Raw genomic sequence first — 57,671 nt, 5'->3', positions numbered from 1 at the left:
TCCAGATGATTTCACGCGGGTCGGCATTGACCAGCGCCGCGACGTGGCCGCGCGCCTCCTCCACCGCTTTCTCCGCGGTCCAGCCGTACATGTGGCTGCGCGAGGCGGGATTGCCGAACTGCTCGCGCAGGTAGGGAATCATCATGTCGGCGACGCGTGGATCGATCGGCGTGGTGGCCGAGTAGTCCATGTAGATCGGGAAATGCGGGGCGGTCTGGAACTTCACTGGCGCGATGTTTTTTTCAGGGGCGTTCATCTAGGTTACTCCGTTAACTAGTTCTCTTAACCAAGCGCGGCGTGGTTACGGTGCATCACGACCACGTTTTGTTCAGCATTCTTTTGCTTCTGTTGATCGACCAGATCCTGCAGCGACACGGAATCCAGGTAATCGACCATTTTTTCGTTCAGCGTGGCCCACAGTTCGTGGGTCATGCAGCGTGCGCCGCTGGCGGCGTCCGCGCCGTGGCAATTTTCCTTGCCGCCGCATTGGGTCGCATCGAGCGGCTCATCGACGGCGATGATGATGTCGGCCACGGTGACCTTGTCGGCGCGGCGCGCCAGACTGTAGCCCCCGCCCGGGCCACGGATCGATTCGACGATCTCGTGGCGGCGCAGCTTGCCGAACAACTGCTCCAGGTAGGACAGCGAGATGGCCTGGCGCTGGCTGATGCCCGAGAGCGTGACCGGGCCTTTGCCTTGGCGCAAAGCCAGATCGATCATCGCAGTCACAGCAAAACGGCCTTTGGTGGTCAGACGCATCACTACCTCGGTTCAACTAGGTTAAAATATCGACCTCATCACTCATCACGGTGTTGCAAAAGAGCTGATTAGTTGATCGATTTAGTCAAGTATACCAAACTTTAACAAAGTTTGCCGACAGCGCTGAATTGCCAGCGAACGCCAAACGCCGGTGCCCAAATGACAAACGCCCCGGTAACCATACCGGGGCGTTCAGAGTTGATGCCTGCGCGGCAGGCGATTGTCAGGCGATGCGGCGGCGACGCGCGATTCCTCCCACGAACGCCAAGCCGGCCAGCAGCATGGCGTAAGCTTCCGGCTCGGGCACAGCGCTCACGGTCAACAGGTAGGACATGTTCTCCAAGTTCCGGTTCTTGACGTTGGCGAGTTCCGCGACAATATCACCGCGATCATTAATGCCATTCGCCAAAGTGATGCGCCAGCCACTGTCATAGAGGCCGCGGTCAAGATACTGGTTGAGATTGATGCCGGTCGTCCCCATCCACAGCACGCCATATGTGTCGAGGCCCGTGCTCGCGCTACCGACAATCCAGCCAGAATTATTGATGCCGAAGGCGGAGCTATGGATGGTGCCGTCTTCGGGGCCCGTCAACACAGTTACCTTGCCGTCCGCAGACCACAGTTCAGCATGCCTCACTTCATCGAAGTCAAATCCGTACCCTACTACTTGTCCCGCGTTGTTAATGGACTGGGCATAGGTGGCAACGTCGTTTCTGGCGAAATCCAGCGTGGATATTTTGTCGCCATTCCACTTGGTGGCGCGGGCCTGGAAATAAGCGCCAGAGGAAATGAAGCCTACAATCGCACCATGGTCATTGACGGCCGTCGCGCTCGAATACTCAGAGTCTGATGTGACAGCCAACGCCGTTCCCACGCCGTTTTCCCATTTATGTGCCTGGTTACCGGCGTATCCGACAATGACGTCGTGATTATTAATTGCATTGGCGCCAGCTGAATTACCCTGCAGCACCGTCATGTCATTGCCATTCCAGACTACCGCCGTTTGGGTTTCCGGGTGAAGATCCGAACCGATGGTCCCGACGACATTGCCCGCGTTGTTAACCCCGTTGGCGCGGGCGAAGCCGTTCAGTTGCGGCGTCAGATCGGTGAACTTGGCGGTGCCGCCATCCCACATGCCGGCATGCCGGACAGGCGCGCCACCAGTCTGATACGGTGCCTGCGCAAACCCGGCGATCTGCAGATTGTCATTGATGCTGACCGCAGAGTTCCGGCCAGACAAGCTGCCTATTTCGAGCAACTTTCCCGTGTAGTTGACCGCATAACTGGCCTGCGCCGCCGCGAACAGCGTCAACGTCACGGCCAAACGAAGTGAAGTTTTTTTCATCAATGCTCCTCGAAGTGGTAAAACAGCAATAATTATGTTAATTGCAATTAATGGTACCACAGAATCATTGTCACATTTAGTTTATTTTTAGGCATCAAAACTTGCGTGATGACAGCCAGCTAAATAGCTATCGGCAATTTATTGAGTTGATAGGCAATCGGCCCTGCACGACTAACTTGCGACGCAGCAAGCGGCATGGCGGCAAACGAATTGGTTTGGTTCATCCGTGCTCCGCCGCAGAGTGGCAAAAAGAACAATCACCATCTTGATTGCTATTCCACTTTAGGGCGTTTCCATATTGAAATCATCTTACAGCTCAGAACGAAGCAGTTGCATCGGACCGAATAAGGCGTGCATGTCCTTATTGGCGATGAAGCTCAGGTTATAAGGATGCTCGGCAGCAATTTTCGGGAACTGTTTTATTATCGGTAATTTATTGAGTTGCTCGGCAATTTTCCCCCACAGCACCAGGGTCGGTGGAGGGTCGGGCTCCGCTCCCAAGCCCGCCATGACGGTCTCGAAAAACGGTTGCCAAGCCTTGGCGTCCTTTGCCGGGGCCACATGACCGCGAAAAACAAGCGAGGCATTCAGCAGCAGGAACCCATGAGCGGTCAGCTTGTCCTGCAGGACGGCCAGCGTTTGTATCATCGCGCCGTCGCCGCTGCGCGCACGGGTGGCAACGGCGGCCATCGCTTCGCCAGCAGTATTCGACAGCGACAGTTGACCATCGGCCACCAACAGCATCTTCATAAAGTTGCGCAGCGAAGTGGCCTTGTTCACCTGCTTCGACAAGCCACCGCCGACTTCTTCCGACCAAAGACTGCCAACAGCCCCATCCATGAAGCAGACGCCGGTGGCGCTCTCGGCGCGCGGATACGGGCCTTCGCCGACCAGCACGTAGCGCACCTGCGGCAGCGGCAGCGCGAAGGCGGCGAATAGACGTTGTTCGGTGGGCAGGTACTGGTCCTGCGCCAGTTGCGGCAGGTAATCGGGCGTGGCCGCCATCATGGCTTCCAGGCCTTCGATCAGCAATGGCCGCCAGGAAGCATCCGCACGCGCGAGCGCATCAAGGATCAGGGTGGGGATCGTCATGGGAGAAAAACGTTTGGGGAAAGGCGTGATTGTATCGCTGATGCACATCGCCTGAATCAGTTCGACTGCAACGTTTGGAGAGTTTTCCCTGCGGCAATGGATGATAGTATTCAACATTTAGAAAACTACAATCTTTTACCAACCGAAATGCATCTGACCGCTTACTTCAAACCGCGTTATCTCGCCGTCGCCATCGGCAGCCTTTTCCTCGTTGCCTGCGGTGGGGGCGGAGGATCCAGCACTCCGGCAAACACCGCTCCGGTGACACCGAGCACGCCCGAAGTACCGTCGACTCCCGCCGCACCGCCGCCATACACGATAACTCCGGGCAAGCTCACCGCTAAATTTGTTGCGGGCTACCCGATCACAATCACGGCCAAGGCAAGCCAGACCACGACCTTCGTGGGCATCGCCTACATCAAGATGAACGCCGACAGCAACGTGATCGAGTCGGTTCAGACCAAAATAGATACGGACGGCAGCGTCGCCGTCACTGTCGCGACTTCGGCATCGGCAACTGCTGGCCACTATGCGGGCAATATCACCGTTGACGTCTGCAAGGACACGAACTGCACGGCGCAACTCGAGGGGGCGCCATTTAAGGTCCCGTATGTGATCGATGTGATTTCGCCGGCTGGCGGCGCCACGACATCAAATCTCACCACCCTTGTTCCGCTGTCGGGGGCTGGCGACTGGAGCGGCTACCAGGCCAACCCTGCACACACGGGCCTGGTTCCGGTGACGCTCAGCGCTTCGGCATTCAACGTGCGCTGGAAATACGAGACCCCCGCCGTGAATGGCAGGCAGATGTCAATTTCGGACGTCGTCACCGGCAATGGACAGTTGTATTTTTCGACCGGCCCCTATTACGACAGCAACGCACATGGGCACCTGTTGTTCGCACTGAAAGAACAGGACGCCACGCAAGCATGGGTACATGACTTCGCAGATCTGAGCTATGCGACCACCAATCCTCCTGGTTACGCCAACGGCAAAGTGTACCTGTCCGCCGGCTCGCAGCAATCCACGGCGATGTTTGGCTTCGACGCCATGAGCGGCACCCAACTGTTCAAAACGCCAACGTCGTCGCAGTGGGAGCACTATCTGGCGCCGGTCGTGCTCGGCGGCAGCGTGTATTCCGAGGGCGGCACTTACGGCGGCATGTTTGCGTTCGACGCCAACGCAGGCAGCCAGCAATGGTTCGCCCGGCTTGCGCAGATCGATGGTTGGACGCCCGCGGTCGATGCCAACAACACCTACGTCTATCTGAGAACTCAGCTGTACGTGCATAACCGCCTGACCGGCGCCGCGGTCGGCCAGACCACGGACACCGGCACCGACTGGTCAGATTATGGTGCGACGCCGATGCTCGGCGCTGCAAACCATGTGATTGTCGCCAGCACCAGCGCGTTGACTGATTTCGATGCCTCGGCACTCGTCGCGCGGTGGAAAGTCGACGGTAAATATCTGCGCGGTTCCGCCTACGATAACAAGGTCGTCTTTGCGTTACGGGACAAGTCGCTGGCGCTCGAGGCACGCAATGAGGCCGACGGCAGCCTGGCGTGGAGCTGGACACCTCCGGCCACGGTGAAGCAATGGCTCGGTAATATTGTGTTGACGAATAATCTGGTGTTTGTCAGTACCGACACCGCGACCTACGCAATCGACCGCAACACCCATATGTCAGTGTGGACTTATCCGGCAGGCGGCAAGCTGTTGTTGTCCTCGAACGGTGTTTTGTACATCAACAGCCCGACCAGCATCTTGGCAATCAACGTGAGATAAGCGGCGGCGCCTGCCGCTCGATAGAACTTGCGGCAAACGGGTTTTTCCAGCACTATTTGCTGACTTAATTGTCAACATTCATGCAGCGTGAACTTGTGAGGAACTTGTGGCGACTCCCGACATCTCCCGTTTGAAAATAGAGCGCGGTGCTCCCGCGCAGGTTCAAGGGCAACGGTCCAAGCGCCGCCGCTGGATCAAGATCGCGCTGGTGGTGATCGTGGCCGGCATTGGCGGCAAGGTCGCCATGGGCCAGTTCAGCGGCAAAAGCAGCGTGGAAACCGTCACCGTGGCGCAGACCTGGCCTTCGCAGAGCTACACCCTGCTCAACGCCACCGGCTACGTGGTGGCGCAGCGCAAGGCGGCGCTGTCGTCCAAGGCCACCGGCCGGCTGGAGTGGCTGGGCGTGCTCGAAGGCAGCAAGGTCAAGAAGGACGAGATCATCGCGCGGCTGGAGAACCGCGACGTCAGCGCCACGCTGGGCCAGGCGCAGGCCAACGTCAAGGTGGCGCAGGCCAACCTGGAGCAGGGCCAGGCCGAGCTGCTCGACGCGCAGGCCAACTTCAAGCGCACCGCCGAGCTGCTGAACCAGAAATTCATCACCGCCTCCGCCTACGACACCGCGCAGGCGCGGCTGACCAAGGCCAAGGCCAACATCGCCGGCTTCAACGCCGCCATCGCCGCCGCCAGGGCCAACGCGCAGGTGGCGCAGGTGGCGCTGGACCAGACGGTGATACGCGCGCCGTTCGACGGCGTGATCCTGACCAAGAGCGCCAACGTCGGCGACAACATCACGCCCTTCTCCTCCGCCGCCGACAGCAAGGGCGCGGTGGTCACCATCGCCGACATGGACACGCTGGAGGTGGAGGCCGACGTCTCCGAATCGAACCTCAGCAAGATCCGCGTCGACCAGCCGACCGAGATCCTGCTCGACGCCTTCCCCGAGCTGCACCTGGCCGGCAACGTCTCGCGCATGGTGCCGACCATGGACCGCAGCAAGGCCACCTTGCTGGTCAAGGTGCGCTTCCTCGACCACGATCCGCGCGTGCTGCCGGACATGAGCGCCAAGGTGGCCTTCCTGTCGAAACCCGTGCCGCCGGAGGACAGGCAGGCCGTGACCGCCGTGCAGCCGGCCGCCATCGCCACGCGCGACGGCAAGCCGGTGGTGTTCGTGCTCGATGGCGAGAAGGTGAGGCAGGTGCCGGTGACGCAGGGCCGCAAGATCGGCGACCTGACCGAGGTCAAAGGCGTCAAGCCCGGCGACAAGGTGGTGCTGGCGCCGGACGCCAAGCTGCACGACGGCGCCTCCGTCAGCCTGGCGAAAAAATAAGATGAGCGAACCACTGGTACTGATCGAACACCTGGTCAAGTCCTACCGCCGCGGCGACCAGGTGGTGGAGGTGCTGCGCGATATCAGCCTGGCGATACCGGCCGGCGATTTCACGGCGCTGATGGGCCCTTCCGGCTCCGGCAAGAGCACCCTGCTCAACCTCATCGCCGGCATCGACAAGCCCGATAGCGGCGTGCTGCGCATCGCGGGCCTGGACATCGCCGGCATGAGCGAGAGCGACCTGGCGCACTGGCGCTCGACCAACGTCGGCTTCATCTTCCAGTTCTACAACCTGATGCCGGTGCTGTCGGCGTTCGAGAACGTGGAACTGCCGCTGCTGCTCACGCCCCTGTCGCGGCGCGAACGGCGCGAGCGCGTGGAGCTGACGCTGGAGATGGTCAACCTGGCCGACCGCATGGACCACACGCCGAACGAGCTGTCCGGAGGCCAGCAGCAGCGCGTGGCCATCGCCCGCGCCATCGTCACCGACCCGACGCTGATCGTGGCCGACGAGCCGACCGGCGACTTGGACCGCAACTCGGCGGCCGAGATCCTGGCGCTGCTCCAGCAGCTCAACCAGCAGCTGGGCAAGACCATCATCATGGTGACGCACGACGCCAACGCGGCCGCGCAGGCGCGCAACATGGTCCATCTCGACAAGGGCGAACTGCTCGCCGGCGAACCGGCCTTACCAACCGTATAGGCCTGGCACCATGTACACGCTGCGGCTGATCTTCAAGAACGCCATGCGCCACAAGCTGCGCACCTCGCTGACCATCCTCGGCCTGGTGGTGGCGATCTTTTCCTTCGGCCTGCTACAGACGGTGGTCGACGCGTGGTACGCCGGCGCCGAGGGCGCGTCCAACACCACGCTGGTCACGCGCAACAAGACCTCGCTGGTGTTCCCGCTGCCGCTGTCCTACCAGGCGCGCATCCGCGCGGTGCCGGGCGTGTCCGGGGTCGGCTTCGCCAACTGGTTCCAGGGCACGTACAAGGATCCCAAGAACTTCTTCGCGCAGTTCGCCATCTCCGGCGAGAGCTACCTGGACATCTATCCCGACTACCTGCTGCCGCCCGAGCAGCGCGCCGACTTCCTCAAGGACCGCAAGGGCTGCATCGTCGGCCGCAAGCTGGCCGACCAATACGGCTTCAAGGTCGGCGACATCATTCCGCTCAAGGGCACCATCTATCCCGGCAACTGGGAGCTGGTGGTGCGCGGCATCTACGACGGCCGGCAAAGCACCACCAACACCGCCACCCTGTTCTTCCACTGGGACTACGTCAACGAGACGATGAAGAAGGTGGCGCCGCGCCGCGCCAACCAGATCGGCGTGTTCGTGGTGCAGATCGACCAGCCGGAGAACGCCGCCGGCATCTCCGCCGCCGTCGACAAGGAGTTCGCCAACTCGCTGGCCGAGACGCTGACCGAGACCGAGAAGGCGTTCCAACTGGGCTTCGTGTCGATGTCGGAGGCGATCGTGGTGGCGATCCGCGTGGTGTCCTTCGTGGTGATCGTCATCATCGGCGCGGTGATGGCCAACACCATGGCCATGAGCGCGCGCGAGCGCCTGGGCGAGTACGCGACGCTGAAGGCGCTCGGCTTCGGCCCCGGCTTCCTGGCGCTGATGATCTTCGGCGAATCGCTGCTGCTGGCGGCGTTCGGCGCGGCCATCGGCATCGTCATCCTGTTCCCGTTCGCCACTGTCCTCGGCAAGGTGATGGGCACCATGTTCCCGGTGTTCGAGGTGTCGCGGCTGACGGTGCTGCAGCAGGTGCTGGCGGCGCTGGTCATCGGCACGGTGGCCGCCATCGCGCCGACCATCCGCGCGGTGCGCATCAACATCGTCGACGGCTTGAGGAGCATCGGTTGAAGATCCCCCTCTCCTACGTGGCCCGCAACCTGTGGGCGCGCCGCCTGACCACCACGCTGACCGGCGCCGGCCTGGCGCTGGTGGTGTTTGTGTTCGCCACGGTGCTGATGCTCGACGAGGGCCTGCGCAACACCATGGTCACCACCGGCGAATACGACAACGTGATCCTGATCCGCCGCTCGGCCGACACCGAGGTGCAGAGCGGCGTGGACCGCACCCAGGCCAGCATCGCCTCCAGCCACCCTTCCATCGCGCGCGGCGCCGACGGCCAGCCCTTGCTGTCGAAGGAAACGGTGGTGCTCATCTCGCTCAACAAGCGCGGCTCGGCCAAGCCGTCCAACGTGATCATCCGCGGCATCTCGCCGCGCGGCCTGATGCTGCGGCCGCAGGTGAAGCTGACGGCGGGCCGCATGTTCCGTCCCGGCGCTTCCGAGATCATCGCCGGCGCCAGCATCGCGCGCCGCTTCGAGGGCGCCGGCATCGGCGAGACGCTGCGCTTCGGCCAGCGCGAGTGGACCGTGGTCGGCCTGTTCGACGCCGGCAACAGCGGCTTCGATTCCGAGATCTGGGGCGACGCCGACCAGCTGATGCCGGCCTTCCGCCGCAACGCCTATTCGGCCATGGTGCTGCGGCTGGCCGACACCTCGCTGTTCGACGGCTTCAAGAAGGACATCGAATCCGACCAGCGCCTGACGCTGGACGCCAAGCGCGAACAGACCTTCTACTCCGACCAGTCGAAGGCGCTGTCGACCTTCATCAGCGTGCTGGGGCTGATCCTGTCGATCATCTTCTCGATCGGCGCGATGATAGGCGCGACCATCACCATGTACGCCTCGGTCGCCAACCGCGTCGGCGAGATCGGCACCTTGCGCGCGCTGGGCTTCCAGCGCCGCAGCATCCTGGCCGCCTTCCTGGCCGAGTCGATGCTGCTGGCGGTGCTGGGCGGCGCGCTGGGCCTGACCTGCGCCTCGCTGATGCAGTTCCTGTCCTTCTCGACCACCAATTTCCAATCCTTCTCCGAGCTGGCCTTCGGCTTCCGCCTGACGCCCGCCATCGTGGTCAAAACGCTCATGTTTTCGCTGGCGATGGGCATGGTCGGCGGCTTCCTGCCGGCGCTGCGCGCGGCCCGCATGAAAATCGTCGACGCCTTGCGCGCCGCGTGACCGCATGACCCGCACAATCGTGCGGGAAAGCGTGCTAGACTTTCCTTAATGCAAACCTCGCCGTACGCGCCAGTTTTGCACCAGGACTCAACGCCGACCATGCCGCACAGGGATCATCCATTTGCCGCGCAGGGAATCGGGTCGCGCCAACTCTGGCGCCGGCTGCTGCTGGGCTGCGCGCTGCTGGCGTGGGCGCTGGCGGCGATGGCGGCGCCGACGTGGGCCGCCGGCGAGCGCAAGGTGCTGGTGCTGTATTCGCTGGGTTCCGATTCCGCGTCGGCCTGGCAGTCGCTGATCCACAAGGGCCTGTCGGCCGAACTGGCCGACAACCGCCAGACCTCCGCGCTGGGCATCTTCGAAGAACGCTTCGACGCCGTGCGCGTCGGCGACGAGCAGGCGCAGGCCGGCATGGAGCAGTACCTGCGCACCAAGTACGCGCACATCCAGTTCGACGCCATCATCACCGAGAACTATGTGGCGGCGCGCTTCCTCAGCGACCGCCCCGACCTGTTCCGCGGCGTGCCGCGCCACTACATGAACCACGGACGCCTGAACTGGTCGCCGCACGACGGCATCGCCTACCAGGTGCAGGCCAGCTTCGAGCGCGCCATCGGCGTGATCCCGCAGGTGGCGCCGGAGGTGCGGCATGTGGTGGTGATCGGCGACAGCACCGACCGCATGCAGGAATCGGTGAACGGCGTGCGCGATGCGGCCGGCATCTATGCGCGGCAATTGCGCTTCGAATACTGGGACCATCTCACCTATGCGGAGATCTTCCGCCGCGCCGCGCTGCTGCGGCCCGGTAGCGCCATCTTCCTGCTGCCCAGCTATCACGACAGCGCCGGCGAGCGCCGCCGGCCGGTGGACATCGCGCGCCGGTTGGCGGCCACCACGCAGGTGCCGATCTTCACCAACTGGGAGGCCATCGTGGTGCCCGGCGTGGTGGGCGGCTACGTGGTCAGCGCCGAACGCATAGGCCGCGCCATCGGCGCCATCCTGTTGCAGCGTAAGCCCGATATCGCCGGCATTCCCGGCTATCTGTTCGACCATGGCGCGACGCAGCGCTTCCACTTGCAGAATATTCCGCCGACGGCGCAATGGGTCAACCGCCCGCGCAGCGTGTTCGAGGAATACCTTTGGCAGATACTGGCCGGCCTCACGCTGATCGTGCTGGAGGGCGTATTGATCTCGGCGCTGGTCTTCGCGCTGCGCGGCCGGCGCCAGACGCTGCTCGCGCTGCACAATGAGCGCAACCAGCTGGAGGCGCGGGTGACGCGGCGCACGCTGGAGCTGATGGCGGCCAACACCAAGCTCGAACAACTGGCCACCACCGATCCGCTGACCGGCATCGGCAACCGCCGCCGCATGACGGAGCAGATCAACAAGGAGCTGGAACGCAGCCGGCGCTTCAAGCATTCGCTGTCGCTGCTGATGGTCGACATCGACCACTTCAAGGACGTCAACGATGTCTACGGCCACGAGGCGGGCGACCGCGCCATCGTGGCGGTGGCGCGGGCGCTGGAGGGGGGCATGCGCAATATCGACATGGCGTCGCGCTTCGGCGGCGAGGAGTTCGTGCTGCTGATGCCGGAAACCGGGATCGATGTCGCCAGCGGCGCCGCCGAACGGCTGCGGGCCGATGTCGCCATGCTGCGCATCGAGGGCGACAACGGCGAACGGATCGCGCTCACCGTCAGCATCGGCGTGGCCTCGTCGACGCCGGAGGGGCCGCCGGACAGCGCCTCGTCGCTGATCTCGCGGGCCGACAAGGCGCTCTACCAGGCCAAGCACGAAGGGCGCGACCGCGTGGTCAGCGCCTGATACGGCGGCTTTCCCTATGCTCAAACACGAATCATTATCATTTGCATTGACATTTACCTTTACACAAGATAATGTTTCGCGTTCCTTCCCGGCTACCGCAATCAAACAATGAAAACAGTTTTGAAACCACTTCCCCTGCTGCTGGCAGGCTTCGTTTTTTCCGCGCAGGCGGACGACATCCAGACCATGCAGCAGGTGACCGTGACCGGCACCAGCGACGGCCTGGCCGCCGGCGCCAGCGGCACCAAGGCCCAGGGCAGCCTGCTCGACGCGCCGCAATCGGTCAGCGTCGTCACCCAGGAAAACCTGCGCAACCGCGCCGCGTTGACCAGCAAGGATGCGCTGGACTACGTCAGCAGCGTGGTGGCCGGCCAGGGCGAAGGTCGCCGCGACGAGTTCTATATCCGTGGCTTCTACTCGCTGCGCGACACCAGCCTCGATGGCGTGCGCGATGACACGCTGTATTCGCGCGACCTGGCGACGGTCGAGAAGATCGAAGTGATCAAGGGCGCGGCGGCGGCGCTGTATGGACGCGGCTCGGCCGGTGGCCTGATCAACCGGGTCAGCAAACAGCCGCGCGCCAAGCAGGAGACCGAAGTCTCCGCCACGCTGGGATCGGACAACGAACGGCGCATGAGCATCGACGCCGGCGGTGCGCTGAGCGGCACCGTCAACGGCCGCCTGATCGCCGTGTACGACACCGGCGACAGCTATCGCGACGTGGTCGAACACACGCGCAAGCTGCTGGCGCCCTCGGTGAAGTTTGCGCTGTCGCCTGCCACCTCGCTGCTGCTGCAGGCCGAGGTGCAGCGCGAGGACCGCACGCCGGATCGCGGCGTGCCGTCGCTTGCTGGCCGGCCGGTGGCGGTGTCGCCGTCGACCTTCTACGGCGAGAGCTACGACTACACCAGCACCGACAGCGACATGGCGAAGGTCAAACTGGAGCACCGCTTCAACGACCGCCTGAAACTGGAGAACACCTTCCAGTACAGCCGCACCGAACTCGAAGGCGTGAACACCCGCAACCGCCGCGTCAACGCGGACAACACCGTGTCGCGCCAGATCACCTACTTCCCGCAGACGCAGCGCAACCTGATCAACCAGACCGAGTTGGCGTACACGCTGGACCGGCACGCGCTGCTGGCTGGTGTGGAGCTGTCGGACCAGAAGCGCGACGTGGTCACCGCGCAAACCGGCATCGGCTTGCCGGTGAACCTGTACGCGCCGCAGCATGTGCTGCCGGCGCCCAACCTTGGCGCCCTGCCGGTGGCGCTGAACAACGGCTTCACGGCCAAGACGCAGGCGCTGTACCTGCAGGACCAGATCACCATCGCGCCGCAGTGGAAGGCGCTGGCGGGCGTGCGCTTCGACCGCTTCCAGCAGGAGCAGACCAACCGCCTGACCAAGGTGTTCAGCGAACGAACCGACAACGTGGTCTCGCCGCGCGCGGGCGTGGTGTACCAGCCGCTCGATGGACAATCGTGGTATCTGAACCTGAGCCGCTCGTCGCAGCCCGGCGGCGGCGACCTGCTTTACAGCGGCAGCACGCCGCTGTCGCAGGTCAAGCCGCTGCAGACCGATTTGCAGGAAGTGGGCTACAAGCAGGAGTGGCTGGGTGGACGCATCTCCACCACCGCAGCGCTGTTCCGCATCGAACAACGCAACCAGTTGACGCTGGACCCGACCGATCCGGCCGGCCTGCGCCAACTGCAGGTCGGCAAGCAGCGCAACCAGGGCGTGGAGCTGGAGCTGCAAGGCGCGCTGTGGCAAGGCGGCCGCCTGAACGCGTCCTACACCTACAACAACGCGCGCATCGTGGCGTCCAACGATATCCCGAGCGGCAACCGGGCGGAGATGACGCCGCGCCAGCGCGCATCGCTGTGGGTGGACCAGGAACTGGGCGGTGCGTGGAGCGCGGGCCTGGGCGCGATTCTCAGCGGCGACCAGTTTGCGCTGTCCGACAATACGGTGCGCCTGCCCGGCTACGTCCGCGTGGATGCGGCGCTCAGCTATCGCGCCAGGCAGTATGAGGTGCGGTTCAAGTTGAACAACGTCGGCAATGCGCGCTTCTATGAGTCGGCCATCAACAACGTGCAGATCCAGCCGGGCGCGCCGCGCAACGCGAGCGTGACGCTGACCACCCGCTTCTGATCCTTCCGTGATCCCGCCGGCGCCTATTCGGCGTCCGGCTGCTGCGACGGGTGCGCCTGCTGGAAGGCGGGCAGCTCGCCGCAGGCGGCGTGGATACGCATGACGGTCGGATAGGGCGTCATGTCCACGCCGAAGCGCTGGGCGCTGAACACCTGCGGCACCAGGCAGCAATCGGCCAGCGTCGGCGTGTCGCCGTGGCAGTAGCGGCCGGTGCGCGGGTCGTCGGCCAGCATGCGCTCCAACGTCGCCAGGCCTAGCTGCAGCCAGTGCTGCTGCCATTCGAGCTTGACCTCTTCGCTCACCTTCAACTGCCCCTTCAGGTACTTCAGCACACGCAGGTTGCCCAGCGGGTGCGTGTCGGCGGCCACCGTCAGCGCCAGCGCGCGCACGCGGGCACGGTCCGCCGCGCCGGTAGGCAGCAGCGGCGCTTGCGGGCGCGTCTCCTCCAGATACTCGATGATGGCCAGCGACTGGCCGATCACGCTGCCGTCGTCGTCCAGCGTCGGCAGCAGCGCCGATGGATTGAGCGCGCGGTAGCTGTCGGTGAGCTGTTCGCCGCCGTCGCGCAGCAGGTGCACCGGCACGGCATCGTAGGCCAGTCCTTTGAGGTTCAGCGCAATCCGTACGCGGTAGGCGGCGGAACTGCGGAAGTAGGTGTAAAGCTTCATGCGAAATCTCGTTCTAAAATTGCGGCCGGCTGCGGTGGCGCCATCAACCACAACATGACGGCCGACAGCAGCGCCGGCACGGCGGCGATCACGAAGATCGTGCTGTTCGGCCAATTCATGCGTATCAGCTCACCGCCCAGCACCGGCCCGATGATGGAGCCGACCCGGCCCACGCCGAGGCTCCAGCCGATGCCGGTGGACCGCAGCGTGGTGGGATAGTAGTTGGCCGCCAGCGCGTTGACGGCGGGCTGGCCGCCAACGATGCAGAAGCCCGCCACCAGGATCGCCAGGCACAGGAAGGCCAGCGACGCTTCCGGACGGCCGATCAGCACAATCGCCACGCCAGCCACCAGGAAGCCCGGTATCAGCACGCTGCGGAAACTAGAGCGGTCGATCATCCGGCCCATCATCAGCGTGCCGATGGTGCCGCCGACGGGCAGGATGGTGCCGGCCAATACCGCCATGCTGGTCGACAGGCCGGCGCCCTTGAGGATGGTCGGCAGCCAGTTCGATAAAAAGTACAGGTTGAGCAGGTTGAGGAAATTGACCAGCCAAAGCAGCACGGTGGTGCGCGCGCGGCCTTCGCGGAACAGCTCCGCCACCGAGCCGCGCTTGCCGGACTTCTCGTGCACCAGGTAGCGGCTGTCCGCATGCACGGGGGCCGACGGATCGATGCGGCGCAGCCATTGCGCCACGCGCTCGACGCGCTTGCCGCTCAGGACCACATACTGCATCGATTCCGGCAGCAGGAAGATCATCAGCAGTCCGATCGCCAGCGGCATGGCGCCGCCGACGTAGAACACCGACTGCCAGCCGTACGACGGAATCAGCGCGGCGGAAGCCAGGCCGCCGACCACGGCGCCCACGGTGAAGCCGCAGGAGACCAGCATCATCAAGGTGACGCGGCTGCGCACCGGGCTGTATTCGCCGGCCAGCGCCATCACGTTGGGCATGATGGCGCCCAGGCCGATGCCGGTGATAAAGCGCAGCCATTGCAGCTGTTCGAGCGTGGTGCACGATGGCGTGAGCAGCATGCAGACCGAGAAGAACATGGTGGCGCCGATCAGCACCGGACGGCGGCCGATTTTGTCGGCCATCACGCTGAACACCAGCGAGCCGGCCAACATGCCAAACAGGCCGGCGCCGAACACCGGCCCGAGACTGGCTTTGCTGACATGCCATTCCTGGATGATGGCCGGCGCCACATAGCCCATCGCCTGCACGTCGAAGCCGTCCATCAGGATGCACAGGCCGCACAGCACATAAACGCCGATCTGGAAGGCGCCGATCCTGCTCTTGTCGATGAGCGCGGGGATGTCCACTAGTTGTTCCATCTTTGTCTCCTCTGCCTCACCGGCGCTTTAGCTGCGCTCTTTGTAGTGCGTGACGGTTTGCTCGATGGCGCCGAAGATGCTGGCGCCCTGCTCGTCCTTCATCTCGATCCGCACGCTGTCGCCGAACTTGAGGAAGCCGGTCTGCGGCTTGCCGCTTTCGATGGTCTCGTACATACGCACCTCGGCCAGGCAGCAGTAGCCCACGCCGCCGTTGGCGATGCTCGATCCATGCAGGCTACCCTGCTTGTTCGACACGGTGCCGGAGCCGATGATGGTGCCGGCCGCCAGTTCACGCGTGGCGGCGGCGTGCGCCACCAGTTGCGCGAAGTTGAAGGTCATGTCCTCGCCGGCGTTCGGCTTGCCGAAGGGTTGCTTGTTCAGATCCACCAGCAGCGGCAGGTGCAGCTTGGTGTCGGCCCAGTGCGCGCCCAGTTCGTCCGGCGTGACGGCCACCGGCGAGAAGGCGCTGGCGGCTTTCGACTGGAAGAAGCCGAAGCCCTTGGCCAGCTCGTTCGGGATCAGGTTGCGCAGCGAGACGTCGTTGACCAGCATGACCAGGCGGATCGCCTTGGCGCAGTCGGCGGCGCTGGCACCCATGCGCACGTCGCCGGTGATGACGGCCACTTCGGCCTCCAGATCGATGCCCCACTCTTCGGACAGCGCGAAGATCGGATCGCGCGGGCCGATGAAGCTGTCGGAGCCGCCCTGGTACATCAGCGGATCGGTGTAGAAGGAGGCCGGCACTTCGGCGTTGCGCGCCTTGCGCACCAGCTCAACGTGGTTGATGTAGGCCGAGCCGTCCGCCCATTGGTAGGCGCGCGGCAGCGGCGAGTGGCAGTACTGCTGGTCGAACGGGTGGGTGTCGACCGCGTCGCCGGTGTTGAGCGATGCGTAGACCTGCTCCAGCGCCGGCGAGACCAGCTCCCAGTTGTCCAGCGCGTGCTGCAGCGTGGCGGAGATTTTCGGTACGTGCTGGTAGCGCGACAGGTCGCGGCTGACCACCACCAGGCGGCCATCGCGGCTGCCGTCTTTCAGTGTCGCGAGCTTCATGCCTTCACCTCCGGCGCGTGCATCCAGGCGGCGTGCTTGGGCGCCTTGCGGGTCTGCGACCACTCTTCCAGCATCTCCCATTTGACGGCGTCGAGGCGCTGGTACATCTCCGGCGTGCCGGTATTGACGGCCAGTTCGAGGCGGTGCCCGTTCGGGTCGAAAAAGTAGATCGACTTGAAGATGGTGTGGTTGATCGGGCCGATCACGCTGATGCCGGCGGCCTCCAGGCGCTCTTTCGCGGCCAGCAGTTCCTCCATGCTCTCGACTTCCATCGCCAGGTGCTGCACCCAGGCCGGGGTGTTGTGGTCGCGGTCCATCGGGGCCTGGGTCGGCAGCTCGAAGAAGGCCAGCACGTTGCCATGGCCGGCGTCCAGGAACACGTGCATGTACGGGTCCGGCGCTTTGGTGGACGGCACTTCGTCTTCGGCGATGGCCAGCACGAAGTCCATGTTCAGGTGTTTGACGTACCACTCGACGGTCTGCTTGGCGTCGATGCAGCGGTAGGCCACGTGGTGTATTTGCTTGATTTTCATGTTTGTCTCCAACAAGGGCATGGCACATTAGATGCGAATTTCAGATATCATACAAATTGTATTTTTCAGCTCACTTATCAGGTTTTCCGATGAATCCTAGCTTGCGCCAGATGCGCGCCCTGGTGGCGCTCGCCAAGACCGGCAGCTTTACGCTGGCCGCCGAACACCTCAATGTGACGCAATCCGCGCTCAGCGGGCAGATCAAGGAACTGGAGCAGATGCTGGGCGTGCGCGTGGTCGAGCGTACCACCCGGAAGGCGCAGCTGTCGGAGATCGGCCGCGAGCTCACGCCGCTGTTCGAGAAGATGCTGCAGGACCTGGACCGGGCCATGGCCGACATCGCCAACCGCAAGGCGCTCAAGCAGGGATCGGTGCGGGTGGCGGCGCCGCAGATGCTGTCCTGCACGCTCATCCCGGAGGTGATCGCCGCCTACAAGGAGCGCTATCCGGACGTGCAGGTGTGGCTGGCCGACAGTCCGGTGGAGATGGTGTCGGCGCGCGTGTTCAGCGGCGAGGCCGACTTCGGCATCGGCCCGGACCGCGACACCACGGCAGAGATCGAGGCGCAGCCGCTGTTCGAAATGCCGTTCGTGGTGGTGTATCCCCCCGGCCATCCGCTGGAGCGGCGCACGCGCATCACCTGGGCCGACGTCAACGAGTTCCCGGTGATATCGCTGCAGGGCCAGTTCACCGAGCGGCTGTTGCGCGACATGCACGCGTCGTTCCGCGAGCAGTCGCTGAATCCGTACAACGAGGTGACCTTCATGACCACGGCGCTGGCCATGGTGCACGCGCGGTTGGGCATCACGGTCTGCCTGCCCTACGCGGAAAAGATGGTGCAGCTCTATGGCCTGCAGATGCGGACGCTGGAATCGCCGGCGCTGACGCGGCGCTTCTTCGTGTACACGCGCAGCGCGCGGGCGCTGTCCCCCGCCGCCGAGAGCTTCGTCGCCTTCCTGCAGGAGTTTGCCGCCTCGCATCACTGGAATGTGCCGCAGTTATAATTGATCTATGACAGCAGATACCATCGCCATCAATCGACAGATGGACCAATTCGACGGCCACCACAGCGTCTGGCTGTTCGGCTACGGCTCGCTGATTTACAAGGCCGACTTTCCTTATCTTGAGCGTCGCCCCGCCAGCATCGCCAACTGGACGCGGCGCTTCTGGCAGGGCTCGCACGACCATCGCGGCACGCCGGAGGCGCCGGGGCGCGTGGTGACCATCATCGAAGAGCGCGGCGCGGTGTGCCACGGCATGGCCTACCTGGTCACGCCGGAAGTGTTCACGCACCTGGACCATCGCGAGAAGAACGGCTATCTGCGGTTGGCGATATCGATCACGTTCGAGGACGGCGGCAGCGTCGAGGGCCTGGTCTATATCGCCACGCCGGACAATACGGCCTTCCTTGGCGAAGCTTCAGAGCAGGAGATCGCGCGCCACATCGCCCGCTCCGCCGGGCCCAGCGGGCCGAACAGCGACTATCTCAACCATCTGGCCAACGCGCTGCGCGAGCTGGGCCGGCATGACCAGCACGTGTTCGAAATCGAGCGGCATCTGGCCGCGCTGAAAAAACATCAACCGTAACAATAACGATAGCGAGGCAACACCATATGACCCATGTCGACCAGCGCCGCCGCACCCTCTGCATGCAACTACTCGGCGGCCTCGCCGGCATCGTCATCGACGGTTCCGTCATGGCCCGGCCTTCCGTGGACGAGGCCACCAAGGTCTTCCGGCTCGACGGCGAGGGTGTTACCTACGCGTTCGGCGTCAACAGCGACGGGCAGTTGCAGTCGATGTATTGGGGCAGCGCCTTGTCCAGCGCGGACAGGCTGCCGGCGCCGGTGCCGGTGCCCGAAAACTCCTCCAATGAAATGCCGGTCACGATCACGCCGTTTGAATTCCCCGGCTTTGGCGGTGGCCTGACCGTGGAACCGGCCCTGAAGGTGACGTTCCCGGACGGCGTGCGCGACCTCGTCTTGCGCTACGTGAGCCACCAACTCGACAAGGACCGGATCGTGGTGCGGCTGAAGGACGCCAGCCGCGCCGTACACGTGACTCTCACGTACGCAATGGATGCATCCACAGGCATCCTGGCTCGCTCGGCGGTGGTGGAAAACCGCACGACCGGCTGGATCCAGCTCGACCAGTTGGCGGCTGCGAGCATCAACCTGCCGTTCAGGGACGACTACCGCCTCTCCTATCTCACCGGACGCTGGGGCGGCGAGTTCGCGTTGCAGACGCGACCGATCGAGCCGGGCTCCACCGTGATCGAAAGCCGCAAGGGCGTCACCTCCCACCAGGCCAATCCGTGGATCGCGATCAGCCACGCCGGCACGGAAGAAGAATCCGGCCCTGTGTGGTTCGGTGCGCTGGGATGGAGCGGTGCCTGGCGCATCCACGTCGATATGGATGCGCTGGGCGGCGTGCGCGCGACCGCCGGCTACAACCCTTTCGACTTCGCCTATCGCCTGAAGCCGGGGGAGAGCCTGGCGTCGCCCGTTTTCCACGCAGGGTATTCCGAGGGCGGCTTTGGCGGCGCGTCCCGCATGTTCCACCGCTACCAGCGTGAGCGCATCCTGCCTGGCGCGCCGCAGCCGCGCTTGCGCCCCATTCTCTACAATTCGTGGGAGGCGACCACGTTCGCCGTCGACGAAGCGGGCCAGGTGGCGCTTGCGGAAAAGGCCGCTAGCATCGGCGTCGAACGTTTCGTGGTCGACGATGGCTGGTTCGGCGCGCGCAACAGCGACAAGGCCGGCCTGGGCGACTGGGTCGTCAACCGGCAAAAATTCCCGAACGGACTGGCCCCGCTGATCAAGCGGGTCAATGCGCTCGGCATGGAGTTTGGTTTGTGGGTGGAGCCGGAAATGGTCAACCCGGACAGCGACTTGTATCGTGCCCACCCGGACTGGGTCATCAACTTCAAAGGCCGGCCGCGCAGCGAGGCCCGCAACCAGCTGGTGCTGAACCTGGCGCGCAAGGATGTCTACGAGCACCTGCTGGCGGTGCTCGACAAGCTCCTCGCGGAGCATGACATCGCCTTCCTCAAGTGGGACCACAACCGCGCGTGGTCGGAGCCGGGCTGGCCGGAGGCTGCGCCCGGCGAGCAGCAGAAGCTGTATGTCGCCTACGTGGAGAACCTGTACAAGCTGCTGGCCGAACTGCGCCGGCGCCACCCGAAGCTGGAGATCGAATCGTGCGCCAGCGGCGGCGGCCGCGTGGACCTCGGCATCATGGCGCTGACCGACCAGGTCTGGACATCCGACAATACCGATCCGTTCGACCGGCTGCTGATCCAGGACGGCTTCAGCCACGCCTATGCGCCGGGGATCATGATGGCCTGGGTGACCGACGCGCCGAACTACCTCAACAAGCGCGTCACGTCGCTGGAATACCGTTTCCTGTCGTCGATGCAGGGTGCGCTGGGTATCGGCGCCAACCTGCATCACTGGCGGGAAGAGGATTTCGCGCAAGCGAAGCGCCTGGTCGCGGAATACAAGGCTATCCGGCCGACGGTGCAGCGGGGGAACCTCTACCGTCTGGTGTCGCCGCAGCGCGGAGCGGCGCGCTCGGCCACGCTGTCCGTGGCGCAGGATGGCAAGCAGGCCGTGCTGTTCGCGTTCCTGCACTCCGGCGGCAGGCGCGATCCGCAGCCGCGCATCCAGCTGCGCGGGCTCGATCCGCAGCGGAACTATTCGCTCCGTGCGATTTCCGGCAGCGCGACAGGACAGACTCCGCAAGTTGCCAGCGGCGCTTACTGGATGGGGCGTGGCATCGATGTCCTGCTGGAGGGGGATTTCCAGGCTGCCGGCTTTGTGCTGGACGGCGCTTGAATTAGTTCAGGCTGGCGAGGTAGGCGCACAGCATATCGGCCAGCGCTTCCGAGTAGGCGTGGATCTCTTCATCCGTGCGCGGGGTTTCCGAGAACTGTTTGCCGACTGAACTGAAGGTCGTCATCACGAGGTCGCCGGCCAGTGCGCGCACGCTGTCCGGCGACTTGGGCAGGGCTTCGCGCATGAATTGCTCGATGATGCGGTCGGCCGCCGCGCGCGTCTCATGCGCTTCGGGCGTGTCGCGGTAGAACGGGGCGGCGTCGTTGAGCGCGGTGCGGATCTCGGCCTCCTCGCACTCCGAGCGCAGGAAGGCGTGGACCAGCAGGCGCAGCCGTTCCAGCGGCGGCTTGCGCAGGTCCTGCAGGATGTTGATCAGCATCTCGGTCGTCTGCCGCCACTCGTCCGCCTGCAGCCTGAACAGGATGGACGCCTTGTTCGGAAAGTACTGGTACACCGATCCCACGCTCACGCCGGCACGCTCGGCCACCCGCGTGGTGGTGAAACGGCGCACGCCCTCCTTCGCCAAAACCTGAATAGCCGCTTCGAGGATGGCTGAAACCAGGTCGGCCGAGCGCGCCTGTTTGGGCTTGCGGCGCGAGGAGATAGCGGCTTTTGCCGGGTCTGCCATGGGAAGTCTCGGAACGCGAATATGAAATGTGAAGGATTCTTCATATTATATCCGTACTTCTTTTGAAAGGAATCGCCATGACAACCCTGACCACCAATCCCGTCGCGCCGCTGCTCGACCGCCTGTTTGACGAAGCCTCCAAGGTGCAGATCTCCGCCATCCCGGCTGTCGCTGAATTGTCGAAGGACGAGCGTGATCGCCTGATGCACAGCAAGACGGAATACATCAACCTCTACCATCGGCTGAAGGACGTGCCGCTGCCGGTGTCGCGCCAGACCGGCGAACTGCTGTACATGCTGGCGCGCAGCTGCAATGCCCGCAACGTGGTCGAGTTCGGCACGTCGTTCGGCATCTCGACCTTGTACCTGGCCGCCGCGCTGCGCGACAACGGCGGCGGCCATCTGATCACCAGCGAGTTCGAGCCATCCAAGGTGGAGCGGGCACGCGGCCATCTGGAGGAAGGCGGCCTGCTCGACCTGGTGGATATCCGCGCCGGCGATGCGCTGGAGACGCTGGCCACCAATCTGCCGGACCAGATCGACCTGCTGCTGCTCGATGGCGCCAAGGCGCTCTACCCCGAGATCCTTGGTCTGGTGCGGAGCCGCATGCGGCCGGGCGCGCTCATCATCGCGGACAACGCCGACATGAACCCGGACTATGTGGCCATGGTGCGCTCACCGGCATCCGGCTATATGTCGCTGCCGTTCGGGGAGGATGTCGAGCTCTCCGTCAAACTGAACTGAGGTCAGAACAAATCCATCTGCCCCGCATCGGCGGCCGCCTTGGCGCGCGCGCCCAGCGGCGGCACCACCAGTGGACGCGAGAACTGTGACGCGTCCATGTTGTGGAAGCGGCTGCCGCGCCCGGTCAGGCCGAGGCGCTCGGTGGCGATCTTGAAGCGCTGCCGTATCAGCTCGGCCCACACGCCCTCGCCTTTCATGCGGGCGCCGAAGGTGCTGTCGTAGTCTTTGCCGCCGCGCATTTCACGCACGCGGTTCATCACGCGCTGCGCCCGCTCGGGAAAGTGCGCCTGCAACCACTGGTGGAACAGCGGCGCGACTTCCCATGGCAGGCGCAGCACCGTGTAGTGCGCGCTGACGGCACCGGCCTCCTTGACCGCCTCCAGGATGCGCTCCAGGTCGGGCTCGGTGACGAAGGGGATGATGGGCGCGACGCTGACCGCGACCGGAATGCCGGCGTCGGTCAGCGTGCGTATCGTGCGCAGGCGGCGCGCCGGTGCGGCCGCGCGCGGCTCCAGCGTGCGCGCGATGGCCGAGTCCAGCGTGGTCAGCGTGATGGCGACGCCGGCCTGCTCCTTGGCCGCCATCGCCGACAGGATGTCGATGTCGCGCTCAATCAGCGAGGACTTGGTGATCAAGCCGACCGGGTGCTGGCATTCCTGCAGCACTTCCAGCACGCGGCGGGTGAGCTTGCGCTCGCGCTCGCAGGGCTGGTAGGCGTCCGTGTTGACGCCAAGCGCTATCGAGGACGGCTCGTAGCTCGGCTTGGCCAGTTCGCGCCGCAGCACTTCCGGCGCGTTGACCTTGGCGAAGATCTTGCTCTCGAAATCCATGCCCGGCGACAGGCCGAGATAACTGTGTGTGGGCCGCGCGAAGCAGTAAATGCAGCCGTGCTCGCAACCCCGATAAGGATTGAGCGAGACGCTGAACGGCAAATCCGGCGAGGCGTTGCGGCTGAGGATGGACTTGCAGAGCTCGTCCGTGACCACCGTCTTCCACGGCGCGGCCTCCTCCTCCTCCCGCTCCCAGCCGTCGTCGTAGGCCTCGCGGACGTTGACCTCGAAGCGACCCTGCAGGTTCGACACCGCGCCACGGCCCTTCTGCGCCTTCAGCGAGGGCGGCGGCAGCATCACATGCTCTTGATTGTTTTCATCGTGGGACATCGCGGCACCAAACTACTGTATATATAGACAGTATTCTATGCGCTTGAAATCGCGATATCAAGCGAAATATCAATCGCGCGGGGCTGCTGCCTTGGGGGCAACGTGGTCAAGCTGGTATCATTCAGGACTTCCGGGGGATGGAATTCCCCGCGCCTTGAGCGCCCCCCACCCACACCTCGCCAGGATGCCGCCGATGCGGCGCCCCGGCTCACCCGATACGAGCACACAAACATGAACAATTCGAGTCAACCATTGCCGTCTTTTTTTAGCCGGATATCGATCGCGATCGGCGCCTTCTTCCGCGCCCTGTCCGACGCCGACTACGCAGCGCGCCTGACGCGCATCGACGAGGCGCCGCAGCCGGCCGCCGCGCCGGTGGCCACGCCCGCACCGAAGCCAGCGCCGGCCCCCGCGCCGCTGCGCGTGGCCACGCCGGATGCGGCCTTGCAGCTTCTGAGCCTGTTCCAGCGCGAGGCCCGCCTGATCGACTTCACCCAAGAGAATCTGAGCGCCTATTCCGACGCCGACATCGGCGCCGCCGCGCGCGTGGTGCATGAAGGCTGCAGCAAGGTGCTGCGCGAGCACTTCACCATCGAGGCGGTGCGCAGCGAGGCCGAAGGCAGCCGCATCGTGCTGGAAGAAGGCTTCGACGCCAGCGCCGTGCGCCTGACCGGCAACGTGGTCGGCAGCGCGCCGTTCCGCGGCGCCTTGAGTCATCGCGGCTGGCGCGCTTCCAACGTGCGTCTGCCGAAACTGGCGGAAGCGCACGACGCGTCCATCCTGGCGCCGGCGGAGGTGGAATTATGAGCGATCCACGCTACGCCATCGGCATCGACCTTGGCACCACGCACAGCGCGCTGTCCTATGTGGACCTGGGCGCCAGCGACGGCGAGAAAACCCAGCATGGTGTGCTGGCCATTCCGCAGCTAACCGCGCCGGGCACGGTGGAAGAGCTGCCGCTGCTGCCGTCCTTCCTCTACCTGCCGCACGCGGACGAACTGGCGCCGGGCGAATTGAGCCTGCCATGGCCGCAGTCGCCGGAAGAACAAACCAGCGTGGCCGGCGAGATGGCGCGCAGCCGTGGCGCCACCACGCCTATCCGCCTGGTCTCCAGCGCCAAGAGCTGGTTGAGCCATCCTGGCGTCGACCGCCGCTCCGCGCTGCTGCCGAACGACGCGCCGGAAGAAGTGTCGCGCGTCTCGCCGCTGGAGGCGTCCACGCGCTACCTGACGCACCTGCGCAAGGCATGGGAGCAGGCCTACCCTGACGCGCCGTTCGGCGAGCAGGCGGTGACGGTGACGATTCCCGCGTCGTTCGATCCCGGCGCGCGCGAGCTGACGGCCGATGCGGCGCGCGCCGCCGGCTACACCAATCTGACCTTGCTGGAAGAGCCGCAGGCGGCCCTGTACAGCTGGATCCAGGGCAGCGAAGGCCGCTGGCGCAAGGAAGTCAAGCCGGGCGACATCATCCTGGTGGTGGACGTGGGCGGCGGCACCAGCGACTTTTCGCTGATCGCCGTGCTGGAACGCGACGGCGTGCTGGAACCGCACCGCATCGCGGTGGGCGACCATATCCTGCTAGGCGGCGACAATATGGACCTGGCGCTGGCGCACCTGGTGGCGCGCAAGCTGGCCGCCAACGGCACGCAGCTCGACGCGTGGCAGATGCGCGCGCTGACCTATGGCTGCCGCAGCGCCAAGGAAAAACTGCTGGCCGACGCCAGCGTGGACACCTGGCCTATCGTGGTGCCGAGCCGTGGCTCGAAACTGATCGGCGGTTCGATCCGCACCGAACTGACGCGCGACGAAGTGACCACCTTCATCCTCGACGGCTTCTTCCCGCAGGTGGATGCATCGGCGCGTCCTGCATCGCGCACGCGCGCAGGCCTGACGCAGCTTGGCTTGCCGTATGCGCAGGACGCTGGCATCACGCGCCACCTGGCGGCGTTCCTGGCGCGCCAGCTCGGCGCGACCAGCGAACTGGAAGGCTACGCCGGCAAGCAGAACGCCGACGCGACCTTCCTGCATCCGACGGCGGTGCTGTTCAACGGCGGCGTGTTCAAGTCGGAGCTGCTGGCGCAGCGCATCATGGGCACAATCAACGACTGGCTGTACATGGAAGGCTCCGAGCCTGCGCGCATGCTGGGCGGCGCGGACCTGGACCTGGCGGTGGCGCGTGGTGCGGCCTACTACAGCTACGTGCGGCGCGGCAGCGGCGTGCGTATTCGCGGCGGAACGGCGCGTGCCTACTACGTGGCGATCGAATCGTCGATGCCGGCCATCCCCGGCATGGAGCCGCCTATCCAGGCGCTGTGCGTGGCGCCGTTCGGCATGGAGGAAGGCAGCGAGATCGAGCTGCCGAACCAGGAGTTCGGCCTGGTGGTCGGCGAGCCGGTGCAGTTCCGCTTCTTCGGTTCGTCGGTGCGCCGGCAGGACCAGATCGGCGATCTGCTGGACTTCTGGAGCGCCGATGAACTGATCGAGTTGAACGAGATCCAGGCGACGCTGTCGACCGAAGGCCGCACGGTCAGCGATGTGGTGCAGGTGCGCCTGCATGCGATGGCGACCGAGTCGGGCACGCTGGAACTGCAGGCGGTGGCCAACGACGGCCAGCGCTGGAAGGTGGAGTTCGACGTGCGCGCGGGTGCCCAAGCCTGAGCATGAGTCAATACGTCGTCAGCATCGATCTCGGCACCACCAACACGGTGCTGGCTTATTCGGAACCGGACAGCGCGCAAATTCGCCTGTTCGAGATCGAGCAGTTGGTGGCGCCGGGCGAGGTCGGCGCCGGCGCGCTGCTGCCGTCGATGCGCTATCACCCGGCGCAGGGTGAGCTGGCGGACGGCGATCTGCAGCTGCCCTGGCCTTCGGCCGATGTCGCAGGTCTGCCGCAGGTGGTGGTCGGCCGGCTGGCGCGCACCCTGGGCGCGCAGGTGCCGGGGCGGCTGGTCTCCAGCGCCAAGAGCTGGCTGTCGCATCCCCAGGTGGACCGCATGGCGCCGATACTGCCGTGGGGCGCGGAGCCCGATGTGGCCAAGGTGTCGCCGGTGGCGGCCAGCGCTTCATATCTGGCGCATGTGCGGGCGGCGTGGAATGCTCGCTTCCCTGCGCATCCACTGGAACATCAACAGCTGGTGCTGACGATCCCCGCATCGTTCGACGAAGGTGCGCGGGCGTTGACGCTGGAGGCGGCGCGCAGCGCCGGCCTGCCGGACCTGCGCTTGCTGGAGGAACCGCAGGCCGCCTTCTACGACTGGCTGTTCCGCCAGCGCGCCACGCTGGCGGCGGACCTGGCGGACACGCGCCTGGTGCTGGTCTGCGACGTCGGCGGCGGCACGACCGACTTCAGTCTGATCAAGGTCGAAATGATCGACGGCGAGCCGACGATCAGCCGCATCGGCGTGGGCAACCACCTGATACTCGGTGGCGACAATATGGACCTGGCGCTGGCGCATCTGGTGGAAGCGCGTATGGCTGGCGGCGACGCCGCGCAGACGCGCCTGTCGGCCAGCCGCCTGTCGCAACTGGCGGAACGCTGCCGGGCAGCGAAGGAGCTGCTGCTGGCCGTCGACGCGCCGGAGCGCACCACCGTCACCTTGCTCGGTTCCGGCTCGCGCCTGATCGGCAGTTCGCGCTCCGCCGAGCTGACGCGCGATGAAGTCGCGGCGCTGGTGGTGGACGGCTTCTTCCCGCTCAACGCGGCGCAGGAACCGGCGCAGCGCGGCCGAGGCGCCATCGTCGAATTCGGCCTGCCCTATGCCAGCGATGCGGCCATCACGCGCCACCTGGCCAGCTTCCTGCACCAGCATGCGGCGGCCGCGCGCGAGGCGCTGGGCATCGCGGCGGACGACCGCGCCATCCCCATTCCCGACACGTTGCTGCTCAACGGCGGCGTGTTCCGCGCGCACGCGCTGGCCGCGCGGCTTGAGGTCACGCTGGCCAATTGGCGCGGGCAGCCGTTGACCGTTCTGCACAACGACAATCCCGACGTGGCGGTGGCACGCGGCGGCGTGGCCTACGCGTTGGGCCAGGCAGGGCAAGCGCCGGTGATCGGCGGCGGCTCGCCGCGCAGCTACTTCCTGCTGCTGGACGACGAAGCGCGCCAGGACAAGCCGCGCCGCGCCATCTGCATCCTGCCGCGCGGCAGCGTGGAGAGCCGCGAGATCCTGCTGGCCGACCGCACCTTCGCGCTGCGTCTGGGGCGGCCGGTGCGCTTCCATCTGGCCTCCTCGATTTCCGAAGCCGCGCCGCCGCAAGCGGGTGAGCTGGTCGAGCTGCAAGCCGACGAATACATCCAGCTGCCGCCTATCGCCACTGTCCTGCGCGACAGCAGCGCCGCCGACGCTCGCAAGGAGATCCCGGTGCAACTGGCCGCCACGCTGAGCGAGGTGGGCACGCTGGACGTGCATTGCGTCGCCATCGAAGGCGGCCAGCGCTGGCTGCTGGAGTTCCAGCTGCGCGGTGTGGCCGTCGAAGAAGACAGCGATACCGCAGCGCCGAAAGAAGCGCCTATGCCGGCCGGCTTCGATGCCACCATCGACAAGATCGACCGCATCTTCGGCAGCCGCGCGCAGCAAGTGGACATCAAGGAAGTCAAACAACTGCGCACGCAGCTCGAACACCTGCTGGGCAGCCGCGAAAGCTGGGCCACGCCGCTGCTGCGTCGCCTGTTCGACGCGCTGATGCAGCGCGCCAAAGGCCGCCGCCGCTCGTCCGAGCACGAACGCGCGTGGCTGAACCTGAGCGGCTACTGCCTGCGCCCCGGCTTCGGCTACACGCTGGACGAGTGGCGCATCGAGCAGCTGTGGGCCATGTTCGACACCGGCGTCCAGCATCACAAGGACAGCCAGGTCTGCGCCGAATGGTGGACGCTGTGGCGCCGCGTGGCCGGCGGCCTGAGTGTGGAAGCGCAGCTGCGCGTGCTGGACGATTTCGCCTTCAACGTGCAGGCCGACGAACAGGAACGCGGACGCCGCCCGCAAACGCTGGTCAACGGCACCGAGGAAGACATGCTGCGCCTGGGCGCGTCGCTGGAGCGCATCCCCGGCGGCTACAAGGCCGAAATCGGCGCGTGGATGCTGGGCCGGCTGGAAGCGGCAACCAAGGCCGCGAGCAAGGCCGCCGCCAACAAGACCCGCAACGGCGCCGCCGATGCCGGCAAGGCCGAAGCGGCGCAGGCGCGCTTCCTGTGGGGCCTGAGCCGCGTCGGCGCGCGCCAGCCTTTCCACGGCAGCGCGCATGATGTGGTGGAGTCGACGATTGTCGAGCAATGGCTGGCCGTGATCCTCTCGCTGGATTGGAAGAAGGTGGAGCCGGCCGGCTACGCCGCCACCCATCTGGCGCGCATGACGGGCGACCGCTCGCGCGATATCGGCGAAGCGCTGCGGGCGGAAATCCTGCGGCGCCTTGCCGCCGTTGGCGCGCCTGCCAGCTGGAGCGCGATGGTGCGCGAGGTGGTGCAGCTCGACCAGGCGGACGAAAAACGCATGCTGGGCGAGGCCCTGCCGCCGGGTCTAAAGCTGATCGCCTGACGGCGGCCGCGCCACGTAGCTTGCCTGCTGAGCGACGAAACCGTCGAAGGCGTCGATCAGCGGATTGAATTTGTTTATATCGTTTTCCAGCTGGGCCAGCGCATAGACCGTGGCCTCCAGCGTGGAGAGCTGGTCCGGCAGGTGCGCCTTGCGGATCAGGTAGTGCGACGGCGGCGTGTCGCGCAGCGGCAGGCGCGGCAAGCCTTGCAGCGCCGGATTCAGATACAGCATCTTGCGGCTCTTGCGCCAGGTCCCGTCCAGCACCACCAGGCGCAGGAGCTGTGACTCGTCCAGCCAGGCCGCGTCGAACGGCTGCGCGGGCGTCAGGCCCAATGACTTGTCCTCGGCGGTGTCGGGGTACAGCAACACGCTGCGGCGTTCTGGCGACAACAGCGCCTGCAGGTGCTCCGGCGCGAAGGTCTCCCCCACTTCCAGACGGCTATTGGCAAGGCTCAGATGCAGCAGCCGCGCGCTGCCCTTGGCGTTGTTCACTTCCATCGGGTGTTGAAGGATGAGCACCTCCACCGTGTTCGGCAAGCGCGCTACCCAGCGGCAGATGCAGGTCTGCTGCGGGCGCAGGCACGTGGCGCATTGCGCGCGCGCGGGTCGTGGAGTGGCTGGAGCAGCGGCGCCGCCGGTACTGGTCGTCATAGGCCGCCATTGTACCGAAGGCGCGCGCCGCGCTGCTTAGAACTCTTCCCAGTCGGATTCGCTGGACGCCACAGCCTTGGGCTTCGGCGCCGCTGCCAGCGCCTTCCTGGGCTGGGCTGCCACCGCCGGCGCAGGACGCCGTGGAGGCGGCGCAACGCGCGGCCGCACAGGCGGCAAGGCGCGCGACTGCATCGCCATCTGCGAGGCATCGAGCTTGAACACGCCGACCACCTCGGCCAGCTTGGCCGATTGCTCCTGCATCGATTCCGCCGCCGCTGCGGCCTCCTCCACCAGCGCCGCGTTCTGCTGCGTCACCTGGTCCATCTGCGTGATCGCGTCGTTCACCTGTGCGATGCCGAGGCTCTGCTCCTCACTCGCATGGCTGATCTGGGACATGATCTGCGTGACGCGGCTGATGCTGGTGACGATTTCGCTCATGGTCTGGCCGGCCTTGTCGACCAGGTCCGAACCCAGCGCCACCTTCTGCACCGAATCGTCGATCAGACCCTTGATGTCCTTGGCGGCGGCGGCCGAGCGCTGCGCGAGGTTGCGCACTTCGGATGCCACGACGGCGAAGCCGCGACCCTGCTCGCCGGCGCGCGCGGCTTCCACCGCCGCGTTCAGGGCCAGGATATTGGTCTGGAAGGCGATGCTGTCGATGACCGAAATGATGTCGACGATCTTGCGCGACGAGTCGTTGATCGAGCCCATGGTGCTGACCACCTCCCCCACCACGGCGCCGCCCCGGCTGGCGATCTCGGATGCGGTGGCTGCCAGCTTGTTGGCCTCGCGGGCGTTTTCGGCGTTGAAGCGCACGGTCGATGTCAGCTCCTCCATCGAGGAGGCGGTTTCCTGCAGGGAGCTGGCCTGCTGCTCCGTGCGCGAGGACAGGTCCTGGTTGCCGGCGGCGATCTCGGTGGAGGCGGTGGCCATCAAATCGGTGCCGTTACGCACCTGGCCGACGATGTTGACCAGGTTCGCGTTCATGGTCTTGAGGGCGTTCATCAGCTGGCCGGTTTCGTCGGCGCTGTTGACCTGGATGTCGCTGGTCAGGTCGCCCGACGACACCGTCTCCGCCACCTTCACCGCCTCGTTGATCGGCGTCGTGATGGTGCGGGTGATCCACCATGCGGCGATTACGCCCATCGCAATCGCGGCCAGTCCCAGTATCGTCAACAGCGTGCGGCCGCTGGCGTACTGCTGCTGGATTTCGAGCGCCGCCTTATCCAGCAAGGCGGCCTGCTTGTCGGAGAATTTTTTCAACGCGTCCAGGTAGAGGATGCGGCTTTGCGTCATGTCGCCTTCGTAGAGGCTCTTGGCCTTTTCAAGGTCGCCCGCGTTCTTGGCGGCGAAGACGGCCTTGCGGAAGTCGGTATAGGCCTTGCGCGTCTCCAGCACTTTTTTGAACAGGGGCTTGAGCTCCTCGTCGTCGATGGCGGCGCCGATCTGGTCCTGGATCTGGGTCGCGCGGCCGGAGGATTCGGCCATCATGCCTTCAAGTTTTTTCTGGTCGGCCGGATCGGCCACCATCCACGCGCCGGTGGTGCGGGCCGCGTTCACTTCGATGATCTTGCCCCATTCCGCGATCAGCCGCTCGTCGCGGATCTTCACGTTGATCATCTCATCGGTCATCGAGCTGGCACTGCTCAGGCGAAGGATGCCGATGATGGTCATCGCCGTCAGCATCAACAGGATGAGAGAAAAACCGAAACCCAGGCGTGTGCCGATCTTCAGATTGTTCATAGCTGTCCTCAAAGCGGGATGGGGGCCTTCAGCCCATGCTAGCACTATTTGAGGTCAAACTATAGTCCGAAAGGAAATATTTCACAACAGAAATATTTACTCTCCTGCGGGTCTGGCGTCCAGCAGTTCTTCGACGCTGGCAATGGCGGCGGGATCCTTGATGACGGCGCGCAGCCAGACGTGCAGCGGCATGTCGCCCCAGCTGGCGGCTTTGTCGGCCAAGTACAAATCGGTCAGGCCCTTCTGGATTTGTTCGGGGCTGCCCTCCAGCGTCAGGTCGTCGCGCGCGGCGGTCTTCAGGACCCAGTCCGCGCTTTGCAGTTCGTGCGTGGCGGCTTCGCGGAAGGCGTCCTGCACGAACTTCTCCCATGCCTCGCGGGTGTAGGCGCCGGCGATGGCGTAGCTGCCGGTGACCAGCGCCTGATCCTGTTCGCCCACCATGCGCGCCACCGTCATCGCCGGGAAGCGCGTGTTGGCGCGGGCGCGGATGTCGGCGTAGACGCGCTCCCTGGCCGGCATGCCGCGCACCACGCGGCGCAGGTTCTCGCGTGCCTGGTCGACCAGCGCCAGCTTCTGCTCGATGCGCGGCCAGGATGGATCGGCGATCTGCGCTAGATAGAAGGTCATCAGCCGTTCGGCGCTGTGTATCATCTGCTCGCGCGGCATGGCGCCGCGATTGTTCTCCAGCCATCCGCGCCAGTAACGGGTCAGCTGGTCGTTCAGGTGACTGGCTTCGGCGTGCGAGACATCGGCCAGCATCAGGTAGCTCTTCAAGGCGTTGTAGGCGTCTTCGACGTTGACGGCGGAGGCTTCCTGGAACTGGCGTCCCGGCGCGGTGGCCGGCGCCTGGGACGTGGCGGCAGCCGCGCCGGGCGCCTGCAGTTGGTCGGCATGGGCGTTCATCTCCGACAGCAGCGTCTCCAGATTGGCGACCACCGGCTTGAGCATCACCTCACGCACGCCGGCGAAGTATTCCTCCCGCAGCTTGCGCTCCAACAGATCGCCCTGATACAAACCCATACGCAGCGACCAAGGCCGGTCGACGCGATATTTATCCAGCTGCTCGATGCGGTCCTGCAGTATCTCCAGGGCTTCCAGCCGCGATTGCAGGTCCAGGCGCTTGGCTTGAAGCTTGATCACCTTGTCCAGGTCCGCCTGCACATTGCTGACCAACTGGCGGTTGCCCAGGTACGACCAACTCCAGCCACCCAGCGACACGCCCAGCAAAACCGCCGCCGCGAAGAACGCGGCATACGTCAGCTTGACCTTATGTTTGCTGGCGTACTGCGAGACCAGGTCCTTGTCGGCGAAGATCACATTGCGGAATAAATTCAACAGGAAGAATCCCGACTGGCCGCCACCGGCGGAGGGCGGCGCGTCCGGCAGAGACAGGGCGAAGCGCTTCGCCAGCCGCTGCGATTGTTCGCTCGCCGCAGCGCCCTCCTGAAGGGCGCTGGTGAAGTAGTAGCCGCGGAATACGGGCTTGAACTGGAAGGGATTTTCTTCGAACAGCGTGACCAGGAAACTGCGCAGCGGCGCGCGTATCGTCGCGAACTCCAGCGGGAAGGTGAACACGCCCGGCTCCATGCGGTCGCGCCGCTGCTGGCTCATATTGGCCACGCTCAGTTCCTTCAGGCCCGAACACAATTCATCGAAGCTGTGATCGAAGAAGGCCATCATCTGCTGGCTGCCCGCGTTGCGCTTGTAGGGCATGGTCGCGCCCCACACGCGTTCGCGCTCGGTGCGCTCGGCGCGCGCGAAGAATTCGCTGAAGCCCGCGATCAGGTCGGCCTTGGTGAACACCACGTACACCGGCGCGAACACCTCCAGCCGCTCGATCAGATCCTGCACCCGCTTGCGCAGGCTGCGCGCCAGCTTGATGCCGACCTCGGGATCGTCGCCGCGCAATTCGGCGATGCTGACGGCGATCAGGATGCCGTTGATGGGCGCGCGGCGGCGGTACTTCTTCAGCAGGTCCAGAAAGCCGAACCACTCGGCGCGGTGCTCTTCCTGCACGGAGTAGCGGCCGGCCGTGTCGAGCAGGATGCCGTCGGTGGTGAAGAACCAGTCGCAGTTGCGCGTGCCGCCCACGCCCTGCACGATCTTGCCGTCGGCGAAGGGGAACTGCAAGCCCGAGTTGGTGATGGCCGTGCTTTTGCCGGCGGCGGGATTACCGATGATCATGTACCACGGCAGTTCGTACAAGGCGCGGGTGCCGGAGACGATGCCCATCTTCGATCCACGGATGGTCTCGATGGCCTTCAGCATGTCGTTGCGGATGGCCTTGACCTCGGCGCCGGACTGGTCCGAACTCTGTTTCTCCGTGGCGGCCTGGGCGCCGATGGCCGCGCCCAGCTGCTCGGATTCGCGGCTGGCGCGCCGGCGTCGCCACAGCCAGACCAGGCCGGCCAGCGCCAGCATCAGCGCCGTGGCCGCCAGTGCCCAGATCAGCGCCAGTTCCAGCATCTGCGCGCCGAGGTAGAACAAGGCCGCCATCGCAGTGAGCGCAATGATAGTCAGGTGGCGGGTATCGGTGAGGAAGTACCAGATTCTTCGCATCATGGGACGAGGCCGGCGTGAATGATGGCGCCTGAGCTAAAAGCGGACCGATCAATGGTGCCACCAACAATGCAGGGATTTCTTGAGCCAGCACAACCATGACCGCGCGGCGTCCTATTTCCGCACAGTCCCCGACACCCTCAATTCGGTATGGCCGAAGTCCATCATGGTCCAGCGCCCGCCCCAATGCAGGCCCACCGATTCGGCCGCCTCGCCGTAGAGCCGGTAGCCGCGCATCGCCCACGGATCTTTTTCCGAGATCAGCAGTTTGCCGTCGCGCAGGAAGGCGCAGTCCGCCGCCAAGCCGAACTGGTGATAGCTCTGGAAGGCCTTGGCGTTGGTGACGCTGGGGCCGGCGGCTGCCAGCGCATTCTGCCGTTCGGGGCTGCGGTAGCCTTCCAGGATCGCCATGTCGTAGCCGTGAGTCTCCTTCATGATCTTGAACACCAGCAGCAGGCGCTGGGCGAAATCGGGATCGAGCAGCTGCCAGTTGCGGTTGGCGCCGTCGAGCATGGGCCGCACCATCGTCACCTCCGCCGTCGTGAACACCAACGGCGGCAATGGCTCCGGCGCCGCCAGCTGTTCGCCCTTGAGCAGATCCGCGACCTGATCGTTGACGGCGTGGTCGTCGCTGTCGAAGCCGCCCAACATATTGCGGCCGCTGAGCACCAGCGCCAGCATCGGCGGCACGGTCAGCAGCACCAGCACCGACAACACCAGCAGATACCGGCGCCGCAGGAAGCTGAGCGCGCGCAGCAGGCCGCCGCCGGCGCTGCGGCTGGCATGGGCGGCCTGCCGGGTGCCTTGCCGGTAGCCGCCGCTTAGTCCCCGCCCGATGCTCTTGCCAATCATCGACATCGACTGAACCACCACATCCCGCCCGGCCGGGAACAACGCCAGCCAGGCCCCCAAACAGGCGAAGACAAAAAACAGCAGTACCGAAAAGAGAAACATGGTGCGCTCCGTCAAAGCAAGGTCGCTCCGCAGACTGGACACTGAGGTGCGGGAACGCTTCATCGTAGGCGTTTCAGCAAGCGGCGTGAAAGACCAGATCAAATTCGGAGGAAATACCGTGGATACGTCGAAGCAAAAACCCGACCTGATGAGTTCCAACCGTGCCGCCGAGGATGGCGGCAAGCGCATACTGGCGCACCTGGAACACGGCCCCAAGACGGCGGCAAAGACGCCGCGCACCAGCGGCTGGACCATCGACGGCTGGACCGTCGGCCTGGGACTGCTGCTGGTGACCATGTGCACGGTCGCGTGGCTGATACACGACAACACGCTCTCCCCGGATTCCTACGCGCGCAGCCGCAGCAGCGTGACCACGCGCACATACCAGCAGCCGACGGAACGACAGATGGTAGCGGCCGCGCCGGCGGAACAGGCGGCAGCCATCGTGAACGAACCGGTGGTGAAGGAATCCGCAAGCAAACCCTTCGCGGCGATCGAAGCGCACGCGCCGCCGTCCGCGCATACCGCGCCCGCCCTGGCAAGGGCCGAGACATCGCATCCGGCAGGCGCGCCGCGCAGGCCTGCTGTGACCACAAACACCGCCGCCGCGCGCCCACCGGTGCCGCACACGGGCGCAGCCGTTCCGCCAGCCATCGGCGATACCGATGTCGCGCTGCTGACCGCGCTGGTCGCGCATTCGGGCAAGCCGGCGCTCGTCCTTCCCGAGCGCAGCCGCGACGTGGTCGAGCGTCAGGATGGCGACAGCACGGCGCAACTGCTGGCGCGCTGCAAGCAACTCGGGCTGATCGAAGGGATGCTGTGCCGCTCACGCATCTGCTCGGGCCGCTGGGACGCGGACCTGGCCTGTAACGCGCCCTCGCACTGATTACTGGATGGCCAGCTGCTTGCCGCCGGTGCCGACCCTCTTCGGCAGCGACAGGTGCAGCACGCCGTTTTCGTAGCGCGCCTCGGCCTGGTCGTCATCGACCTCCTGCGGCAGCGTGAAGCTGCGTTGCACTTGTCCGTAGTAACGCTCGCTACGCAGGGAGCCAGTCTTGCCGGCCTCGGCCGGTTGCTCCTCCTTGACTTCCGCGCTCAGCGACACTTGGTTGCCGTTGACGGCGACCTTGATGTCCTCCTTTTGCACGCCTGGGATTTCGGCCTTGACGAGATATTCCTTGTCGGTCTCGCTGACGTCCATCCGCATGCGCGGCGAGACGTCGGCACCGCGCCAGACCGAGGGTGCGAAGTCGCGGAACATTTCGTCCATGTCGCGGAAGGGATCGAAACGGGCGAGATCACGGAAAGGATCGATACGCATCAAACTGTTAGCCATGGCAGCCTCCTTCAAATGGGTGGACTACCATGATAAGAAGCGCCCCCGCCCCTCCTTTGACGCACATCAAGGTGCGGCCTTGCCTCCGCGTGCGACAAGCGAGTTGATCATCGCCTCGCTGTAGGCCTCGCCCTTGCTGTCGGCGGCCGCGATCATGTCGCGCCACAGCGGCACAATGTCGACCTTCAGCTGGCTGAAGCGCTCGAAGCCGCAGGCGTAAATGCCGCGATAGGTATCGAAACTGTGTTCCAGCTTCCCGCACTCGGCCAGCGTGGCGTCGACGAACGCCTTGCCCTGTTCGGCGCTCCAGATGCCGCTGCGCAGCAAGCCATCGAGCGCCATCGCCTCGGCGCCGCCCTCGTGTATCCACGGCGGTGACTGTTCGCTGATGCCGCCCTGGCGCACATTGTTCTGCCACAAATGCGCCATCTCATGCGCCACCAGTTCGGCGAGGATCGCGCGCTTTTTGGGGGTGTCGGCGGTCAGCAGGGCCGCGCCGCCAAGACGATAAACGATCTGCGCGCCAACCACGCCGCCCTTGATCGACAGGCCCGGCGTGGAGGTGTCGCCGATGGCCGCCACCAGCAGCAGGGGCTGCCGCAGCTTCTGCCGGTAGGCAGTGCTGTAGTAGGCGGACATTTGGGCCGTGGTGTCGAGCAGCGTCTCCCTCGCCCACGCCGACAGTTTGGGATCGAGCAGCACCTGCGCCTCACCGGCGGCCACCGGCGACTGCGGGCCAAAGTAGGCATATGGTGTCGTGTCTTTAGCCGGGGTTGCAGGCTTGGCGGGCACCAGCACGGTTTCGTTGCCGAGGCCTTCCAGCGTGAACTTCGCCGCCATATCGCGCAGCAGCTTGCCCTGCTGGGCCTCGCCTTGCAGGAAGCCCAGGTAGATGAGGCGGCCGCCATCGGAGAGCCGGTCCGTCGCCACATATTGTTTGCCCAGATCCTGCTCGAACGCGGAGATTTCCACGCTGACCTGCCGCAGCGGCCCGCCGTCGGCCGCGGCCAGCGCATCGTAGGCATCGCCGACGGTCAATGTCACGCCGGGCGTCAACACCTTCCACGCGGATTTGCGCAGGTCGCCCACCGACTTGAAGCGCATCGACGCCACCGGCTGCGGGAATTGATAGTCGGCGCGCCAGGTATCGGGCGCCACGTGGGTCAAGCGCACCTGTACTGGCAACGGTTCGTCCGCATGCGCGGACATCGCCAAACTCATTGCCAAGCCCATCCCCAGCAGCCATTTTCGCGACATTGTCATCTCCAGGACCAATAGTGTGCAGAATATAACACGGCTATAATGTTATTTTTGCCACATTGCATCTTGGGCAAAGATAATCCACGGCTGCGCATAATATCCCGCTGGCTTGACAGTCCACAATCTCAGGTACCGCCCACTGAGTAACAATTTCTCTTCTTTTAACAGCTGGAGTACGCGCGATGATCGCAATTTTCTTCAAAAAGAGATGGCAGAGACTATCCAAACAATCGGAATCCAAACGACTTTCCCTGTTCACGCTGATCCTGCTATTTGGTCTCGACATCTATATTCTTAATTTGGTTTTCGACGGCATGAATAGAGCTGAGCGCATCGTCGAACCGCCAGCCCTTCCGATCTCCGCAGAGTGCCAGCTGATGTCGGAAGACTTTTTGAAGCTGGATTCGAAGAACCAGGTGGAGAACCTCGAACGCTACATCCCCAAAAATGAGACTAACCAGGGCGAGGCCATGCCCGACAACTGGTATGGGAACACACAAGCACTGGGAATCTGTACAAAAGTCCACGACCAACTGACCCAGGTGGCAAAGAATGGCGATTTTGTTACCTTGTTCAGGGCGCGCAACCAGCAGCAACAGAAAATTGAAGAATTCCGCGCGCGTATCGATCAATTAAAGGCCACCTATGGCGATGCCCTGTTGGAGAAATTGGCCAATCAGAAAAGAAGCGACTCTATTCTTCCGATCGAGGCTACCAAAATCAAGAAAAGCCTAGCGGATTTGAATGACGCATTGAATATCATGCTTCAGCAGCAAACGCAGACGCAGGCGGCGTTGTAACATCATCAATTCCTCCAAGCCTATGTCGCATTTCTGCGCGCGCTCCCTATCGACACCGAATTCACTCAAGCCCGCAAGCAATACGATACGTTGGCATTCTGGTATCCACTCAAGGAGCTCGGCGCACAAGCAGGCTTCCTGTTGCCGTTGCTGTTATTGGCGATATTCTGGAATTCGAGGGCAATCAAGAAAGAGAAGGACATCAGCATACTGATCTCCTCCCATTTCATTTTGATATGCTCGATACCGGTCTTCTTGCGCGGACTCTACTTCGTCTATGAACTCCTGCCCAACCGGTTACTGGCCGACCTGCTGATGTACCTTGACGGACTGAGACTGGGCTTCCTATGGAGTTATGGCGCCATCTTCTGCGGAATCGGCGGCGGACTGCTGGTTATATTCATCGCACAACGCACCTTGTTCAATCCGGCACGTGTTCGTAAGATCCGCTTGCGGAAAAATCAATGCCGGGAATGTGGGGAAAAACTGCACAGGACTGATCAGGCCTGGTGCGAGGCGTGCGGAGCCCAGCAGTGCGGCAGTTGCACCAACTGCGGCGAGAATTATCGGCTCTCGGCCTTGCACTGCGAATGGTGCGGAAGCAAACCGACCACGCCTGCCGCCTGAACCGCTTTCACATGGCCCTTCAAAATTCTGGCTCCCCGACCTGAACTCGCACCAGGGACTGCGGACTTAACAGAACGGGATGCAGTTGCCTTTCATGTTATCAAAAAAAGTTTTCAAGAAAAAATCATGTTATTATTTTAATTACTGGCAAGATTCGCCATATTTCTTTTAAATTCACTTATTGATAACGGAGTAACCCATGAAGTTAAAGTGCCTCGCGGTCGCGCTGCTGCTGACGGTCGCCAGCGCCGCACAAGCGCTCCCGCAATTCCAGATTCATGCAGTATATGACTACCGTGGCCACTCCCAATTGGATGCCACACTGACGTTTTCCAGTGACTATCAGCAGATTGTTGCTGCGGAGGGCTGGTTCACGGAATTGCCAGGCACCCAATGGGCCACAACTTCCAAGGTGGATACTGTCAGCGCTACCTATACCTTTGCCGACTACGACAAACAGTATAAACTGCCATCGACACTGCGCGGGGCATGGCTGCAAAGCTCCACGAGCGACGCGCTAATGCCGGATATCTCCTGGGATTTCGCGACAGCCCCGAATCCCGCTTTCCCGGTGCTGGTGACCGCCTCCTCCCCGCCCAATCTTGACGGTGGGTTCTTACCGTGGGCCTTTTATAACAATAGTGTCAATGGCAGCGGACGCGCATTGGAACTCACGGTGACCCCGCTGAAGGCGGCCCCTGTGCCGGAGCCGGAAACGTACGCCATGCTGCTGGCCGGTATTGGTGTGATGGCATGGATGCGGCGCCGCCAACAGCGGTCTGATGCCGTCGCCAGCGCTTGAGCAGTCGAGGTGGCAAGGATACCGGACCTGGTTTCGCCTCGGTAAAATGAAAAAGCCCACGTCTTGCAACGTGGGCTTTTGAATTCTGGCTCCCCGACCTGGACTCGAACCAGGGACCTGCGGATTAACAGTCCGTCGCTCTACCGACTGAGCTATCAGGGAAAAGAGGCCGCATTATATACGGCCAATTTCTAGCTGTCTAGGCTAGCTGGCAAATTTCCAAAAATCAGAAGCTGCCCTTGAACTGCACGCCGAACTGACGTGGCTCGTTGACGAAGCCGGTCAGGTTGTTGAAGTCGATCGCGCCGATGATACGCTCGGTGTTGGTGATGTTGCGAGCGAAGGCCGCCACTTCGTACTTGCCGCCCTGCCAGTTGTAACCCACGCGCAGGCCGCCTTCAACCATCGACTTGCCGGTGAATTCCTTGGCTTCGTACAAGAAGAAGTTGATCTTGCTGCGGTACGACCAGTCGGTCAGCACGAACAGGTTGCCGTCGGCCAGCGCCCAGTTGTAGCGTGCGGTGGCGTTCAGGATGACCTTGGGAGCTTGTGGCAGCGGGTTGCCGTCGATGACGACGCGGCCGGCCGCGTTCAGCGGATCGGTCACGGTGCACGAACCGCACTTGGCCACGGACAGCGATGGATCTTCGATCTTCGTGAAGTTGTACGAACCGCCGGCGGTGACTTTGAAGTCAGGCGTCACAAAGGCTTCGAAGTCCGCTTCCAGGCCGCGGCCGACGGTCTTGGCTGCGTTGATCAGCTTGGTCACGTTGGAGGTCCCGCCAACCACGGTCAGCTGCTGGTTCTTCACATCGTAGTTGTAGATGCTGACCGATGCGCGGGCGCGGCGGTTGAACAGATCGGCCTTGATACCGGCTTCGTACGACACGATGGTTTCAGCATCGGCCACGGTGATCGGCACGGATTGCGACGCGGCGGCGATACTCGGCGCGCGGAAGCCGGTCGCCACACGGGCGTAGGCGTTGACGTCCTGGTTGATCTTGTAGGTCGCGCTCATGTCCCAGTTGGCTTTGTTCTTGCTCTCGTCCACCGAGTCAGGACCTGGCGCCTGTTTCACGTTGACGCGCGACGTGGTGGCGAAGTCCTTCTTGTCGTGGGTGTAGCGCACGCCGCCACGCAGCACCAGCTGGTCCGACACGTCATAGGTCAGCGAGCCGAACACGGCCTCAGCGGTGTTGTTCTGATGGCTGGCCAGGTGCGAGGTCTGCAGTTGGGTATCGCTGTCGAAGTTGTCGCTGTAGCCGCTGGCGCTTTCCTTGAAGTAGTAGATGCCGCTCTGCCAGTTCAGCGGACCTGGGTTCTTCGACTCAACGCGGAATTCCTGGGTGTACTGATGCAAGCCGGTCAGGCCCCCACCGGTCTGCACCTGGAAGGGAATGAAGCCAGGGCCGGCCGGGCTGCCGCCGTCGATGTCGCCGCGGCTGTAGTAGTTGTCCACGGCTTCGTAGCCGGTGATCGAGAACAGCTTGACCGAACCCAGGTCCCAGGTCAGGCGGGCATTGGCGCCGTTGGTGCTCAGGCTCTGCATGTTCAGGCCGTTGGTGGCGATCTTGGTGAAGTCGTAACCGTCGGCGAAGTCGTTGGTGCCCTTCTTGATCAGGTTGGCGCGGAACAGACGGGCGCTGCCGTCGGTGGTGCGCGAGTGCACGTTGAACAAGGCGCTGAAGGTGGTGCTCGGCGTGTACAGGAACTGCACGCGCTCGGCGTGTTCGTTGTAGCCTTCCAGAGCGTCGTTCTGCTTGGTGAAGGTGTTGTCGACGAAGTTGTCGCGGTGCTGGCGCAGCGTCGAAACGCGCATCGCCCATTCGCTCGACAGCGGCACGTTGACGGCGCCTTCGGCGTTGATGGTGTTGTGGGTCGCCCACGACAGGTTGTAGTAACCCTCGATTTTCTTGGTGTTCGGTTTTTCCGATTCAAACTTGACCACGCCGGCCGGGGTGTTGCGGCCGAACAGCGTGCCCTGCGGGCCGCGCAGCACTTCCACGCCAACCACGTCGAAGATAGGGTAGCCCTTCAGGATGCCGTTTTCCTGCACCACGTCGTCATACACCAGCGAGACCGGCTGCGAGGCGAAGGTGCTGAAGTCGGTGTTGCCGTAGCCGCGGATGTAGAAGCGCGGGAAGGTGCGGCCGTTCGACGATTCCACGTTCAGCGACGGCACTTTGCCAGCCAGCAGGCGGATGTCCTGGCCGCCGGACAGCAACACGTCCAGCTTCTCGTCCTTGAGCAGCGTGACCGAAACCGGCACGTCCTTGATGTTCTCGGCGCGGCGCTGGGCCGTGACGGTGACGGTTTCCAGCTGCGGTTCGGCGGCGGTTTGCGCGAGGGCGGAACCGATAGGCATAACGGCGCTCAGCGCCAGCAGGCGCTTGTGCATCTTCGACAGTTTGATCATTCAATATCCCGATTTGAGGTAATGCAAAGAGTTAAAAACAGTGTCTCCTGTTCTCTCTTTCTGTTGATGTCGCCCGGTCATCTACTGTGTCCGTGGCGGCGCAAGCGGAGGTAAGGCCGTCTTTCGATGTCTAGAATGCACCGTCTTGCAGAAAGGCGGTATTTTCTTTCATTGATACCGTGTATTGCAAGCGCAATATATGCAATTGGGAATTTACTGATAGAAATTTGGCGCCTCAGGAGGGCCGACTGAACAATAAAAGGTCAGCCGGCCCCTTGCGAGGTCAGGAATGAGCGAACGCTCAAGCTTGCGATTCAGGCATGCCGGATCGCCAAGCGTTGTTGCTTTACCACACTTCGCGCCGCCGGACGCGGCGACGCCCCGCCGGACACGGCCTCTTCGTTGCCCAACACGAAGCGGTCCATCGCGCCCACCAGCGCCTGGGTCTGCTCCTCCAGGCTGGCGGAGGCCGCTGCGGTCTGCTCCACCAGCGCTGCATTCTGCTGGGTCATATCGTCCATCTGCGTCACCGCATGGTTGACCTGCTCGACGCCGGCGCCCTGTTCGGCCGAGGCGGTCGCGATGTCCGACATGATGAGCGTGATGCGTTGCACGCTGCCGACGATCTCGCCCATCGCGTCCCCGGCCTGGTCCACCAGACGGTTGCCGAGCTCGACTTTCTCGACGCTGTGGGAGATCAACTCCTTGATTTCCTTGGCGGCGGCGGCCGAGCGCTGCGCCAGGTTGCGCACCTCGCTGGCCACCACGGCGAAGCCACGGCCCTGTTCGCCCGCGCGCGCCGCCTCCACCGCCGCGTTCAAGGCCAGGATATTGGTCTGGAACGCAATGCCGTCGATCACGCTGATAATGTCCACGATCTTGTGCGAACTCTCATTGATCTCGCCCATCGTCCGCACCACCTGCGACACCACCGCTCCGCCCCGCGTGGCGACGTCGGCCGCGCTGATCACCAACTGGTTGGCCTGGCGCGCGTTGTCGGCGTTCTGCTTGACGGTGGAAGTAAGCTGCTCCATCGACGACGCGGTCTCCTCCAGGTTGGATGCCTGCGACTCCAGCCGCGCCGAGACATCGGCGTTGCCGCTGGCGATATCGCGCGTGGCTGCGCTGATGTGCTCGATGCTGCCGCGCACATCGCCCACCAGGTGGCGCAGGCTGCCGCTCATGTCCTTGAGCGCGCGCAGCACCTGGCCGGCCTCGTTGGGTACGCCGACGTCGAAATCGGTGGCCAGATTGCCGCTGGCGACGCTCTGCGCCACGGCGATCGCATTGCTCAAAGGCCGCGTCACCGACCGCGCAATCAACATGGCCAGGTAGCCGGCCAGCGCCAGCAATGCCAGCATGGCACCCAGCATCAGCCAACGGGTGGTGTAGAAGCCGCGGATCTTTTCGTCCAGCAGCGCGTTCAACTGCTTGCTGGCGGTCGCGTTGAGGGCGAACTGCAGGTCGATGGCCTGGGTTGCCAGCGCCACGTAGTTTTCGGCCGAATAGGTCAGCGCCTCCGGTTGCACGATCTCGTGCATGGCCAGGTCGGTGATCTGGCCGGCGGCCTTGGCGGCGTCGCGCATGGGCGGTCCCAGCTTGGCTTCAAAATCGGCATTGTAATGAGCGGCCTTGCCAAACGCGGTCAGGGTCTGGTCCAGCCGGTCCGTCACGCGCGCGACGATGGACGACAGCAGCAGACGGTCGGCCTGGCTGGCCTCCTTCCTCGCCAGCAGGCCGGCGCCCTTGGCGCGGGTCTTGCCCAGCTCCTCGGACAGATACGGCAGCTGGTAGAACATGGCTTGGATCAGTTGATAGGTGTCGCGGTCTGGATCAAGGCTGAGGCCGTAGTAGTCGCCGATCAGGTCGTTCACCTTGAGCAGCTTGGGCACCAGCGCCGTGTGGGCCACATAGCTTTGCGGCGCCGTCAGGCTGCGGTTGGTGACCTGGGCACGCAAGGTTTCCCAGTCGCCACGCGCTTGCGACCAGGCCGCCTCCAGCGCGGAGTCATGCAGCTTCTTTACCAGCGCGTCAACCGCCGCGTAGGCGCTGTCGGCCTCCTTTTGCTTGGCCAGCCGTTTGTCGTCGGCGGTCGCGCCGCCCAGCACCAGCGCCGCCAACCCGCGATGCTGCTGGGTCAGCTGCACCATGCGCAAGCCATCGACCACCGCGGGCAGGCCTTCGCGCTCGTCGATGTAGGCGTCGAGCGCCTTGCCTGCTTCGCGCATGTACAACCAGGTTGGAATGCTCGCCAGTATCACGGCGATCAGGCTGAGGATCAGGAATTTGTGCCCAAGCTTCAAGGCGCCAAGTGAAGTGCGATTGTCCATATCGAGCCTCCATGATTGCCACTCAACGGACCGCCAAAAGTTGCCGTACAGATGCGATCCTCTTGCGTCCCATCATAGTCCGATGCCGCAAGACTTTGGTGGCTTTAATAGCACAAGCCACCAGGAAATACCTCACATGCCTAACGACTTCAACAACTCATCGTTGGCCTCTTCATCGGCCGAGGACGTTGACTGAGTGGCCGCCCCCCCCCGGTTGCCACGCTCCAGATCCAGCAAGGCATCCGGATCGGCCACTTCGCTGGAGTCGAAATCGTGCAACCGAATGAACTCAGTACGATCGATAGCGAGTTCCAGATAAAAGATATTACTCTTTTCCGTATAAAACGTGACGCGCCGCATTTCAGGGCGATCAAGGGGCGTGTCCACGCTGAGCATGACTTGCTTGTTCAGTACCAGCATTTTGGGCTGGTTCTGCGTAATATTAGTCTGCAGTTCCCGCCGCACCTTGCCGGTGAAGTCGCCGACGATCTGATTCATCAGTTCGCCCAAGATGTTCGATACCTCATCCGATGTATGGGATACGGCCAGTTCGGACTTGGGCATGCCCATGTGCAGCATGTAGCGCTCGTACAGTTCCATCGCGGTGTCGGCGGCGAAGTTCAGCACCACCAGTCCGGTGAAACCGCCGTCGAACAGCACGAAGCAACCGATGTCCGGTTTCAGACCCACCTTGGTGATGCGCTGGACCATGGCTGAGTAATGGACTTTGCTCTGGGTGGCGATACCCAGCACCCGCGTGACCGAATTGCACAGGCTGGTCAGCAGGTCCTCCGTGCCGTACACAATACCTATCTCGCCAGTTTCTTCCTTCCTCATGCTGCCCCCGTCTTATTTTCAAAAGTATCTGTCTTATTGACCAGTGCCATGCGAAACAACGCCACTTCGCTCAGCAGGCGCGCAATCTGTGCCCATTGCTCCGGACTGCGGGCCAACTCGGCTGGCATGGCCTCCAAATCGCGGCGCAAACGCCGGACAGCACACTCCAGCTCACTCACCCGCTGGGCCACCGGCAGGACGGCGCCCAGTGCTGCTGTTTGCTGTGTTACCCCGGTCGTCCGCATGGCAATCCCCGCTGGTTGCCCGACGCACGCGCCCGGCCGAATATCTCAAGAATACTGAACCGCTACACTCCCGTCCACTTGATTCAGTGAAACTGTGTTAATTGTCGCTTTCCCCATGCGAGTCCGCTAGTCCGCCGGCTATACTGAATTCATCAAGGCAATTATTGCATGATCAGACCGGCCCTGTTTTTGTGTTATCATAATAGCCATAAATCAAAAGCCTCATGGCGCTTTCAGCCCCAATAATGGCGATCATTGCAGGTTTAACAATTTAATTGAAAGTGAGCGCTATGCCTATTCTTCCACGAAATTTTTCGGTCGATTTCCAGCGTCAATATGCTTATACGTCCGGCTCGAAAATCGCCAGAATCTGGAAATGCCTGACCACTCCTGGCCTGCAGGCAATAATGGTTTATCGCATCGGCGCCTGGGCGATGTCCCGCTCTAAGATTCTGACCCTTCCAGTGCGCATCCTGTATCGGGTGCTAAACACCTTGGTCAAGATTTGCTGGGGGATAGATATCGAACCAGGTGCAAAGATCGGACCCGGCCTGTATATCGGCCATTTCGGCGGAATTAATATTTCAGGCCTCGCCACCCTTGGTCACTCATGCAACATTTCGCAGAGCGTGACCATAGGTGTGTCCGGCAACGGAGAGAAGTTTGGCGCGCCCACCATAGGCGACATGGTCTTCATCGCGCCCGGCGCCAGGGTGTTCGGGAAAATCAAAGTGGGGAACAATGTCAAGATCGGCGCGAACGCGGTCATCCATGCGGACGTCGAAGACAACGCGATTGCAGTGATGGACCCAGGCTTCAAAGTGATTTCACATAAGGGAAATCGCCGCAACGTCGCAAGCTAAGCAAGGATAGATTGCACCAGCCATCAAAACAAAAAGCCCAACCTGTAGGCTGGGCTTTTTGAACAAATCTGGCTCCCCGACCTGGACTCGAACCAGGGACCTGCGGATTAACAGTCCGTCGCTCTACCGACTGAGCTATCAGGGAAATGAGGCCCGAATTATAGCCGCTCAAAACGGTTTTGGCGACCCCGTCGCAAATATTTTTACGCCACAGCCCGAATGGCCGGTGCCGGTGTCCTAGTGCGGCGGCGGATCCTGCGGCGCGACGCGTGGCACACGCAGCGTGAAACGCGCACCGCAGCCCGGTTCGCTCACCACCTGCACGTCGCCGCGCAGGGCGGAGGTGACCTGGTTGTAGACCACATGCAGCCCCAGCCCGCTGCCGCCCTGCCCCAGGCGGGTGGTGAAGAACGGGTCGAACACGCGGGCGATGTTGGCCTGCGGAATACCCACCCCGTCATCGGTGACAGACACTTCGATCCGGTCGTCAGCCAGCTTGCGCCCCGTGATGGTGACATGGCCCCGCCCGCCCTCCGGAAACGCATGCACCAGCGCGTTATTGACCAGATTCACCAGGACCTGCTCCAGCGGACCGGGATAGCTGTCCATGACGATGCCCTCCTCCACGTCGCACACCACCTCATGCCCGCTCTTGCGGATGGCAGGCCCCAACGTTGCGAGGATGTCCTTGAAGGTCTTCCTCACGTCGAATTCACGCCGGCGCATGCTGGACTGGTCCACCGCGACCTGCTTGAAGCTGGCCACCAGGTCGGCCGCCCGTCCCAGGCTGTGCAGCAGGATATCGGCGCCCTGGTCGACGCCGCCGATGAAATCCTGCATGTGCTTGCGCGTCACGCCCGTCTCCAGCTCCTTGGCGATGGTCACCGCGTTGCTTTTGAGCGTGCTGGCCAGCATCAGGCCATTGCCTATCGGCGTGTTGAGCTCGTGCGAGATGCCCGCCACCAGGCTGCCCAGCGCCGACATCTTTTCCGCCCGCAGCAGCTCCCCCTGCATGGCGACGATCTTATCGAGCGCGGCCTTCAAGTCCGCGTTGCTGCGCAACAAAGCCCGATTGGCGTCGAGCAGGCTGGCATTGCTGATCATTAATTCCTGCTGTTGCTCGATGACCTGGAAGTCGGCCTCGATCGCTCTTTTGATCTCCCACAACAGATCGACGTAGCGCTGCTGATAGTTGCGCTTTTTGCTGTCAAGCACACAGATGGTTCCGAACACCTCGTCGTTCGGCCACAACAACGGCACGCCCAAATAGGAAATCATGTTCAGCGCGACGTCGGGATTGCTCTTCCAGTGCTCGTCCTCCAGCGCGTCGGGCACATGCAGCAGCGAACGTGTGGCCATCACCGTCTCGCAGTACAGGCCGGTGTTCAGATTGGCTTTCTCGTGCGCCTCGTACGGATTGCCCGGCGTGTGGCTCGATACCAGCACCTCGATCTGCTGCGGCCTGACGCGCATGATCAAACCGGCCGGCACGTCGAAGACGTCCGCCATGACGTTCGTGGTTTGTTGCCACTTCCCGAGGAAATCATCAGACACGACGCGTTGTTCAAGCATTGCGGAGGACTCCTTGATCAGTCGACACGGCCCGAACGGCTAGCAAGCACGCGGGCATGTAAATGGTAGGCCCATTTGAGGCATCTTTGTGAAAATATTGCTGCAGCAAAGCAAAAATACCAACTTATGGTTCGCGCCGACGGAAGCCGGCACTATCGATTGACATTGCCGTGTATTGAAGCAGAGAATGCTTTTCACGGTTTCTCAGCCATCGAAGGCAATGATGCCCGACTATTAAACTTTCAATAAAGACAGGGGAACAGCATGAAACGCTTTTTCAGGATTGTCGCCTTCTTCACCGCCTTTGCGCTGTCCAGCGCGGTTTCCGCGGCCGACGCCGAGCGAGGAACGCCCGAGCAGGCGGTCGCCCTGGTCAAGCGGGTCATCGCGGACATCAAGAAATACGGCAAGGATAAAGTTGTCCAGGACGTGCAGAATCAGCTTCCGACATACCGGGAGCGCGACCTCTACGTAACGATCGGCACGATGGAGGGCGTCACCCTGGCGAACGGGAACACGCCCAAGCTCGCCGGCAAGAACGTCCTCGACATCAAGGACGTGAACGGGAAATTCATCATGCGCGAGCGCATCGAAATCGCCAAGACCAAGAACTCGGGATGGCAGGAGTACTCATGGCCCGATCCGGTGACCAAGGAAGTGCAAAAGAAATCGATGTACGTCGAACGCGCCGGGGATTTGGTTGTCGCCTGCGGGGTGTACAAGCTCTGATCGAGGCGCAGATGTGAAAACACCCACGCGAGCAAATGCGAGGGTGTTCGTATTCTGACTCTCCGGGCCAAGCAATGGATAAATCTAGCTAGCCGTCCCATAATCGCAGGAATCGATAATCGCCTGATGCCTGGCAATCTGCTCTTTCAGGGGCGCCATTTTAGCCGCGGCACTCGCTTCGATCGTCTTCTCCGTCTCTTTCTTAGGCCCGGCGAACACCCCCGTCAACGCCAGCAGGAAAAAACCAAAAGGGATTGCAAACCAAAGAGGAATTGAATATTCATCAAGCAAAACCAGTGTCACTGCAATACCGACCAACAGAAATGAAAGACCTAAACAGCCTTTTTTGCTTTGGGCTCCTTGAAAAACCCGAATATTGTTGTCGCGCTCTTCGCATATCTCGCGGATGTCGCTTTCAAATCGCTCGATCGCCTGCTCTGACGCCATACGCCTCATGATCAGATTCGCGCTCGCATCGTCCAGCATTTCCTGCTGCTCTCGCAGCGAAACGTCCTCTTCGCCGCGCTCGACCAGTTGCTCGCCCCTGCAGTAACCACAAACGACCGTGCTAACCGCATGACCCACATCGAGCGTTGCACCACAATTTTCACATTTCAGCGAAAGTACTTTCATGCGCCCTCATTATCAAATACATTCCCGATCATGCCATCCTATGCGCGGTCCAGAACCAGAACGAAAAAAAGGAGCTACACGCCGAAACATGTAACTCCTTGATTCTGTACTACTAAAATTCTGGCTCCCCGACCTGGACTCGAACCAGGGACCTGCGGATTAACAGTCCGTCGCTCTACCAACTGAGCTATCAGGGATTAGAGGCAACATTTTATACTGTTTAGATCATTCTATCAAGCTTTCTGACAGAACAAGTATTTCATGTTGCCTTACGAGTTAAGCTTAGTCGCTCAACCCGAAGAAGCAAGATTTTAAAGGACTTTCGCGATCGCGTCAATAACGATGTCGATATTGCGGGAATTGAGCGCGGCGACGCAAATCCGGCCGGTATCGACAGCGTAGATCGACTGCGCGCGCAGCTGGTCCACCTGGGCCTTGGTCAGGCCGGAGTACGAGAACATGCCGACCTGGTCGCGCACGAAGGCGAAATCGTGGGCCGGCGCCTTGGCCTTGAGCTTGGCCACGAAGGCTTCGCGCATTTCCTTGATGCGTACGCGCATGCCGGCCAGTTCGTCTTCCCACATCTGACGCAGTTCCGGCGTGGTCAGCACGGTGGCCACCACTTTGCCGCCGTGGACCGGAGGGTTCGAGTAGTTGGTGCGTACCACGCGCTTGAGCTGCGACATCAGGCGGCTCGCCTCTTCGCCGCTGGCCGCGACCACGCTCAGCGCGCCCACGCGCTCGCCGTACAGCGAGAACGACTTCGAGAACGAATTCGACACCAGCAGCGGACCGCCGGCGGCCGCGAAGCGGCGCACCACGGCGCCGTCTTCGGCGATGCCGGCGCCGAAGCCCTGGTAAGCCATGTCCAGGAACGGCACCAGGCCGCCATTGGTCACCACGGCGATGATCTCATCCCACTGGGCCGAGGTCAGGTCGGCGCCGGTCGGGTTGTGGCAGCAGGCGTGCAGCAGCACGATGGAGCCGCGCGGCATGGCCTTCAGGTCGGCCAGCATGCCGGCGAAGTTCACGCCGTGGGTGGCCGCATCGTAGTAAGTGTAGTTGTTGACGGTGAAGCCGGCGCTTTCGAACAGCGCGCGGTGGTTCTCCCAGCTGGGATCACTGATGTAGACCTGCGAATCCGGCGCGAAGCGCTTCAGGAAGTCGGCGCCGATCTTCAGTGCGCCGGTGCCGCCGATGGCCTGCACGGTCACGGCGCGCTTCTCTTGAATGACGGCGCTGTCGGCGCCAAACACCAGTTCCTGCACCGCCTTGTCGTAGGCGGCCAGGCCCTCGATCGGCAGGTAGGTGCGCGGGGCCGGCGCGGCGATCAGGATTTCCTCCGCTTTCTGCACGCACGACAGCAGCGGCACCTTGCCATTGTCGTCATAATAGACGCCCACGCCCAGATTGATTTTGGCCGGATTCTGGTCGGCGTTGAAGGCTTCGGTGATGCCCAGGATAGGGTCGCGTGGTGCCATGTCGATGGCGCTGAACAAGCTAGGATTCGTCATGATAAGATTGGATTCGATTGGAAGCGGTACGCAGCGGTTGAAGGTAGACAGCGCCCCTAGAAAAACTGCTTCAGGCCGCTGGCAGGCCATTATTTTAACAAAGGTCGGACAAGATGGCTGAATTACCCGTACAAGACACCCCAAACGCAACGGTTGTGACCTTCCCGGACTCGCCGTTCAAGCTGCACCAACCCTTCCCGCCGGCCGGCGACCAGCCCACCGCGATCGACCAGCTGTGCGAGGGCATCGACGACGGCCTGTTCTTCCAGACCCTGCTCGGCGTGACCGGTTCCGGCAAGACCTACACGATGGCCAACGTGATCGCCCGCAAGGGCCGCCCCGCCATCGTCTTCGCGCCGAACAAGACGCTGGCCGCGCAGCTGTACTCGGAGTTCCGCGAGTTCTTCCCGGAGAACGCGGTCGAGTACTTCGTCTCCTACTACGATTACTACCAGCCAGAGGCCTACGTGCCGCAGCGCGACCTGTTCATCGAAAAGGATTCGTCCATCAATGAGCACATCGAGCAGATGCGCCTGTCCTGCACCAAGTCGCTGATGGAGCGGCGCGACGTCATCATCGTCGCCACCGTGTCGGCGATCTACGGTATCGGTAACCCGACCGAATACCACCAGATGATCTTGACGCTGCGCGCCAAGGACCGCGTCTCGCAGCGCGACATCATCGCGCGCCTGATCCAGATGCAGTACACCCGCAACGAAGTGGACTTCGGGCGCGGCACCTTCCGCGTGCGCGGCGACACGCTCGACATCTTCCCGGCGGAGAATGCGGAACTGGCGGTGCGCCTGGACCTGTTCGACGACGAGCTGGAATCGATCCAGCTGTTCGACCCGCTGACCGGCCGCGTCAAGCAGAAGATCCCGCGCTTCACCGTCTATCCAGGTTCGCACTACGTCACGCCGCGTTCGACGGTGCTGCGCGCGATCGAGACCATCAAGCTGGAACTGCGCGAGCGGCTGGAGTTCTTCCGTAAGGAGAGCAAGCTGGTGGAGGAACAGCGCCTGGAGCAGCGCACCCGCTTCGATCTGGAGATGATGACCGAGATCGGCTTCACCAAGGGCATCGAGAACTACTCGCGCCACCTGAGCGGCGCCCTGCCCGGCGAACCGCCGCCGACGCTGGTCGACTACCTGCCCAAGGACGCGCTGATGTTCCTCGACGAGTCGCACGTGCTGATCGGCCAGTTGAGCGCCATGTACAACGGCGACCGTTCGCGCAAGACCAACCTGGTGGACTACGGCTTCCGCCTGCCGTCCGCGCTGGACAACCGCCCGTTGAAGTTCGAGGAGTTCGAGCAGAAGATGCGGCAGACCGTGTTCGTCTCGGCCACGCCGGCCGAATACGAGCGCACCCACGCCGACCAGGTGGTCGAGCAGGTGGTGCGCCCCACCGGCCTGGTGGACCCGATGATCATCGTGCGCCCCGCCAGTTCGCAGGTGGACGATCTGATGTCCGAGATCACACTGCGCGTCGCCAAGAACGAACGCGTGCTGGTGACCACGCTCACCAAGCGCATGTCCGAGCAGCTGACAGAATACCTGAGCGACCATGGCATCAAGGTGCGCTACCTGCACAGCGATATCGAGACGGTGGAACGGGTCGAGCTGCTGCGCGACCTGCGCATCGGCACCTTCGACGTGCTGGTGGGGATCAACCTGCTGCGCGAGGGCCTGGACTTGCCGGAGGTGTCGCTGGTGGCCATCCTGGACGCCGACAAGGAAGGCTTCCTGCGTTCGGAACGCTCGCTGATCCAGACCATCGGCCGCGCCGCGCGTAACCTGAACGGCGTGGCGCTGCTGTACGCGGACCGCATGACCGACTCGATGGAGCGCGCCATCGGCGAGACGGAACGCCGCCGCGCCAAGCAGATCGCCTTCAACACCGCCAACGGCATCGTGCCGCGCGGTGTGCACAAGCAGATCCGCGACATGATCGACGGTGTCTACAGCCCGCAGGATGCGAAGGAAGAGCTGCAGGTGGCGCAGGAAACGGCCAAGTACGAATCCATGAGCGAGAAGCAGATCAGCAAGGAGATCAAGCGCCTGGAGAAGGCCATGCTCGATCACGCCAAGAACCTGGAGTTCGAAAAAGCCGCGCAGGTGCGCGACCAGCTGCATCACCTCAAGCAGCAGCTGTTCGGCGCGCCGGGCGCGGACAATATCGCCTGACCGCTTACGGCGCCTTGACGAAACCGCTCAAGGCGTCGATCAACTGCGGCGCCACCAGCAGATCGGGGCTGCTGTAGGATTTCATCTGCAAGGCCTCGTCGCTGCCGACTATTTTCAGCACGTGGTTCATCCCTTCGACCATCACCAGCCTGGCGCGCGGCGCGGCCGCAGCCAGCGCCTGTGCTTCCGGCGCCTGCACCTGGATATCCGACGTGCCTTGCAGGATCAGCACTGGCATCGCCAGCGCCGCAATCGCCGTGCGCGGATCGTGCTTCAGCGACGAGATCAGGTAAGGCTGCACCGACGGGTGGTACAGCATCATCAACTCCTGGGGCACATCGTCAACCGGCTTGCCCTGCTTGAGCGCAGCCAGTATGCGTTCGTTCTGGTCGTTCAGGGCAGGCGGCAGCTTGGACTTCAACTGGTCGCGCAGGATCTCGTCCAGCGGGTGGCCGGCGCCGGCGATCAGCACGCAGGCATCGATGGCCGCTTGTTTGCACGCCTCGGCGGCGATCTGCGCGCCTTCGCTATGCCCGGCCATCACCACGCGCGAGAAGCGCGGATCGGCGCGCAGCTTGCGCAGCCATGCGGTGGCGTCGCCGATGTAATCGTCCAGGCGCAGGTCCTGCTCCTTCCATACGGGCAGCGCGCTGGCGCCGATGCCGCGCTTGTCGTAACGTACCGACGCGATGCCGCGCTTGGCCAGTTCCTCGGCGACCATGCGCAGCGAGTCGTTAGGGCCCGGCAGCATTTTGTTGTTGCCATCGCGGTCCGTGGGGCCGGAGCCGGCGTGCAACAACACCACCGGCACCTTGCCGCCACCGTCCGGCAGCAGCTCCGTTCCATACAGCGTTCCGCCGCCGACATCGAGCGACACCGGCCGCTGGGCGGCATGGGCTTGGGCAGACACCGACAATATCAACAACGACAGCAAAAGCTTGAAGCGCATATCTATTCTCCGATCTGGTGAGGAAGACGTTTATAAAGCAGCAGCGAGTAGACCACCGCCAGCGGCGCCCATGCCAGCATCAACGCCAGCAAGGCCCATGTCGGCGCACCAAGCCAGACAGCGAACAGGCCGAGTATCCCGCTGGCCACCATCAAGCGCGCCGCCAGCCTGTGCGTGGCATACCAAACGCGCTCGCTGGCCAGCGTCCACGGCGTGCGGATGCCCATGAAGAAGTTGCGGCGCACCTTGCCCATCGGGTTGCCGGCGAGGATAAGCAGCATGAAGATGCCGGCCGGGATGGCCCGTCCCATCGGCACCTGAGCGTGCAACGTGGCGGCCAGCGTCAATGCGTAGACGTAGGCGAGCAGGCAGACAACGACGCCGCTCACGTAGTAATAGGTCGACTCGAAGCCGTTGATCTCGAAGCGGCGCGGCGATATACCAGGCATCACCGCGCCCAGCCAGGCCACCATCGCCATCATGCCGGGGCCCAGCAGCCACAAGACCGCACGGGGACCATAGCCGTTGACATTGCCGGACGCATTCCAGTGTATCGGCACGCTTTCGGGCAGCTGAGGCCAGAAGTACGCGGTGGCCGCGCAGGCGACGGCGATCAGCGCAAAACAAAACAGCAGATAACGTGTTTTCATTTTTTCCTCGCTTTGGTTTCGGGGCCGGCCATGTCCATCATCCACGACAGCACGTCTTGAAGCACCGTGGTGTTCAAGCCGTACCAGATGGTCTGCCCTTCGCGCCGGCGGGTGATCAGGTCGGCGTCGGCCAGCACCGCGAAGTGATGCGACATGGTGGGTTTGCTCATGTCGAAATGCGCCGCCAGGTCGCCGGCCGTCATTTCGCCCGGACGCAGCAGGCGCAGTATCTCGCGCCGGGCCGGGTCGGCGATGGCCTTGAAGGCGTTGTTGGAAGCACTCATAGTGAGACGGGCATCTAATTAGACAGTCATCTAACTATAGGCCGATAAAAAACGGCGGTCAAGCGATATCCGCTCCCCGCCGCCTTGCCAGGCTAGATCGCCAGGCCGTCCCGGTCGAACACGTGCCAGCGCGCCGGTTCCACCCGCACTGCGGCCACCTGCCCGTTCTGCCAGCGCACTTCCGGATCGATGCGCGCGATGAACTGCGTCGTGCTGCCGTCCGGCGTCAGGTAGACGTAACTGGTGTCGCCCAGCAGCTCGGCCGCCAGCACCGTGACGCCGATGCCCTCGCCGCCGGCACCCTCCAGGGCCATGTGCTCCGCGCGCACGCCCAACGTGACGCTATCGCCCACGGCCAGGCCGGCACGCGGCCCGACCTGCACCAGCGCGCCGCCGGCCAGGCGCACGGCCATCGCCTGCGGCGCCACCTGCTCCACCGTGCCGCTGATGAAGTTCATGGCTGGAGAGCCAAGGAAGCCGGCCACGAACAGGTTGGCGGGACGCTGGTACAAATCCAGCGGCGCGCCCACCTGCTCCACCACGCCGCCGCGCAGCACCACGATGCGGTCGGCCAGCGTCATCGCTTCCACCTGGTCGTGCGTCACATAGATCATCGTGCTGCGCAGCGTGCGGTGCAGGTTCTTCAACTCGATTCGCATCTGCACACGCAACGCCGCGTCCAGGTTGGACAAGGGCTCGTCGAACAGGAACACTTGCGGCTGGCGGACGATGGCGCGGCCGATCGCCACCCGCTGCCGCTGCCCGCCGGAGAGTTCCTTCGGCTTGCGCTGCAATAGCGGTTCGATGCGCAGGACGGCAGCCGCCTGCTCCACTTTGGCGCGAATCTCATCTTGCGGCAGGCCCGCCAGCTTCAGCGCGAACGCCATGTTGTCGTACACGGTCATGTGCGGGTACAGCGCATAACTCTGGAACACCATGGCGATGCCGCGCGCCGCCGGCGCCACCCTGGTCATGTCCTTACCGCCGATCAGCACCGCCCCCTCGTCGCTGTCTTCCAGTCCGCAGATGGTCCGCAACAGCGTCGACTTGCCGCAGCCGGATGGGCCGACGAACACCACGAACTCGCCGTCGGCGATGCTCAGGTCTATACCGCGCAGTATCTGCTGCTGGCCAAACCCTTTTTTGATGCCTTGTATTTCCAGTCCAGCCATTCCGTTCCCCTGTCAGCCCAACACCAGTTCGACGCGATGCGCCGCACCGTCGCGCCGCATCGGTATGCGCGCAACACCGCCGTGCACCGCCAACGACGCACCATCCAGCGCGGCGTGCAGCACCGAGCCTGCGCGGCGCTGCGGATTGCGCACGACGATCTCGTAGCTGCCGCCATCATCCGGCAGTTGATGGCGGATGCTGAACTCCGGCCACTCGTCCGGAATGCGGGGCGCCAGCACGATGGTGTCACCGCCCTCGATGCGGAAGCCAAGCACCGATTCCAGTCCCACACGATACATCCATCCTGAAGAGCCGGTGTACCAGGTCCAGCCGCCGCGCCCGACGTGCGGCGCTTCGCCGTAGATGTCGGCGGCGATCACGTAGGGCTCGACCTGATACACGGCCACCGCGGCGGGGTCCAGCGCGTGGCTGACGGGACTGAGCATCTCCAGCAGCGTCGCGGCGCGGTCGCGGCGCCCCGCTTCGGCCATCGCCCGCACGGCCCAGCAGGCGGCGTGCGTGTATTGGCCGCCGTTCTCGCGCACGCCGGCCACGTAACCCTTGATGTAACCGGGATCGTTCGGCGTGTTGACGAAAGCTGGCGTCAGCAGGCGTATCAGTTTGTCCGGCTCGGACACCAGGCGCTGCTCCATCGCATCGAGCGCCTGGTTGGCACGCAGCGGCGGAGCCACCTCCGAGATGATGGCCCAGGCCTGGGCCAGCGCATCGATCTGGCATTCATCGCTGTCTTTGGAGCCGATCACCGCGCCGTTATCGTAGAAGGCACGGCGGTACCACTCGCCATCCCAGCCGTCGGCGTTAAGCGCGTGGTCCAGATGATCATGGTAGGCACGGTAGAACTTCACGCGCGTGCTGTCGCCGCGCTTCTCGCAGATCGGCAGGAAGTCCTTGATGATGCGGGACAGGAAAAAGCCCATCCACACGCTCTCGCCGCGCCCTTCTCGGCCGACGCGGTTCATGCCATCGTTCCAGTCGCCGGTGCCCATCAGCGGCAGGCCATGCGCGCCCTGCGTCAGCGAGCGGTCCAGCGCGCGGCAGCAATGCTCGTAGACGTCGCCGCTGATGCCGGACAGTTCCGGCTTCAGGTACACCTCGTCCTCGCCCTCCTCCAGCAGCGGCGCGGTCAGGAACGGCTCCACCTCATCGAGCACGCTCCAGTCGCCGGTGGTGCCGATATAGAAAGCCGTGATGTACGGCAGCCATAGCAGATCGTCCGAGAAGCGCGTGCGCAGGCCCTGCTCCATCGGTGCCGTGTGCCACCAGTGCAGCACATCGCCTTCCACAAACTGGTGCGCGGCGTGTATGCGGATCTGCTGACGCGTCAGGTCGGGGCGGGCGTAGATCATCGCGCTGGAATCCTGCAGCTGGTCGCGGTAGCCCAGCGCTCCACCGGATTGGTAGAACGCCGAGCGGCCCCAGATGCGGCAGCTCAGGTTTTGATAGGCCAGCCAGCCGTTCAGCATCAGGTCCACGGCGGGAGCCGGCGTGGTCACCTGCACCGCGCCGACGGTATGGCGCCAGAACGCCGTGATCTCATCGAACGCCTTTTGCACCGCGCCCGGTTCGCGATAGCGCCGCACCAGGTCCAGCGCGGCCTTGCGCTCCACCGTTTCGCCCAGCAGGAATACGCATTCCAGCGTGGCGCCTGGCGCCAGTTCATGCACAGTCTGGAGCGCCGCGCAGGGATCAAGGCCGGCGCCGGTGGCGCCGTCCAGCCGGGGCGCCGCCAGCGCGGCCGGAT

Annotated in this window: 48 protein-coding genes, 3 tRNA genes and 1 pseudogene (2 of these 52 running past the window's edge); 21 read left to right on the top strand and 31 right to left on the bottom strand. The window is 63.5% G+C overall.

The window, feature by feature from the left end:
• The 4 genes from HUX88_RS12180 to HUX88_RS12165 all read right to left on the bottom strand — a co-directional run.
• Positions 1–256: the 5' portion of an IscS subfamily cysteine desulfurase gene (locus HUX88_RS12180; protein ID WP_117013418.1), read on the bottom strand. The gene continues 1,001 nt to the left of window position 1, outside the view; only the first 256 of its 1,257 coding nucleotides appear in the window; it begins with the start codon at positions 254–256; the stop codon falls past the left edge of the window.
• A 26-nt stretch (positions 257–282) separates the two neighbouring features.
• Positions 283–759 (bottom strand): Fe-S cluster assembly transcriptional regulator IscR, encoded by a 477-nt coding sequence (gene iscR, locus HUX88_RS12175; protein WP_008450513.1) that lies wholly within the window; start codon positions 757–759, stop codon positions 283–285.
• 223 nt (positions 760–982) lie between these two features.
• Complete coding sequence (locus HUX88_RS12170) at positions 983–2,104, bottom strand: PEP-CTERM sorting domain-containing protein (protein WP_117013417.1); 1,122 nt, start codon at positions 2,102–2,104, stop codon at positions 983–985.
• A gap of 309 nt (positions 2,105–2,413) precedes the next feature.
• Complete coding sequence (locus tag HUX88_RS12165; protein WP_117013416.1) at positions 2,414–3,196, bottom strand: uracil-DNA glycosylase; 783 nt, start codon at positions 3,194–3,196, stop codon at positions 2,414–2,416.
• Between the two features lie 96 nt (positions 3,197–3,292).
• Here HUX88_RS12165 and HUX88_RS12160 point away from each other — a divergent pair, with 96 nt between their 5' ends.
• The 7 genes from HUX88_RS12160 to HUX88_RS12130 all read left to right on the top strand — a co-directional run bounded on the left by HUX88_RS12160 (position 3,293) and on the right by HUX88_RS12130 (position 13,314).
• Positions 3,293–4,981 carry a PQQ-binding-like beta-propeller repeat protein gene (locus HUX88_RS12160; RefSeq protein ID WP_217916306.1) on the top strand — a complete coding sequence of 563 codons (1,689 nt, stop codon included), beginning with the start codon at positions 3,293–3,295 and terminating at the stop codon, positions 4,979–4,981.
• Between the two features lie 106 nt (positions 4,982–5,087).
• Positions 5,088–6,308 (top strand): efflux RND transporter periplasmic adaptor subunit, encoded by a 1,221-nt coding sequence (locus HUX88_RS12155; protein ID WP_176361938.1) that lies wholly within the window; start codon positions 5,088–5,090, stop codon positions 6,306–6,308.
• A 1-nt stretch (position 6,309) separates the two neighbouring features.
• Entirely contained in the window at positions 6,310–7,011 is a 702-nt protein-coding gene (locus HUX88_RS12150; RefSeq protein WP_117013413.1) for an ABC transporter ATP-binding protein, read from the top strand.
• Positions 7,012–7,021: 10 nt separating this feature from the next.
• Positions 7,022–8,179: an ABC transporter permease gene (locus HUX88_RS12145; RefSeq protein WP_117013412.1), complete on the top strand. Its 1,158-nt coding sequence runs from the start codon at positions 7,022–7,024 to the stop codon at positions 8,177–8,179.
• Complete coding sequence (locus HUX88_RS12140) at positions 8,176–9,342, top strand: ABC transporter permease (RefSeq protein ID WP_176361937.1); 1,167 nt, start codon at positions 8,176–8,178, stop codon at positions 9,340–9,342. The genes HUX88_RS12145 and HUX88_RS12140 overlap by 4 nt, the downstream gene beginning before the upstream one ends.
• Before the next feature lie 99 nt (positions 9,343–9,441).
• Complete coding sequence (locus tag HUX88_RS12135) at positions 9,442–11,163, top strand: sensor domain-containing diguanylate cyclase (RefSeq protein WP_176361936.1); 1,722 nt, start codon at positions 9,442–9,444, stop codon at positions 11,161–11,163.
• A 120-nt stretch (positions 11,164–11,283) separates the two neighbouring features.
• Positions 11,284–13,314 (top strand): TonB-dependent siderophore receptor, encoded by a 2,031-nt coding sequence (locus HUX88_RS12130; protein WP_229219305.1) that lies wholly within the window; start codon positions 11,284–11,286, stop codon positions 13,312–13,314.
• A 23-nt stretch (positions 13,315–13,337) separates the two neighbouring features.
• Here the strand turns inward: HUX88_RS12130 and maiA are convergent, their stop codons facing one another.
• The 4 genes from maiA to HUX88_RS12110 are packed head-to-tail and all read right to left on the bottom strand — an operon-like array spanning position 13,338 to position 16,899.
• Positions 13,338–13,982, bottom strand: coding sequence for a maleylacetoacetate isomerase (maiA, locus tag HUX88_RS12125; RefSeq protein WP_176361934.1), 645 nt, complete (start codon positions 13,980–13,982; stop codon positions 13,338–13,340).
• On the bottom strand, positions 13,979–15,316 hold the full coding sequence (locus HUX88_RS12120) for an MFS transporter (RefSeq protein ID WP_176361933.1): 1,338 nt from the start codon (positions 15,314–15,316) through the stop codon (positions 13,979–13,981). The genes maiA and HUX88_RS12120 overlap by 4 nt, the downstream gene beginning before the upstream one ends.
• Positions 15,317–15,343: 27 nt before the next feature.
• Complete coding sequence (locus tag HUX88_RS12115; protein WP_161094956.1) at positions 15,344–16,366, bottom strand: fumarylacetoacetate hydrolase family protein; 1,023 nt, start codon at positions 16,364–16,366, stop codon at positions 15,344–15,346.
• A complete protein-coding gene (locus HUX88_RS12110) occupies positions 16,363–16,899 on the bottom strand; it encodes a VOC family protein (RefSeq protein ID WP_117013406.1) in 537 nt (178 codons plus the stop codon). Before HUX88_RS12110 ends, HUX88_RS12115 begins: the two co-directional genes overlap by 4 nt.
• A gap of 89 nt (positions 16,900–16,988) precedes the next feature.
• Here HUX88_RS12110 and HUX88_RS12105 point away from each other — a divergent pair, with 89 nt between their 5' ends.
• From HUX88_RS12105 to HUX88_RS12095, 3 genes are read left to right on the top strand one after another with little or no spacing between them, the layout of a single operon-like run.
• Positions 16,989–17,903, top strand: coding sequence for a LysR family transcriptional regulator (locus HUX88_RS12105; RefSeq protein WP_176361932.1), 915 nt, complete (start codon positions 16,989–16,991; stop codon positions 17,901–17,903).
• Between the two features lie 7 nt (positions 17,904–17,910).
• The gene (locus HUX88_RS12100) at positions 17,911–18,486 is read left to right on the top strand and encodes a gamma-glutamylcyclotransferase (RefSeq protein WP_117013404.1); all 576 of its coding nucleotides are present in this window, start codon (positions 17,911–17,913) and stop codon (positions 18,484–18,486) included.
• A gap of 26 nt (positions 18,487–18,512) precedes the next feature.
• Positions 18,513–20,735: an alpha-galactosidase gene (locus HUX88_RS12095; RefSeq protein ID WP_117013403.1), complete on the top strand. Its 2,223-nt coding sequence runs from the start codon at positions 18,513–18,515 to the stop codon at positions 20,733–20,735.
• 1 nt (position 20,736) lies between these two features.
• On the opposite strand, the gene HUX88_RS12090 is transcribed toward HUX88_RS12095, so the two are convergent.
• Complete coding sequence (locus HUX88_RS12090; RefSeq protein ID WP_176361931.1) at positions 20,737–21,363, bottom strand: TetR family transcriptional regulator; 627 nt, start codon at positions 21,361–21,363, stop codon at positions 20,737–20,739.
• A 77-nt stretch (positions 21,364–21,440) separates the two neighbouring features.
• Between HUX88_RS12090 and HUX88_RS12085 the strand changes: the two genes are divergently transcribed.
• Positions 21,441–22,106 carry an O-methyltransferase gene (locus tag HUX88_RS12085; RefSeq protein ID WP_117013401.1) on the top strand — a complete coding sequence of 222 codons (666 nt, stop codon included), beginning with the start codon at positions 21,441–21,443 and terminating at the stop codon, positions 22,104–22,106.
• A gap of 2 nt (positions 22,107–22,108) precedes the next feature.
• Here the strand turns inward: HUX88_RS12085 and HUX88_RS12080 are convergent, their stop codons facing one another.
• A complete protein-coding gene (locus tag HUX88_RS12080) occupies positions 22,109–23,266 on the bottom strand; it encodes a PA0069 family radical SAM protein (RefSeq protein ID WP_176361930.1) in 1,158 nt (385 codons plus the stop codon).
• A 231-nt stretch (positions 23,267–23,497) separates the two neighbouring features.
• On the opposite strand from HUX88_RS12080, the gene HUX88_RS12075 reads away from it, so the two are divergent.
• Genes HUX88_RS12075 through HUX88_RS12065 form a run of 3 tightly spaced genes read left to right on the top strand, consistent with a single transcriptional unit; the run spans position 23,498 to position 28,796 of the window.
• Positions 23,498–24,073, top strand: coding sequence for a DUF2760 domain-containing protein (locus HUX88_RS12075; RefSeq protein ID WP_176361929.1), 576 nt, complete (start codon positions 23,498–23,500; stop codon positions 24,071–24,073).
• Positions 24,070–25,923, top strand: a complete 1,854-nt coding sequence (locus HUX88_RS12070) for an Hsp70 family protein (RefSeq protein WP_117013398.1) — start codon at positions 24,070–24,072, stop codon at positions 25,921–25,923. Before HUX88_RS12075 ends, HUX88_RS12070 begins: the two co-directional genes overlap by 4 nt.
• A 2-nt stretch (positions 25,924–25,925) precedes the next feature.
• A complete protein-coding gene (locus HUX88_RS12065) occupies positions 25,926–28,796 on the top strand; it encodes an Hsp70 family protein (RefSeq protein WP_176361928.1) in 2,871 nt (956 codons plus the stop codon).
• Here HUX88_RS12065 and HUX88_RS12060 read toward each other — a convergent pair.
• The 4 genes and pseudogenes from HUX88_RS12060 to HUX88_RS12045 form a co-directional block, all read right to left on the bottom strand.
• The gene (locus HUX88_RS12060; RefSeq protein ID WP_176361927.1) at positions 28,779–29,447 is read right to left on the bottom strand and encodes a tRNA-uridine aminocarboxypropyltransferase; all 669 of its coding nucleotides are present in this window, start codon (positions 29,445–29,447) and stop codon (positions 28,779–28,781) included. The two genes, HUX88_RS12065 and HUX88_RS12060, sit on opposite strands and share 18 nt — an antisense overlap.
• Positions 29,448–29,483: 36 nt before the next feature.
• Positions 29,484–31,190, bottom strand: coding sequence for a methyl-accepting chemotaxis protein (locus tag HUX88_RS12055; protein ID WP_176361926.1), 1,707 nt, complete (start codon positions 31,188–31,190; stop codon positions 29,484–29,486).
• A gap of 117 nt (positions 31,191–31,307) precedes the next feature.
• Positions 31,308–33,749: pseudogene (tssM, locus tag HUX88_RS12050) on the bottom strand (type VI secretion system membrane subunit TssM); the annotation flags it as partial.
• 114 nt (positions 33,750–33,863) lie between these two features.
• Positions 33,864–34,703 (bottom strand): M15 family metallopeptidase, encoded by an 840-nt coding sequence (locus HUX88_RS12045; RefSeq protein WP_176361924.1) that lies wholly within the window; start codon positions 34,701–34,703, stop codon positions 33,864–33,866.
• Between HUX88_RS12045 and HUX88_RS12040 the strand changes: the two genes are divergently transcribed.
• Positions 34,702–35,589 carry a hypothetical protein gene (locus tag HUX88_RS12040; protein WP_229219304.1) on the top strand — a complete coding sequence of 296 codons (888 nt, stop codon included), beginning with the start codon at positions 34,702–34,704 and terminating at the stop codon, positions 35,587–35,589. The genes HUX88_RS12045 and HUX88_RS12040 overlap by 2 nt on opposite strands.
• Here the strand turns inward: HUX88_RS12040 and HUX88_RS12035 are convergent, their stop codons facing one another.
• Positions 35,590–36,039, bottom strand: coding sequence for an Hsp20/alpha crystallin family protein (locus HUX88_RS12035; RefSeq protein WP_176361923.1), 450 nt, complete (start codon positions 36,037–36,039; stop codon positions 35,590–35,592).
• Positions 36,040–36,105: 66 nt separating this feature from the next.
• Positions 36,106–37,296, bottom strand: a complete 1,191-nt coding sequence (locus HUX88_RS12030; protein ID WP_229219303.1) for a hypothetical protein — start codon at positions 37,294–37,296, stop codon at positions 36,106–36,108.
• Positions 37,297–37,481: 185 nt separating this feature from the next.
• Here HUX88_RS12030 and HUX88_RS12025 point away from each other — a divergent pair, with 185 nt between their 5' ends.
• The 3 genes from HUX88_RS12025 to HUX88_RS12015 all read left to right on the top strand — a co-directional run bounded on the left by HUX88_RS12025 (position 37,482) and on the right by HUX88_RS12015 (position 39,528).
• Positions 37,482–38,099, top strand: coding sequence for a hypothetical protein (locus HUX88_RS12025; RefSeq protein WP_176361922.1), 618 nt, complete (start codon positions 37,482–37,484; stop codon positions 38,097–38,099).
• Positions 38,100–38,189: 90 nt separating this feature from the next.
• Complete coding sequence (locus tag HUX88_RS12020; RefSeq protein WP_176361921.1) at positions 38,190–38,726, top strand: hypothetical protein; 537 nt, start codon at positions 38,190–38,192, stop codon at positions 38,724–38,726.
• Between the two features lie 199 nt (positions 38,727–38,925).
• Positions 38,926–39,528, top strand: a complete 603-nt coding sequence (locus HUX88_RS12015; RefSeq protein WP_117013389.1) for a PEP-CTERM sorting domain-containing protein — start codon at positions 38,926–38,928, stop codon at positions 39,526–39,528.
• An 86-nt stretch (positions 39,529–39,614) separates the two neighbouring features.
• Here HUX88_RS12015 and HUX88_RS12010 read toward each other — a convergent pair.
• From HUX88_RS12010 to HUX88_RS11990, 5 genes are all read right to left on the bottom strand, one after another.
• Positions 39,615–39,690, bottom strand: a tRNA-Asn gene (locus tag HUX88_RS12010).
• A gap of 64 nt (positions 39,691–39,754) precedes the next feature.
• Complete coding sequence (locus HUX88_RS12005; RefSeq protein WP_176361920.1) at positions 39,755–41,944, bottom strand: TonB-dependent receptor; 2,190 nt, start codon at positions 41,942–41,944, stop codon at positions 39,755–39,757.
• A gap of 314 nt (positions 41,945–42,258) precedes the next feature.
• On the bottom strand, positions 42,259–44,274 hold the full coding sequence (locus HUX88_RS12000; protein ID WP_176361919.1) for a methyl-accepting chemotaxis protein: 2,016 nt from the start codon (positions 44,272–44,274) through the stop codon (positions 42,259–42,261).
• Between the two features lie 132 nt (positions 44,275–44,406).
• A complete protein-coding gene (locus HUX88_RS11995) occupies positions 44,407–45,111 on the bottom strand; it encodes a DUF3334 family protein (protein WP_117013386.1) in 705 nt (234 codons plus the stop codon).
• On the bottom strand, positions 45,108–45,356 hold the full coding sequence (locus tag HUX88_RS11990) for a hypothetical protein (RefSeq protein ID WP_117013385.1): 249 nt from the start codon (positions 45,354–45,356) through the stop codon (positions 45,108–45,110). Before HUX88_RS11990 ends, HUX88_RS11995 begins: the two co-directional genes overlap by 4 nt.
• A 290-nt stretch (positions 45,357–45,646) precedes the next feature.
• On the opposite strand from HUX88_RS11990, the gene HUX88_RS11985 reads away from it, so the two are divergent.
• Positions 45,647–46,219: a serine O-acetyltransferase gene (locus tag HUX88_RS11985; RefSeq protein ID WP_117013384.1), complete on the top strand. Its 573-nt coding sequence runs from the start codon at positions 45,647–45,649 to the stop codon at positions 46,217–46,219.
• A gap of 69 nt (positions 46,220–46,288) precedes the next feature.
• On the opposite strand, the gene HUX88_RS11980 is transcribed toward HUX88_RS11985, so the two are convergent.
• Together HUX88_RS11980 and HUX88_RS11975 are read right to left on the bottom strand one after the other, a co-directional pair.
• Positions 46,289–46,364 (bottom strand) — tRNA-Asn (locus HUX88_RS11980).
• A 92-nt stretch (positions 46,365–46,456) separates the two neighbouring features.
• Positions 46,457–47,791 (bottom strand): GAF domain-containing sensor histidine kinase, encoded by a 1,335-nt coding sequence (locus HUX88_RS11975; RefSeq protein ID WP_117013383.1) that lies wholly within the window; start codon positions 47,789–47,791, stop codon positions 46,457–46,459.
• A gap of 264 nt (positions 47,792–48,055) precedes the next feature.
• Between HUX88_RS11975 and HUX88_RS11970 the strand changes: the two genes are divergently transcribed.
• Complete coding sequence (locus HUX88_RS11970; RefSeq protein ID WP_117013382.1) at positions 48,056–48,520, top strand: cache domain-containing protein; 465 nt, start codon at positions 48,056–48,058, stop codon at positions 48,518–48,520.
• Between the two features lie 84 nt (positions 48,521–48,604).
• Here HUX88_RS11970 and HUX88_RS11965 read toward each other — a convergent pair whose 3' ends face one another.
• The 3 genes from HUX88_RS11965 to HUX88_RS11955 all read right to left on the bottom strand — a co-directional run bounded on the left by HUX88_RS11965 (position 48,605) and on the right by HUX88_RS11955 (position 50,667).
• Entirely contained in the window at positions 48,605–49,153 is a 549-nt protein-coding gene (locus HUX88_RS11965; RefSeq protein WP_176361918.1) for a hypothetical protein, read from the bottom strand.
• A 121-nt stretch (positions 49,154–49,274) separates the two neighbouring features.
• Positions 49,275–49,350 (bottom strand) — tRNA-Asn (locus HUX88_RS11960).
• Between the two features lie 114 nt (positions 49,351–49,464).
• The gene (locus tag HUX88_RS11955) at positions 49,465–50,667 is read right to left on the bottom strand and encodes an amino acid aminotransferase (RefSeq protein WP_175041447.1); all 1,203 of its coding nucleotides are present in this window, start codon (positions 50,665–50,667) and stop codon (positions 49,465–49,467) included.
• Positions 50,668–50,780: 113 nt separating this feature from the next.
• Here HUX88_RS11955 and uvrB point away from each other — a divergent pair, with 113 nt between their 5' ends.
• The gene (uvrB, locus tag HUX88_RS11950) at positions 50,781–52,853 is read left to right on the top strand and encodes an excinuclease ABC subunit UvrB (protein ID WP_161094991.1); all 2,073 of its coding nucleotides are present in this window, start codon (positions 50,781–50,783) and stop codon (positions 52,851–52,853) included.
• Between the two features lie 4 nt (positions 52,854–52,857).
• On the opposite strand, the gene HUX88_RS11945 is transcribed toward uvrB, so the two are convergent.
• From HUX88_RS11945 to HUX88_RS11925, 5 genes are all read right to left on the bottom strand, one after another.
• Positions 52,858–53,802, bottom strand: coding sequence for an alpha/beta hydrolase (locus HUX88_RS11945; protein ID WP_176361916.1), 945 nt, complete (start codon positions 53,800–53,802; stop codon positions 52,858–52,860).
• A gap of 2 nt (positions 53,803–53,804) precedes the next feature.
• Positions 53,805–54,452: an SdpI family protein gene (locus tag HUX88_RS11940; RefSeq protein ID WP_176361915.1), complete on the bottom strand. Its 648-nt coding sequence runs from the start codon at positions 54,450–54,452 to the stop codon at positions 53,805–53,807.
• Entirely contained in the window at positions 54,449–54,736 is a 288-nt protein-coding gene (locus tag HUX88_RS11935; protein ID WP_176361914.1) for an autorepressor SdpR family transcription factor, read from the bottom strand. The genes HUX88_RS11940 and HUX88_RS11935 overlap by 4 nt, the downstream gene beginning before the upstream one ends.
• 92 nt (positions 54,737–54,828) lie before the next feature.
• Positions 54,829–55,908, bottom strand: coding sequence for an ABC transporter ATP-binding protein (locus HUX88_RS11930; RefSeq protein ID WP_117013375.1), 1,080 nt, complete (start codon positions 55,906–55,908; stop codon positions 54,829–54,831).
• Between the two features lie 12 nt (positions 55,909–55,920).
• A protein-coding gene (locus tag HUX88_RS11925; protein WP_176361913.1) for a GH36-type glycosyl hydrolase domain-containing protein crosses the window boundary here: on the bottom strand, positions 55,921–57,671 show its end. It continues 2,050 nt past the right edge of the window; 1,751 of the gene's 3,801 nt are visible here — the last part of the coding sequence; the start codon falls outside the window, past its right edge; the stop codon is at positions 55,921–55,923.

This window comes from Duganella sp. BJB1802 (assembly GCF_013369445.1).
Taxonomy (GTDB): domain Bacteria; phylum Pseudomonadota; class Gammaproteobacteria; order Burkholderiales; family Burkholderiaceae_D; genus Rugamonas; species Rugamonas vulcania_A.
Note: the sequence above shows the minus strand (reverse complement) of the source record. Positions and strands in the feature narration are given on the sequence as shown.

Bases quoted from the DNA above. Each gene is read 5' to 3' on its own strand.
- HUX88_RS12000 (WP_176361919.1), bottom strand. From the start codon at position 44,274: ATGGACAATCGCACTTCACTTGGCGCCTTGAAGCTTGGGCACAAATTC.
- iscR (WP_008450513.1), bottom strand. From the start codon at position 759: ATGCGTCTGACCACCAAAGGCCGTTTTGCTGTGACTGCGATGATCGAT.
- HUX88_RS12005 (WP_176361920.1), bottom strand. From the start codon at position 41,944: ATGATCAAACTGTCGAAGATGCACAAGCGCCTGCTGGCGCTGAGCGCC.
- maiA (WP_176361934.1), bottom strand. From the start codon at position 13,982: ATGAAGCTTTACACCTACTTCCGCAGTTCCGCCGCCTACCGCGTACGG.
- HUX88_RS12085 (WP_117013401.1), top strand. From the start codon at position 21,441: ATGACAACCCTGACCACCAATCCCGTCGCGCCGCTGCTCGACCGCCTG.
- HUX88_RS11995 (WP_117013386.1), bottom strand. From the start codon at position 45,111: ATGAGGAAGGAAGAAACTGGCGAGATAGGTATTGTGTACGGCACGGAG.
- HUX88_RS12035 (WP_176361923.1), bottom strand. From the start codon at position 36,039: ATGGCTAACAGTTTGATGCGTATCGATCCTTTCCGTGATCTCGCCCGT.
- HUX88_RS11940 (WP_176361915.1), bottom strand. From the start codon at position 54,452: ATGAAAACACGTTATCTGCTGTTTTGTTTTGCGCTGATCGCCGTCGCC.
- HUX88_RS12165 (WP_117013416.1), bottom strand. From the start codon at position 3,196: ATGACGATCCCCACCCTGATCCTTGATGCGCTCGCGCGTGCGGATGCT.
- uvrB (WP_161094991.1), top strand. From the start codon at position 50,781: ATGGCTGAATTACCCGTACAAGACACCCCAAACGCAACGGTTGTGACC.
- HUX88_RS12045 (WP_176361924.1), bottom strand. From the start codon at position 34,703: ATGTTTCTCTTTTCGGTACTGCTGTTTTTTGTCTTCGCCTGTTTGGGG.
- HUX88_RS11935 (WP_176361914.1), bottom strand. From the start codon at position 54,736: ATGAGTGCTTCCAACAACGCCTTCAAGGCCATCGCCGACCCGGCCCGG.
- HUX88_RS11985 (WP_117013384.1), top strand. From the start codon at position 45,647: ATGCCTATTCTTCCACGAAATTTTTCGGTCGATTTCCAGCGTCAATAT.
- HUX88_RS12040 (WP_229219304.1), top strand. From the start codon at position 34,702: ATGGTGCGCTCCGTCAAAGCAAGGTCGCTCCGCAGACTGGACACTGAG.
- HUX88_RS12095 (WP_117013403.1), top strand. From the start codon at position 18,513: ATGACCCATGTCGACCAGCGCCGCCGCACCCTCTGCATGCAACTACTC.
- HUX88_RS12015 (WP_117013389.1), top strand. From the start codon at position 38,926: ATGAAGTTAAAGTGCCTCGCGGTCGCGCTGCTGCTGACGGTCGCCAGC.
- HUX88_RS12100 (WP_117013404.1), top strand. From the start codon at position 17,911: ATGACAGCAGATACCATCGCCATCAATCGACAGATGGACCAATTCGAC.
- HUX88_RS12135 (WP_176361936.1), top strand. From the start codon at position 9,442: ATGCCGCACAGGGATCATCCATTTGCCGCGCAGGGAATCGGGTCGCGC.
- HUX88_RS12150 (WP_117013413.1), top strand. From the start codon at position 6,310: ATGAGCGAACCACTGGTACTGATCGAACACCTGGTCAAGTCCTACCGC.
- HUX88_RS12105 (WP_176361932.1), top strand. From the start codon at position 16,989: ATGAATCCTAGCTTGCGCCAGATGCGCGCCCTGGTGGCGCTCGCCAAG.
- HUX88_RS12060 (WP_176361927.1), bottom strand. From the start codon at position 29,447: ATGACGACCAGTACCGGCGGCGCCGCTGCTCCAGCCACTCCACGACCC.
- HUX88_RS11945 (WP_176361916.1), bottom strand. From the start codon at position 53,802: ATGCGCTTCAAGCTTTTGCTGTCGTTGTTGATATTGTCGGTGTCTGCC.
- HUX88_RS12145 (WP_117013412.1), top strand. From the start codon at position 7,022: ATGTACACGCTGCGGCTGATCTTCAAGAACGCCATGCGCCACAAGCTG.
- HUX88_RS11975 (WP_117013383.1), bottom strand. From the start codon at position 47,791: ATGCTTGAACAACGCGTCGTGTCTGATGATTTCCTCGGGAAGTGGCAA.
- HUX88_RS12160 (WP_217916306.1), top strand. From the start codon at position 3,293: ATGGATGATAGTATTCAACATTTAGAAAACTACAATCTTTTACCAACC.
- HUX88_RS12055 (WP_176361926.1), bottom strand. From the start codon at position 31,190: ATGAACAATCTGAAGATCGGCACACGCCTGGGTTTCGGTTTTTCTCTC.
- HUX88_RS12075 (WP_176361929.1), top strand. From the start codon at position 23,498: ATGAACAATTCGAGTCAACCATTGCCGTCTTTTTTTAGCCGGATATCG.
- HUX88_RS12030 (WP_229219303.1), bottom strand. From the start codon at position 37,296: ATGTCGCGAAAATGGCTGCTGGGGATGGGCTTGGCAATGAGTTTGGCG.
- HUX88_RS11965 (WP_176361918.1), bottom strand. From the start codon at position 49,153: ATGAAAGTACTTTCGCTGAAATGTGAAAATTGTGGTGCAACGCTCGAT.
- HUX88_RS11990 (WP_117013385.1), bottom strand. From the start codon at position 45,356: ATGCGGACGACCGGGGTAACACAGCAAACAGCAGCACTGGGCGCCGTC.
- HUX88_RS11930 (WP_117013375.1), bottom strand. From the start codon at position 55,908: ATGGCTGGACTGGAAATACAAGGCATCAAAAAAGGGTTTGGCCAGCAG.
- HUX88_RS12070 (WP_117013398.1), top strand. From the start codon at position 24,070: ATGAGCGATCCACGCTACGCCATCGGCATCGACCTTGGCACCACGCAC.
- HUX88_RS11970 (WP_117013382.1), top strand. From the start codon at position 48,056: ATGAAACGCTTTTTCAGGATTGTCGCCTTCTTCACCGCCTTTGCGCTG.
- HUX88_RS12065 (WP_176361928.1), top strand. From the start codon at position 25,926: ATGAGTCAATACGTCGTCAGCATCGATCTCGGCACCACCAACACGGTG.
- HUX88_RS12115 (WP_161094956.1), bottom strand. From the start codon at position 16,366: ATGAAGCTCGCGACACTGAAAGACGGCAGCCGCGATGGCCGCCTGGTG.
- HUX88_RS12025 (WP_176361922.1), top strand. From the start codon at position 37,482: ATGATCGCAATTTTCTTCAAAAAGAGATGGCAGAGACTATCCAAACAA.
- HUX88_RS12120 (WP_176361933.1), bottom strand. From the start codon at position 15,316: ATGGAACAACTAGTGGACATCCCCGCGCTCATCGACAAGAGCAGGATC.
- HUX88_RS12110 (WP_117013406.1), bottom strand. From the start codon at position 16,899: ATGAAAATCAAGCAAATACACCACGTGGCCTACCGCTGCATCGACGCC.
- HUX88_RS11955 (WP_175041447.1), bottom strand. From the start codon at position 50,667: ATGACGAATCCTAGCTTGTTCAGCGCCATCGACATGGCACCACGCGAC.
- HUX88_RS12080 (WP_176361930.1), bottom strand. From the start codon at position 23,266: ATGTCCCACGATGAAAACAATCAAGAGCATGTGATGCTGCCGCCGCCC.
- HUX88_RS12090 (WP_176361931.1), bottom strand. From the start codon at position 21,363: ATGGCAGACCCGGCAAAAGCCGCTATCTCCTCGCGCCGCAAGCCCAAA.
- HUX88_RS12170 (WP_117013417.1), bottom strand. From the start codon at position 2,104: ATGAAAAAAACTTCACTTCGTTTGGCCGTGACGTTGACGCTGTTCGCG.